The sequence below is a fragment of the Kitasatospora sp. NPDC101108 genome, assembly GCF_055584725.1.
Genome location: NZ_JBVJLM010000035.1, coordinates 1 through 50,253 on the forward strand (window position 1 = coordinate 1; position 50,253 = coordinate 50,253).

Annotated in this window: 43 protein-coding genes and 2 pseudogenes; 20 read left to right on the forward strand and 25 right to left on the reverse strand. The window is 74.6% G+C overall.

Annotation, left to right across the window (positions count from 1 at the left end; genetic code table 11):
- Positions 1 to 91: 91 nt before the first annotated feature.
- On the reverse strand, positions 92 to 1,591 hold the full coding sequence (locus tag ACZ6Z8_RS37205; RefSeq protein WP_465614398.1) for a HEAT repeat domain-containing protein: 1,500 nt from the start codon (positions 1,589 to 1,591) through the stop codon (positions 92 to 94).
- 283 nt (positions 1,592 to 1,874) lie between these two features.
- Here ACZ6Z8_RS37205 and ACZ6Z8_RS37210 point away from each other — a divergent pair, with 283 nt between their 5' ends.
- Positions 1,875 to 2,408, forward strand: coding sequence for a hypothetical protein (locus tag ACZ6Z8_RS37210; RefSeq protein ID WP_465614399.1), 534 nt, complete (start codon positions 1,875 to 1,877; stop codon positions 2,406 to 2,408).
- A gap of 133 nt (positions 2,409 to 2,541) precedes the next feature.
- Here ACZ6Z8_RS37210 and ACZ6Z8_RS37215 read toward each other — a convergent pair whose 3' ends face one another.
- Positions 2,542 to 4,023 carry a DNA-binding protein NsdB gene (locus ACZ6Z8_RS37215; protein ID WP_465614400.1) on the reverse strand — a complete coding sequence of 494 codons (1,482 nt, stop codon included), beginning with the start codon at positions 4,021 to 4,023 and terminating at the stop codon, positions 2,542 to 2,544.
- A 624-nt stretch (positions 4,024 to 4,647) separates the two neighbouring features.
- Between ACZ6Z8_RS37215 and ACZ6Z8_RS37220 the strand changes: the two are divergent.
- Positions 4,648 to 5,707 (forward strand): annotated as a pseudogene (locus tag ACZ6Z8_RS37220) (aminoglycoside phosphotransferase family protein); the annotation flags it as partial.
- 112 nt (positions 5,708 to 5,819) lie between these two features.
- On the opposite strand, the gene ACZ6Z8_RS37225 reads toward ACZ6Z8_RS37220, so the two are convergent.
- The 4 genes from ACZ6Z8_RS37225 to ACZ6Z8_RS37240 all read right to left on the reverse strand — a co-directional run bounded on the left by ACZ6Z8_RS37225 (position 5,820) and on the right by ACZ6Z8_RS37240 (position 8,972).
- Entirely contained in the window at positions 5,820 to 7,103 is a 1,284-nt protein-coding gene (locus ACZ6Z8_RS37225) for an acyl-CoA dehydrogenase family protein (protein WP_465614401.1), read from the reverse strand.
- A 170-nt stretch (positions 7,104 to 7,273) separates the two neighbouring features.
- On the reverse strand, positions 7,274 to 7,357 hold the full coding sequence (locus tag ACZ6Z8_RS37230; RefSeq protein WP_355211871.1) for a putative leader peptide: 84 nt from the start codon (positions 7,355 to 7,357) through the stop codon (positions 7,274 to 7,276).
- Positions 7,358 to 7,421: 64 nt separating this feature from the next.
- Positions 7,422 to 7,916, reverse strand: coding sequence for a hypothetical protein (locus tag ACZ6Z8_RS37235; protein ID WP_030288620.1), 495 nt, complete (start codon positions 7,914 to 7,916; stop codon positions 7,422 to 7,424).
- A gap of 810 nt (positions 7,917 to 8,726) precedes the next feature.
- Positions 8,727 to 8,972, reverse strand: coding sequence for a DUF397 domain-containing protein (locus ACZ6Z8_RS37240; protein WP_465614434.1), 246 nt, complete (start codon positions 8,970 to 8,972; stop codon positions 8,727 to 8,729).
- Positions 8,973 to 9,426: 454 nt separating this feature from the next.
- On the opposite strand from ACZ6Z8_RS37240, the gene ACZ6Z8_RS37245 reads away from it, so the two are divergent.
- Positions 9,427 to 9,972, forward strand: coding sequence for a PTS-dependent dihydroxyacetone kinase phosphotransferase subunit DhaM (locus ACZ6Z8_RS37245; RefSeq protein ID WP_465614402.1), 546 nt, complete (start codon positions 9,427 to 9,429; stop codon positions 9,970 to 9,972).
- Positions 9,973 to 9,979: 7 nt separating this feature from the next.
- On the opposite strand, the gene ACZ6Z8_RS37250 is transcribed toward ACZ6Z8_RS37245, so the two are convergent.
- A complete protein-coding gene (locus tag ACZ6Z8_RS37250) occupies positions 9,980 to 10,468 on the reverse strand; it encodes an NUDIX hydrolase (protein ID WP_465614403.1) in 489 nt (162 codons plus the stop codon).
- Between the two features lie 223 nt (positions 10,469 to 10,691).
- A complete protein-coding gene (locus ACZ6Z8_RS37255; protein WP_465614404.1) occupies positions 10,692 to 10,961 on the reverse strand; it encodes a hypothetical protein in 270 nt (89 codons plus the stop codon).
- 340 nt (positions 10,962 to 11,301) lie between these two features.
- Between ACZ6Z8_RS37255 and ACZ6Z8_RS37260 the strand changes: the two genes are divergently transcribed.
- Positions 11,302 to 12,582 carry a polysaccharide deacetylase family protein gene (locus ACZ6Z8_RS37260; protein ID WP_465614405.1) on the forward strand — a complete coding sequence of 427 codons (1,281 nt, stop codon included), beginning with the start codon at positions 11,302 to 11,304 and terminating at the stop codon, positions 12,580 to 12,582.
- A gap of 713 nt (positions 12,583 to 13,295) precedes the next feature.
- Here ACZ6Z8_RS37260 and ACZ6Z8_RS37265 read toward each other — a convergent pair.
- Positions 13,296 to 14,066: a glutamate racemase gene (locus ACZ6Z8_RS37265; protein WP_465614406.1), complete on the reverse strand. Its 771-nt coding sequence runs from the start codon at positions 14,064 to 14,066 to the stop codon at positions 13,296 to 13,298.
- Between the two features lie 57 nt (positions 14,067 to 14,123).
- On the opposite strand from ACZ6Z8_RS37265, the gene ACZ6Z8_RS37270 reads away from it, so the two are divergent.
- Positions 14,124 to 15,272, forward strand: coding sequence for a glycosyltransferase (locus ACZ6Z8_RS37270; RefSeq protein WP_465614407.1), 1,149 nt, complete (start codon positions 14,124 to 14,126; stop codon positions 15,270 to 15,272).
- 187 nt (positions 15,273 to 15,459) lie between these two features.
- Positions 15,460 to 16,206 carry an SAM-dependent methyltransferase gene (locus tag ACZ6Z8_RS37275; protein ID WP_465614408.1) on the forward strand — a complete coding sequence of 249 codons (747 nt, stop codon included), beginning with the start codon at positions 15,460 to 15,462 and terminating at the stop codon, positions 16,204 to 16,206.
- 18 nt (positions 16,207 to 16,224) lie between these two features.
- Here the strand turns inward: ACZ6Z8_RS37275 and ACZ6Z8_RS37280 are convergent, their stop codons facing one another.
- The 3 genes from ACZ6Z8_RS37280 to ACZ6Z8_RS37290 all read right to left on the reverse strand — a co-directional run bounded on the left by ACZ6Z8_RS37280 (position 16,225) and on the right by ACZ6Z8_RS37290 (position 19,176).
- Positions 16,225 to 17,100 (reverse strand): alpha/beta fold hydrolase, encoded by an 876-nt coding sequence (locus tag ACZ6Z8_RS37280; RefSeq protein WP_465614409.1) that lies wholly within the window; start codon positions 17,098 to 17,100, stop codon positions 16,225 to 16,227.
- A 78-nt stretch (positions 17,101 to 17,178) separates the two neighbouring features.
- A complete protein-coding gene (locus ACZ6Z8_RS37285) occupies positions 17,179 to 17,844 on the reverse strand; it encodes a thiol:disulfide interchange protein DsbA/DsbL (RefSeq protein ID WP_465614435.1) in 666 nt (221 codons plus the stop codon).
- Between the two features lie 129 nt (positions 17,845 to 17,973).
- Complete coding sequence (locus tag ACZ6Z8_RS37290) at positions 17,974 to 19,176, reverse strand: glycosyltransferase family 4 protein (RefSeq protein WP_465614410.1); 1,203 nt, start codon at positions 19,174 to 19,176, stop codon at positions 17,974 to 17,976.
- A gap of 442 nt (positions 19,177 to 19,618) precedes the next feature.
- On the opposite strand from ACZ6Z8_RS37290, the gene mscL reads away from it, so the two are divergent.
- The 5 genes from mscL (at position 19,619) to ACZ6Z8_RS37315 (ending at position 25,537) form a co-directional block, all read left to right on the forward strand.
- Positions 19,619 to 20,068 (forward strand): large conductance mechanosensitive channel protein MscL, encoded by a 450-nt coding sequence (mscL, locus tag ACZ6Z8_RS37295; RefSeq protein WP_465614411.1) that lies wholly within the window; start codon positions 19,619 to 19,621, stop codon positions 20,066 to 20,068.
- A 390-nt stretch (positions 20,069 to 20,458) separates the two neighbouring features.
- A complete protein-coding gene (locus ACZ6Z8_RS37300; protein ID WP_465614412.1) occupies positions 20,459 to 21,256 on the forward strand; it encodes a DUF6643 family protein in 798 nt (265 codons plus the stop codon).
- Positions 21,257 to 21,506: 250 nt separating this feature from the next.
- Positions 21,507 to 22,382 carry an MOSC domain-containing protein gene (locus ACZ6Z8_RS37305; protein WP_465614413.1) on the forward strand — a complete coding sequence of 292 codons (876 nt, stop codon included), beginning with the start codon at positions 21,507 to 21,509 and terminating at the stop codon, positions 22,380 to 22,382.
- Positions 22,383 to 22,662: 280 nt separating this feature from the next.
- Positions 22,663 to 25,161 carry a right-handed parallel beta-helix repeat-containing protein gene (locus ACZ6Z8_RS37310; RefSeq protein ID WP_465614414.1) on the forward strand — a complete coding sequence of 833 codons (2,499 nt, stop codon included), beginning with the start codon at positions 22,663 to 22,665 and terminating at the stop codon, positions 25,159 to 25,161.
- A 46-nt stretch (positions 25,162 to 25,207) separates the two neighbouring features.
- The gene (locus tag ACZ6Z8_RS37315) at positions 25,208 to 25,537 is read left to right on the forward strand and encodes a DUF6191 domain-containing protein (protein ID WP_465614415.1); all 330 of its coding nucleotides are present in this window, start codon (positions 25,208 to 25,210) and stop codon (positions 25,535 to 25,537) included.
- A 107-nt stretch (positions 25,538 to 25,644) separates the two neighbouring features.
- Here the strand turns inward: ACZ6Z8_RS37315 and ACZ6Z8_RS37320 are convergent, their stop codons facing one another.
- Both ACZ6Z8_RS37320 and ACZ6Z8_RS37325 read right to left on the reverse strand, forming a co-directional pair.
- Positions 25,645 to 26,775, reverse strand: a complete 1,131-nt coding sequence (locus ACZ6Z8_RS37320; RefSeq protein WP_465614416.1) for a PLP-dependent cysteine synthase family protein — start codon at positions 26,773 to 26,775, stop codon at positions 25,645 to 25,647.
- A gap of 140 nt (positions 26,776 to 26,915) precedes the next feature.
- Positions 26,916 to 28,190: an ROK family protein gene (locus tag ACZ6Z8_RS37325; protein WP_465614417.1), complete on the reverse strand. Its 1,275-nt coding sequence runs from the start codon at positions 28,188 to 28,190 to the stop codon at positions 26,916 to 26,918.
- A gap of 17 nt (positions 28,191 to 28,207) precedes the next feature.
- Here ACZ6Z8_RS37325 and ACZ6Z8_RS37330 point away from each other — a divergent pair, with 17 nt between their 5' ends.
- Positions 28,208 to 29,512 (forward strand): MFS transporter, encoded by a 1,305-nt coding sequence (locus ACZ6Z8_RS37330; protein WP_465614418.1) that lies wholly within the window; start codon positions 28,208 to 28,210, stop codon positions 29,510 to 29,512.
- A 138-nt stretch (positions 29,513 to 29,650) separates the two neighbouring features.
- Positions 29,651 to 30,247 carry a HutD/Ves family protein gene (locus tag ACZ6Z8_RS37335; protein WP_465614419.1) on the forward strand — a complete coding sequence of 199 codons (597 nt, stop codon included), beginning with the start codon at positions 29,651 to 29,653 and terminating at the stop codon, positions 30,245 to 30,247.
- Positions 30,248 to 30,319: 72 nt separating this feature from the next.
- On the opposite strand, the gene ACZ6Z8_RS37340 is transcribed toward ACZ6Z8_RS37335, so the two are convergent.
- Positions 30,320 to 31,243, reverse strand: a complete 924-nt coding sequence (locus ACZ6Z8_RS37340) for an esterase/lipase family protein (protein ID WP_465614437.1) — start codon at positions 31,241 to 31,243, stop codon at positions 30,320 to 30,322.
- A gap of 150 nt (positions 31,244 to 31,393) precedes the next feature.
- Here ACZ6Z8_RS37340 and ACZ6Z8_RS37345 point away from each other — a divergent pair, with 150 nt between their 5' ends.
- The gene (locus tag ACZ6Z8_RS37345; protein WP_465614420.1) at positions 31,394 to 32,815 is read left to right on the forward strand and encodes a PucR family transcriptional regulator; all 1,422 of its coding nucleotides are present in this window, start codon (positions 31,394 to 31,396) and stop codon (positions 32,813 to 32,815) included.
- Between the two features lie 178 nt (positions 32,816 to 32,993).
- Here ACZ6Z8_RS37345 and ACZ6Z8_RS37350 read toward each other — a convergent pair whose 3' ends face one another.
- Complete coding sequence (locus ACZ6Z8_RS37350) at positions 32,994 to 33,749, reverse strand: acyltransferase (protein ID WP_465614421.1); 756 nt, start codon at positions 33,747 to 33,749, stop codon at positions 32,994 to 32,996.
- A 176-nt stretch (positions 33,750 to 33,925) separates the two neighbouring features.
- On the opposite strand from ACZ6Z8_RS37350, the gene ACZ6Z8_RS37355 reads away from it, so the two are divergent.
- Positions 33,926 to 34,708 (forward strand): maleylpyruvate isomerase family mycothiol-dependent enzyme, encoded by a 783-nt coding sequence (locus ACZ6Z8_RS37355; RefSeq protein WP_465614422.1) that lies wholly within the window; start codon positions 33,926 to 33,928, stop codon positions 34,706 to 34,708.
- Positions 34,709 to 34,880: 172 nt separating this feature from the next.
- Here ACZ6Z8_RS37355 and ACZ6Z8_RS37360 read toward each other — a convergent pair whose 3' ends face one another.
- The gene (locus tag ACZ6Z8_RS37360) at positions 34,881 to 35,654 is read right to left on the reverse strand and encodes an enoyl-CoA hydratase family protein (RefSeq protein ID WP_465614423.1); all 774 of its coding nucleotides are present in this window, start codon (positions 35,652 to 35,654) and stop codon (positions 34,881 to 34,883) included.
- 199 nt (positions 35,655 to 35,853) lie between these two features.
- Here ACZ6Z8_RS37360 and ACZ6Z8_RS37365 point away from each other — a divergent pair, with 199 nt between their 5' ends.
- Both ACZ6Z8_RS37365 and ACZ6Z8_RS37370 read left to right on the forward strand, forming a co-directional pair.
- Entirely contained in the window at positions 35,854 to 36,651 is a 798-nt protein-coding gene (locus ACZ6Z8_RS37365; RefSeq protein ID WP_465614424.1) for an ATP-grasp domain-containing protein, read from the forward strand.
- Positions 36,652 to 36,757: 106 nt separating this feature from the next.
- Positions 36,758 to 37,162 carry a RidA family protein gene (locus ACZ6Z8_RS37370; RefSeq protein WP_402828385.1) on the forward strand — a complete coding sequence of 135 codons (405 nt, stop codon included), beginning with the start codon at positions 36,758 to 36,760 and terminating at the stop codon, positions 37,160 to 37,162.
- A gap of 102 nt (positions 37,163 to 37,264) precedes the next feature.
- Here the strand turns inward: ACZ6Z8_RS37370 and ACZ6Z8_RS37375 are convergent, their stop codons facing one another.
- Positions 37,265 to 38,638 carry an MFS transporter gene (locus ACZ6Z8_RS37375; protein ID WP_465614425.1) on the reverse strand — a complete coding sequence of 458 codons (1,374 nt, stop codon included), beginning with the start codon at positions 38,636 to 38,638 and terminating at the stop codon, positions 37,265 to 37,267.
- Positions 38,639 to 38,786: 148 nt separating this feature from the next.
- On the opposite strand from ACZ6Z8_RS37375, the gene ACZ6Z8_RS37380 reads away from it, so the two are divergent.
- A complete protein-coding gene (locus ACZ6Z8_RS37380) occupies positions 38,787 to 39,770 on the forward strand; it encodes an ArsR/SmtB family transcription factor (RefSeq protein ID WP_465614426.1) in 984 nt (327 codons plus the stop codon).
- Positions 39,771 to 39,865: 95 nt separating this feature from the next.
- Here ACZ6Z8_RS37380 and ACZ6Z8_RS37385 read toward each other — a convergent pair whose 3' ends face one another.
- The gene (locus ACZ6Z8_RS37385) at positions 39,866 to 41,044 is read right to left on the reverse strand and encodes a geranylgeranyl reductase family protein (RefSeq protein ID WP_465614438.1); all 1,179 of its coding nucleotides are present in this window, start codon (positions 41,042 to 41,044) and stop codon (positions 39,866 to 39,868) included.
- 253 nt (positions 41,045 to 41,297) lie between these two features.
- Here ACZ6Z8_RS37385 and ACZ6Z8_RS37390 point away from each other — a divergent pair, with 253 nt between their 5' ends.
- The gene (locus tag ACZ6Z8_RS37390) at positions 41,298 to 42,662 is read left to right on the forward strand and encodes a M20/M25/M40 family metallo-hydrolase (RefSeq protein ID WP_465614427.1); all 1,365 of its coding nucleotides are present in this window, start codon (positions 41,298 to 41,300) and stop codon (positions 42,660 to 42,662) included.
- Here ACZ6Z8_RS37390 and ACZ6Z8_RS37395 read toward each other — a convergent pair.
- Entirely contained in the window at positions 42,638 to 43,465 is an 828-nt protein-coding gene (locus tag ACZ6Z8_RS37395; protein ID WP_465614428.1) for a DUF4184 family protein, read from the reverse strand. The genes ACZ6Z8_RS37390 and ACZ6Z8_RS37395 overlap by 25 nt on opposite strands.
- Positions 43,466 to 43,617: 152 nt before the next feature.
- On the reverse strand, positions 43,618 to 44,685 hold the full coding sequence (locus tag ACZ6Z8_RS37400; RefSeq protein ID WP_465614429.1) for an NUDIX hydrolase: 1,068 nt from the start codon (positions 44,683 to 44,685) through the stop codon (positions 43,618 to 43,620).
- A 430-nt stretch (positions 44,686 to 45,115) separates the two neighbouring features.
- On the opposite strand from ACZ6Z8_RS37400, the gene ACZ6Z8_RS37405 reads away from it, so the two are divergent.
- Positions 45,116 to 46,030, forward strand: coding sequence for a PfkB family carbohydrate kinase (locus ACZ6Z8_RS37405; protein ID WP_465614430.1), 915 nt, complete (start codon positions 45,116 to 45,118; stop codon positions 46,028 to 46,030).
- A 135-nt stretch (positions 46,031 to 46,165) separates the two neighbouring features.
- Here ACZ6Z8_RS37405 and ACZ6Z8_RS37410 read toward each other — a convergent pair whose 3' ends face one another.
- The 4 genes and pseudogenes from ACZ6Z8_RS37410 to ACZ6Z8_RS37425 all read right to left on the reverse strand — a co-directional run.
- Entirely contained in the window at positions 46,166 to 47,086 is a 921-nt protein-coding gene (locus ACZ6Z8_RS37410; RefSeq protein ID WP_465614431.1) for a C40 family peptidase, read from the reverse strand.
- A gap of 327 nt (positions 47,087 to 47,413) precedes the next feature.
- The gene (locus tag ACZ6Z8_RS37415) at positions 47,414 to 48,838 is read right to left on the reverse strand and encodes an acyl-CoA synthetase (protein WP_465614432.1); all 1,425 of its coding nucleotides are present in this window, start codon (positions 48,836 to 48,838) and stop codon (positions 47,414 to 47,416) included.
- 179 nt (positions 48,839 to 49,017) lie between these two features.
- Positions 49,018 to 49,980, reverse strand: coding sequence for an electron transfer flavoprotein subunit alpha/FixB family protein (locus ACZ6Z8_RS37420; RefSeq protein ID WP_465614433.1), 963 nt, complete (start codon positions 49,978 to 49,980; stop codon positions 49,018 to 49,020).
- A gap of 45 nt (positions 49,981 to 50,025) precedes the next feature.
- Positions 50,026 to 50,253, reverse strand: a pseudogene (locus ACZ6Z8_RS37425) (electron transfer flavoprotein subunit beta); the annotation flags it as partial.

Here is a 50,253-nt window from a genome sequence, read left to right on the forward strand (position 1 = left end):
CCTGCGCGATCTGGCACAACCGGACCACAGGCCAGCCCGTGACCCGCTCACTGATCGCCTACGACCACTGACCGACTTCGGAACTACTCGTCTAGCGCCCGAACTCCCGGGCGGCGGTCAATCGGCCGCGGACGGCGGCGTGGACCTCGGCCTCCTCGGCCGGGTCGGCGGCGAGCCTACGCAGCCGCTCCAGCACACGCGCGTCGCCCGTGGTGGCGACGTGGCGCGCGGCGAGCTCGCGCGTGGACTCCTCGCAGTCCCAGAGGCACTCGACGGCGGGCCCCTCGGGGAAGTGCACATCGGTCGCGGCGAGCGCCCGGGCGGCGCGACCGCGCAGCTCGGAGGAGGCGGCCTCCCCGTAGATGTGGCGCAGGACCGGGACGGCGTCGGCGGCGGCCAGCCGCCCCGCGCCGTCGACCAGCGATCCCAGGCCGGTACCGCTGACCCCGCGCACGGAGACCCAGCGGCGCAGTCCGGCGACCACCAGCGGCGCGTCGGCCGGTTCCCCGGCGTCGGCGAGCAGGCGGACGGCCGTCTCACCGAGCGCGCTGTCGGCTCCCCCGCTGGCCGGGTCCGCCCAGCGGCGGGCCTGGGCCAGCACCTCGGGGCCGCGCATCCGTCCGAGCAGCTCCAGTGCTGCCCGGACGACCCGGTCGTCCACATCAGCTGCGGCGGCCTCGATCAGTTCGAGGGCGGCCGGGTCGCGTTGGTCGACCAGGTAGCGCAGGGCGGCCCGCCGGGCGCCGGGCAGGCCGTCGCGGGCGGCCTCCAGCAGGACGGGACGGTCCTCGGGCCGGACGACGGCGGTCAGACAGCGGGCGGCCGCGGCGGCGCGGCGGTCGACGGCGTCCGGACCGGAAGGGTCCTCGTCGACGCGCACCGGCTCGGGGCGGCCCAGGAACGCCCCGGCCCCGAGGTCGCCCAGCTGCCCCTGGTCGGCCCAGGCCAGCACGTCGGCGGTGGACCAGCCCGGGGTGACGCCGCTGCGGTTCAGCTGGCGCTGCCAGAGATCGAAGGGTGACTGCTCGCTGGCCGCGGCCACTCTCGGGTGGTAGGCCGCCCACAGCCGCCAGGGCCGGGGCTCGTAGGCGTTGCGGATGAACTCGCGCAGCTCGGCGTCGCCCTCGGGGCCCGGTGCGAAGCGGTCCAGCACGGCGGTGCCGAGCAGCAGCAGGCCCCGGTCGTCGTCGCGCAGGGCGAGCTCGTCCAGGGCCCAGGCCCAGTTGGCACCGGTGGCGGCGTACTCGCGCAGCATCAGCAGCGCGTCGCGCCGGCCGTACGCGGCGAGGTGGCCCAGGACGGAGAGGGCGAGGCCGGTGCGGCTCTCGTCGTCACTGACGAGGTCCTCGGCGGAGTGGAGGTGGTCCTCGATGCCGTCGAGGGGGGCCTCCAGCTCCATGTAGAGGCGGGCGTAGTAGAGGGAGCGGCTCTCGACCTGCCAGTCGGCCCGCGGATCCCTGGTGACGCACTCCTCCAGCGCGGCGATGGCCTCGGCACGGTCGGCGGCCAGCGCGTGGAGCTGCCCGTCACCGCGGCCTCGCTGGAGGAGGCCTAGGAGGCTGGCACTAGGTGCTATCACTGGCTCGAACATGAGGTCAGCATCCGTTGCGGCGGTCGTAGTGGCAACGGGATTTCCGTCGCCGGGGTCTCTGGTCGGTACTGCGGTGGGCGCCCGGGCGCCGGAATCACCGAAGGTTACCGCCTCGGACCCCCTTCCGCACACAGGGCGACGAAGGCCACTGCCACAGTGGCATATGCCAGGGGAATTTTGCCTGCGTTATGTCCAAATCGCCCACACCGGCGTGGACGCTGTGCGACAGTCTTCTCACCACCCGACGACCCGCACGGGGGTCGCACCGAGCGATGGACCCGCCATGAACATGCCCTTGGGCGCCGCCCGCCCGCCGGACACCGCCACGGTGGACGGCGCCCCGGCGGGCGACCCGGAAGGCACCGCCGACGACTCCGCCGGCGGGTCCGACAGCGGAACGGAGGGCGGAGTGGACGGCACGACGCAGGGGCCGTCCGGCCCCTCCCTCGACAGCGACGGTCACCCCGGCCGCCGCGACCGCGACGACAAGCCGGTCATCGGCTCGGCGGAGTGGGACCTGCTGACCGACGGCGTCCGCTGGAACGCGGAGACCTACCTCCTCCTCGGCTGCGACCCGGGCCACGGCCCGCTCAGCCTCGACCGGCTGCCCGACCGCCTCCCCGAGGCGGACCGGCCGCTGCTGCGCCGGATGATGACCGACGCCCTGGTGCACGGCCGTCCGGCCGCCGGCACCCTGCGGGTCCGCCGCCCCGGCGGACGGCACGACAGCGTGGAGTGCGCGGGCGAACCCGTGCTCGGCACGGACGGCACCGTCACCGCGCTGCGCATGCTGCTCCGGCCGGCCCCGTCGGCCTGAGCTTCAGGCCGGTCCCGAACCCCGGGCCGGTCCCGAACCCCGGGCTGGCCCTGAACCCCAGCCTGGTCCTGAACCCCAGCCTGGTCCTGAACCCCCGACTGGTCCCCGACCGGCGCCGCGCCGGCCGCCCGTCTCACGACGGCCGCGGCCGGTTCTTGGCGTCCGCCGCCCGCAGCTCCCGGCCGAGCTCCGCCCGCAGCTCGTCCACCACCGGCAGTCCCCGGTACCGCGCGGTCAGCCGGTACATCTCGCGCAGCCGGTCCCAGGTCCGGTGCGAGGAGTTCTGGCCGATCAGGTTCATCACCATCTTGGCCTGGAACGCCGCCGCGTCCGGCTCCCCGGTGATCCACTGCACCGAGGCCAGGGTGATCCGGTCGAACAGCGCCGAGCGCAGCTGCCCGGTGCCCTCGCGCAGGGCGATCACCCGCTCCGCGTGCCGCCGGGCCCGGGGGGCGGCCGCCTCGTCGTGCTCGGCCAGGGTGCGCAGCACCAGCCCCTGCATGCCGCGCAGTTCGGCCTCGTCGAAGACCTGCATCCAGGACGGCGCCGGCTCCGGCGACTCCTCGGTGAACAGGTCCTCCGCCTCGCCGAGCAGCCGGTAGGTGTCCTGGGAGTGCCCGATCGAGGCGTGCGCCCAGGCCTCGACGGTGTTGAACATCGCCCGGGTCCTGGGCAGCAGCAGACCACCGCCCGCCTTGGCCGCCGACATCAGGTCGATCGCGTCGTCGGCCCGGCCCAGGTGCACCATCTGCCGGGCGGCCCGGGAGATCGCCTCGCCGGCCCGCGGCCGGTCGCCGGCCTCCTTGGCCGCCTCGGCCGCGATCATGAAGTACCGCTGGGCGGTGGGCTCCAGGCCCACGTCGTGCGACATCCAGCCGGCCAGCACCGCCAGGTTGGCCGCGACCAGCCACAACCGCTGCTCCACCGCCGGTGCGTGGCGGTGGGTCAACAGACCGCCCACCTCGTTGAGTTGACCGACCACCGCCTTGCGCTGGAGCCCGCCGCCGCGAGCGGCGTCCCAGGCCCGGAACACCTGCACCGAGCGCTCCAGCGACTCCACCTCGTCGAGCCCGACCGGGCCCGCGTCGTACACGTCCACCACCGGACGGGCGCCGCCCCCGGTGACCACCTGGCGGGGCCCGGGCACGGAGGCCGCGTACGCCACCGCGTCCCCGCCCAGCCAGCCCTTCAGCGAGTCGGCGATGACCGCCCCGGTCGTGAGCGCGGCTCCGGCGCCCACCAATCCACGTCGGTTCAGCATGAGGTCCATTCCCGTGAACTCGGTGAGGACCGCGGCTGTTCGATCCGGCGACCACGGCGCTGCTGCGGAGGGCTCCGCTCCGGACCTGGTGGGCCGGTGTCGTTCCAGACCGAGGTCCTCAGTGGTGACGACACGGCCGAGCCGCTCCGTGAACACGGCTGCCAGCACCCTCGGCACCGGATCGCGCGGGATCTCCCCCTGCTCGATCCACCGCCGTACCCTCGACGTGTCGGTGGACAGCTGCTGCTGCCCCAGCGCGGCACCGCGACGGTTGACCAGCCGCGCCAACTCGCCCTTGGACCATCCGGTCAGGACGAACAGATCGGCGAGTCGGGTGTTGGGTTCCCTGCTCAAATGAAGCCCCCAGGTTCCTCGGCACTTCGAGGCTAGAGGCTCCGGCAAGTGCCAGGCGAGCATTCGCCACCGTTCGCCAGGGCCCGCCAGACTACTAAGCCAGTGCCCGACGGGTGTGTTGTAGGGGTGCGCCACCTCGCCCCTCGGGTCGGGCGGCGTCCCATCAGGGCCGGGGCAGTCCCCCGACCGTGGCACGGGACGCTCCCGGTCCTCACCCGAGGGGGTGGCGCGGCCGGGTGGCGCGGGGGCGCCGGGCACGGCCACGGCAGTCCGGCCGACCGCATTCCCCAGGGTGCGGACGGCCGGAGCACTGTCGAACAGGGGTTCCCGACCCCGCGTCCGTGCCCGGCGCCCGCGCTCCACCCACCGACCGCAGCAGGGCCGCCGCCGTGCCAGGAAGCACCCGGCGGCGGCCCTCCCCGCCCCCGCGGGGCGCACCCGCCGACGGACCGGAAGGGACCACCCCCAGCCCATGTACTCCTCAGCGACGACCCCCACGCCGACCGCGACCCGCACCGCGCTGCGCCCCCCCAACGCAGCCGCCGGCCGTCCCGGGCCCAAGCAGGTGCCCCCGGCGAGCCGTCCGGTCGCTCCGCGCGGCACCGAGGGCCGGTCCACGGACGCCCGGGTCCCGGTCGGCCGTACGGCGCTGGGGCTGCGCGCCCCCGAGGCCGCCCCGCCGGTCGGCCACCGCCTCCCGCTGGCCCGGCAGGCCGACGGTCAGGTGCTCCGGGCCCGGCGGCCCGGCCAGCCGCTCGGACCGGAGCGGATCGATCCGTCGGCGCTCCAGACCCCGGCGGTGCGGGCCGCGCTGGGCAGTGTCGCGCGGATATGTCCCGCGTTCACCCCGCGCCAGGTCCTGCGCGAGGGCAGCCGCCACATCCTGGTGGCGGGCACCATCGGGCGGGCTCCGGTGGTCGCCAAGTGCCTGGCGCCGCAGGCGGTGCGGAGTGAGTACTTCGAGCAGCTGGTGGCCGACTTCCACCACGAGGTCGCGGTGTACCGGGCGTTCGTCCGGCACCGCCCGCCGGTGCGGCTGCCCCGGCTGGTCGCGGCCGACCACGACCGGTGCGTGCTCGTCATGGAGCGCGTTCCCGGGCGCCCGGCCGCCCGGGAGCGCCACCCGGTCAACGCGCCCACCCCGGGCGAGGTGCGGGCGCTGCTCGGCGCCGTCCGGACGCTGAACCTCTGGCGGCCGCCGAGCGACGTCTTCCAGCCGCGCCTGGACTACCAGTTGGAGATCGCCCGCTACCACTCGGTGGGCCAGCTCACCGACCGGGACGCCGGCGACCTGCGCGGCCTGCTGCACGGCCTGGGCCAGACCCCGCTGCAGCTGTGCCACGGCGACGCGCTGCTCAGCAACATGCTGCTGGCGCCGTCCGGCCCGGTGCTGGTCGACTGGGAGCAGGCCGGCTGGTACCTGCCGGGCTACGACCTGGCGGTGCTGTGGAGCGTCCTGTCCGGCGACACCGCTGCCCGCCGCCAGATCAGCCAACTCGCCCAGAACGGCGGCACGATGGCCCGGGACGCGTTCCTGGTGAACCTGGTGCTGGTGCTGATGCGGGAGATCCGGCTGTACGACGTGCCGGGCGCCGGTGAGGAGCAGCGGATCATGATCCGCCGGCTCTACGACGACGCCGCGCTGGCCCGCCGCGCGGTCCGGGCGGCGGTCGGCACGCGCTGAACAGCGGTTGAACAGTGGTTGAACCGTGGTTGGACATTGCTTGAACGGCGGGGCCCGGCGGTCGGATCCGGCCGAACCGCCGGGCCCGCCGGGCCAGTTGGACCACGGGGCGCTACGGCCGGGCGCCGCGTTCCAGGGCGGCCCGGCCGGCGGCGTCCAGGACGGCCTCCTCGGGCGCCAGGTGCACCCGGCTGCTGAGCACGTCCCGCAGGTAGCGCTCCAGCGGGTGACGCCGGCTCAGCCCCGGGTTGCCGGTGAGCGCGACGGCCTGCTGGACGGCCGCCGTGGCGGCCCGGGTGGCCAGCAGCTGGGCGGGCCCGGTCCGGGCCACGGCGTCCGGCTCGCCCCGGTCGACCCGAGGCGCCAGGCCGTGGACCAGTTCCTCGGCGCCGATCAGCTGGGCCTCGATCTCGCCGAGGGCGCAGCGGTAGCGCGGCAGGGTGCCGAGCGGTTCGGTCAGGTTGGCCGGAGTGCGCTGGTTCAGGAAACGGACCAGCCAGCCCTCGGCGGCCCGGGCGACCCCGATCGCCACCGCGGCGAGCGCCAGGTCCTGCCAGGCGCGGGTGAGTTCGGCCTCCGCCCCGTCCTCCCGGCCGGGCGTGCGCAGTCCGAGCGCGAGTTCGACCGGGACCCGCACCCGGTCGAGCACCACGTCGTGGCTGGCGCTGGCCCGCAGGCCGAGCTGGTCCCAGGTCGGGTCGATCTCCAGGCCCTCGCTCTCGCCGCGGACCAGGAACGTCCCGACCCTGGGCTCGGGTTCGTCGGTCCGCGCGGTGACGGCCATCCAGGCCAGCGCCTCGGCACCGGTGCAGTACGTCTTCCGGCCGGTCAGCAGCCAGCCGGCGTCGTCCCGCCGGGCCACCGTCCCGGGCAGCGCGTCCGGTCGACCGCCGGGCTCCACCCGGAGGGTGTTGACCAGCGCGGGCCCGCGGCGGGACTCGGTGAGCAGCCGCCGGTAGCCGGCCGCAGGCCAGTCGGCGCGGCGGGCCTGCTCGGCGTGCTGGAGCAGGGTGAACGCGGTGACCACGGCCACCGAGGCGTCGCCGCGGCCGAGTTGGGCCAGCACCCGGACGGTGTCGGCGAGCGTGCCGCCCGGTCCGCCGTACCGCGGGGAGACGGTCAGGGTGAGCAGTCCGGCCTCGTGGACGGCCTCGATGCCCTGGTACGGGAAGGTGGCGTCGCGGTCGTGCTCCTCGGCGCGGGCGGCGAGCAGGTCGACCACCCGGGGCAGGCCGGCCAGTGCGGTCTCGATCGCGGCGCGGTCGGGCGCGGGCGCGGGCGCGGTCGTTCTGGTGGGCGCCTTCGACCGCGCGGACGGCGCGGGGTGGCCGGAATCCGACGATTCGGTTCGAGGGCGATCGTTCGGTGAACGATCGTCGGCGGCGATGGGCGTCATGGGGCTGGTGCCTCCGGGCGGCAGCGTGGCTCAGCGAGTGCGGGCGGCACGCCGTACGGGCGCGCGGAACCGGCCGGCGGCCCCGGAGGCAGGAACCCGACCCTCCCCCGGGATATCGGCGCCGACCCGGTCCGGTCGGCCGCCCGCCGCCACGGGGGCGGAATCCCCCCTCAGCGGCCCGGACAGACCGCGCTGGCGGTCCGGCGCAGGTCCAGATGCCTGCGGCGGGTCAACAGCGGGAGACGGCACGGCATGTCCGCGACTGTACGAACCGGTGATCGATACCGTCAAGCAGCGTCCGAGCGCCGGGCGGCCCGGTCAGCCCTGCTGGAACATGTCGGCCGGAAGCGGCTTCAGCAGCTGATACAGGTCGTCCGAAATCGGTCGGTCCCAGGACGCGATGGTGACCAGCACGCCGTCGCTGCGGCCGAACTGGGCGCAGAACACGCGTTCCTCGCTGACCTTGACCTTCTTCACGATCAGCAGGTCATCCCCGAGCATGACCGGGAAGTCCTCGGCCGAGACGAACTCGACCGGCTCGTCGTTCTCCAGCGCCGCGAGCAGCTGCCGCACCTCGAAGGGCACCTCGTCGCCGGTCTCCCGGGCGGGCGAGCCCTCGGGGAGGTTGCCGATGAACATCGCCGGGCCTCTGCCGCCGAACAGGTCGTAGCGCAGGAAAATGCCCTGGCAGGAGCCGTCCGGGCCGGTCATCATGGCCGCACCGAAGTCGCCGGGCCAGTCGCCCGGGTCCATCGCGAGCACGTCGAAGTCCGGGCCGGCGGGCTGTCCGGAGCGACGGCGGAGAAAAGACATGGGAACATCGTACGTGTCCGGCACACCACACTCGCGAGGCGGGTGGGACCGCGACGGGGAACGGGCGGTAGGTCGACGCTCAGAGACCAATGTTGACTCTGAGCAACCGTCCGGGCTACGTTCGGTTCAGCACGACAGCCGTTCTGGGGTTCACCCTCCGGGGGGACGGCACGTCGCAACGCGGCCCTACACGCGTATCCCTCACTGTGCACTTGTCGTGCCGAACCGCCGAGCAGCCAGCTTCGTCGTCGCACACAGCACAAACACACAAGCCAACAGTTCCACTGCAGTTCCGTGCAACAAGAGCCAGATCCGCGGGGCCCCGGCCCGTCGCTCCCGTGGATCTGCTCGGGACGCCGCCGCGTGGGGGCGTGCGGGTCCCGAGCAAAAGGTGCCGTTGTCCGAGTCGCTCTCGGCTTCGGCGCCAGCCTCCCGGCGACTGCCGGCCCCTCGTGGGCCGGGACCGGCCGACGCACCCCGGTGCGCAGGGGATGACTGGGAGGTACGGCCTGGCAGTGCTGCCGGGTCGCACAGCAGGCGCCGTGTCTGGCCGCGTGGGGGCGGTGGGCACGGCGTCTGCCTGTGCTCATACTCTGAGCTGCGTTTGTCTAACAGTCAACAGAAATTCTGACGGGGCACGCTCAATAGATCATCAGTTGTGGTGTTCGGTACCGGAATCAGCGCCCGAGCCCGCCGCGGGACCCACCCGGAACCACTCGCGGAGCGGCCCGGACGCTGCACGTGTTCCCGCAGCTCGGACCGCTCCGCGGCTGTGCCGGCTCAGGTGGAGCCGGCACAGGGGGGACCGGCTCAGGTGAGGTCGAACTCGCCGTCGCGGGCACCGAGCACGAAGGCCCGCCACTCGGCCGGGGTGAAGACCAGGACCGGCCCGTCCTCCTGGCGGCCGTCCCGCATCCCGATGTACCCGTCCACGAACGCGATCTGGACGTCCCCGACCCCCTGGCTGCTGCACAGCCACTCGGCCCCGGTGAAGTCCACCTTCGGCTTCCCGTTCGGCGCGAGCTCCGGCTCCGCCCCGGCCGCACCGGTGTTCACCCCGGTGTCCGTCCCGCTGTTCACTGCCACTGACCGATCTCCTCCCGACGGCGTTCCACGATCAGCCTAGCCACACCCCCCGGCCCCGGTCAGCGGGTTGACGAGGTCTCCGCCGGGCGGGGAAGGAGGGCCGGCGGAGCAGCGGTCGGGGCGCGGTGGGGCGTGTCCCGACCGGCGGGGCCCCGGGCAGCTGCCAGAGTGCTGCCAGGACGCGTACGGAGCCGCCCGCCGGGCAGGGGTCCGGTCGGCGGTGCCGTACGGGCCCGGACCGTCGCCGTGCCGTCGCCGCGCCGTCGCCCCGGACACTCCTGGGCGGCCCGGGCCGTCCCGCACGTCGTCGGCGGTTCGCCGACGGTCCACCCACGACCCGCCCAGGACCCGTTCCTGAGCCGCTCCTGACCCGTTCACGACCCGCCCACGACCCCACCCACGACCCCGCCCTAGGGAGCAGCCGATGAGCCGCCGGGACGGCACCCGCACCCGCGCCGACGTCATCCCCATCTCCGACGCCCCCTCGGCCCACCCGCCGGCGCCCCGCACCCCGCCCTCGGCCACCCCGCTGCCCCGGCCCACCCCGGCCCGGACCGCCGTGCACGGCCGGGTCGGGATCGTCCTGGTCTCGCACAGCCAGGAACTGGCCACCGCCGTACGCTCCCTGGCGCTCACTCTGACCGGATCCGACTCCCCCGCCCCGGTCGCCGCGACGGGCGGCGACCCCGCCGACGGGCCGGGCATCAGCGCGGTGCTGGTGGCCGCCGCCACCCGACGGGTCGACCAGGGCCACGGCGTGGTGGTGCTCGCCGACCTCGGCGGAGCGGTCACCACCGTACGGGCCCTGCTCTCCGAGGCCGACGAGCACGGCCTGCCGTTCCCGGTGCGCTTCGCGAACGCCCCCTTCGTGGAGGGCGCGGTCGCCGCCGCCGCGACCGCCACCGCGGGCGGGGACCTGGCGGCCGTGCTGGACGCGGCGGAGGAGGCCTACCGGCAGCAGAAGGGCTGAACGGGCCCTACGGGAGCTCCTTGCCCGCCCAGGTGAAGACCGCCGGGCCGCTGCACCCCAGCGCGTGGCGCAGCCGCTCGTGCTCGAAGTCGAGCATCGGCGGCAGCTCGTCCAGGGCGAACCAGCCCACCTCCAGCGACTCGTCGTCGTTCACCCGGGCCTCGCCGCCGACCGCCCGGCAGCGGAAGGTCAGCACCAGGTACTGCGTCACGTCGCCGTTCGGGTAGGTGACCGGCTGGGTGACGGTCACCGAGGCGAGCAGCTCGGGCACGACCTCCACCCCGGTCTCCTCCAGGCACTCGCGCACCACGCCGTCGGCCGGCTGCTCGCCGGGATCGAGGATGCCGCCGACCGACGCCCACCGGCCGTCGTCGGCCCGGCGGGCGAGCAGCACCCGCTCCCGGTCGTCCACGACGACGGCGCAGACGGCACTCAGCCAGAGCGGACGGTTGCCCACGAGGGAGCGGAGTTCGAGGAGGAAGGGGGGAATCGCCATGCGGCGCAGCCTACCGAGGCGGCCGGCCGCTCCCTCCGGGAGGCATTCACGGGAGAGGTTCGAAGAGGGGAATGAAGCCGTTGTCCGAAAATGGTGAAAGAAGAGAGCGCGTGATTGTCGGATGAGATGAAATTCGGTCGTTCTGACCAATTTCACTCGATCTGTTGATCAATCACGCCGGGACGGGCCGATGGAGTGACCCCGTGAATTTGTCGGGACGCCGTCAAAGCGTGGCGCCCCGTCGCCGGAGCACCCCGAAGACGATCCGGCCGAGCAGCAGCACCCCGGCCGCCAGGCAGCCGGCCACCGCCATCGCCCACGCCGGGCCGTCACTGTCCGGAACGATCACGGCCACGACGATGCCCAGCACGAGGCAGGCCACACCCGCCACGGCCAGCGGGATCCGGTGGGTGACCAGGGCTCCACCGCTGCACGCGCGGCCCCATCGGGTCGCGCCGTGCAGGTGGAAAGGATCACGGTCCGCATCTGCCATGAGCCCAAGGTACCCCGGGCGGGCCGGGTAGGCAGCCCGCACGGAGTGAGCCCCCGGGCACCGCGCGCGACCGCCCTCGGGGAGTTCCGGAGGCCTGCGGAAGCGTGTGCATGCTCCACAATCAGTCCACGAAAAATCCTCGTCATCGCGGTACAACCATCCGTCCGATGCAGCGGTCTCAATGGCATCGAGTGATCCAGGAGCCGTTCACGGGACGGGTGAGAACCCCCCACCGAGAACCGGAATACCCAGGGGGCGGAGCCGCCGCTCCCTGGAGCCGGAGGCCGGGCTCCGTCCTCCGGCGGTACCGCCACGCCGCTCGGCGACCAAGGGGGAACCGTTGCCGCAGACCCAGTCCACCTCATCGACCTCCCCGGCCCGCGCCAGGCCCGCGCCCGGCATGCGGGCACTGCCACCGCCCACCGGTTGCGCGTCCGACCACCACGGCGCCGGCCGACCCCGACCGGCCGTCGAGGCGAAGCGCTTCGAGACCACGCGCCTCGATGCCAAACGCCTCGACACCAAACGACACGACACCAAGCGACTCGACACGACGCTCCTCGACGGGAGGCGCCTCGGCGCGAGACCCGTCGACGCGGGGAGCATCGACACGAGGAGCGCTGGTACGAGGAGCGTCGGCACCGGGAACGCCGACGCTCCGGACGTCGGCGCGGGGAACGCCGACGCGAAGCGGACCAAGACGGAACAGCAGGACGCACGGGGCGAATGGCTGCGGTTCGCCCCCGTACAGCCGCTGTTCCGGGCCCGGGCCGCCCAGCGACTCGCCGTCCTCGCCTACCACGGGGTCACCGACCACCGCTCCTTCGGCGCCCAGCTCGACCGACTGCGGCGACTCGCCACCCCGGTCTCGCTCGACGCCGTCCTCCAGGCCGTCACCGAGCGGCGGCCGCTGCCGCCGCGCAGCGTCCTGGTCACCTTCGACGACGCCGACCGGAGCGTCCTCACCCACGCCCTGCCCGCCCTCGACGCGCGTGGCATCCCCGCCACCGCCTTCGTCATCTCCGAACTCATCGGCACCGAGCGCCCCTTCTGGTGGCACGAGGCCGACTTCCTCGCCCGCCACGGTGGCCGCGCCCGCTCACTCGACTGCGGCCACCCCTCCCAGCTGCTCCCGCGGCTCAAGGCCATGCCCGACCCGGACCGGCGCCGCAGCCTGCACGAACTGCGGGTCAGCGCCGACCGACGGCCGCCGCGCCAGGAACAGCTCAGCCCCGCCGACCTGCTCGCCCTGCGGGACGGCGGCGTCGCCATCGGCAACCACACCCAGGGGCACCCCTGCCTCGGCCGCTGCGACGACGCCACCGTTCGCACCGAGATCACCGGCGCCCACGAAGCCCTCACCGCCTGGCTCGGCGAACCCCCGACGGCCTTCGCCTACCCCGACGGTGGCCACGACCCCCGTGCCGAAACCGTTCTGCAGGAACTCGGCTACCGCCTCGGCTTCCTCTCCGACCACCGCCTCGGCCCCCGACTCCCCACCCACCCCCTCCAGATCAGCCGCCTCCAGGTCGACTCCACCACCAGCATCCGCCGCTTCGACACCATCCTGTCCGGCCTCGAACCCGCCTATCGCCGCTGGCGCCGCCAAGGAGTCGCCTGACCTCGACGGCGCTGTGCGGGGCCACCCCCGCACAGCGCCGTCCCGTTCAAGCCATTCCCGCACGCCGGCGCACTGCCCACCAGGCACACGCCATGCCCGCCCGGCACCACTCGGGCACCTGATCCAGCCACTTCCCGCACGGGCAGTCGGCCCAGCCTTTCCGCGCCGGGCCCCCAGCGGGCTCCCCCACACGTGCCCCACCCGTCCGCGGCTTTCGCCCAAGCCTCACGAGAAGTCGGCCCGACCCCCACGCATCACCGGGGCCGGGCCCGTCGGCGGCCAGTATCGAACGCGCGTTCCGGCCGTCCTGGCTGTCGCCCCCACCACACGAGAAGCCGGCCCGTTGACCCTGCCGGCGTAGTCGGTGTGGTCGGTTCCCTGTACAGGGCCCGCGTCGGGCGCCGGACCGTGGCTCGGGTGGGCGGCGGCGGACAGGGAGGCCGGCCGGGGGCAGGTGGAGGGCCGTCGACTCCTGCCCGAACGGGGCTGTCCCGGCTGGGGCCGGGAAGGGCGGCGGCCCCAGCCGCCGAGGCCCTGCACGGTCCACTCGTCGCTCGTGTTGCGCGAGGAGTCGACGTGGTCGACTTCCGGCGTCGAACCGACGCCGGGCCCGTGGCTCGTGGGCGGCGGGCGGTCGTGTCGTCCAGGCGCTGCGAGGTTCCGGTGGTCGGCCTGCGTGCACGGCACGTCGGCCTGGTCGGGTCGGGGTGGGGTCAGGCGGTGACGGGGGCGAGGGTGAGGCCCTGGGGGTAGAGGGTGGCGGTGGTGGGGAGGGTGGTGGGCAGGCCGGCGTGGAGGACGGTGAGAGTGCCGGAGCCGGTGCGGGTGGGGTCGGCGACGCGGCGGAGGGCCTGGGCGGCGACGGCGTCGGCGGAGCCGAGGAAGGTGAGCGCCGGGGAGGCGGTGGGGGCGACGGCGGCGCGGATGCGGTCGTCGACGAGTTCGTAGTGGGTGCAGCCGAGGACGAGGACGTCGGTGCCGTGCGGGGTGCGGGCGGCGGCGTCGGCGACGGCCGCGGTGATGGCGTCTTCGTCGCCGTGTTCGATGGCGTCCGCGAGGCCCGGGCAGGCGACCTCGGTGATGTCGGCGGTGCCGCCGAAGTCGCGGATCAGCCCGCGCTGGTAGTCGCTGCCGGTGGTGGCCGGGGTGGCCCAGATGGCGACGCGGCCGCCGAGGGCGGCGGCGGGCTTGATCGCCGGGACGGTGCCGATGACGGGCAGGCCGGGCTCCAGCTCGGCGCGCAGGGCGGCGAGCGCGTGGACCGAGGCCGTGTTGCAGGCGATCACCAGAGCGTCGGGTTCGTACGCCGCGGCGGCTCGGCAGCAGCCGAGGGCCAGTTCGGTGATCTCTTCGGGGGTGCGCGGTCCCCACGGCATCGAGGCCGGGTTGGAGGAGAGCACCAGATCGGCGTCCGGGCGCAGCTTCCGAACGGCGGCGGCGGCGGCCAGCAGGCCGATTCCGGAGTCCATCAGTGCGATCTTCACGGGGCAAGACTTTAGTCGATCCCCCCGTGCCGGCCGGTTCTGCGGCAGACTGCCGGGGTGACCGTCCTGCTGTGGATCGCCGCGTTCTCCCTGCTGGTCTGGCTCTGGCTGGCGTGCTGCCACGGTTCGTTCTGGCGCACCGACGTGCGGCTGCCGCCGCGTCGGCCGCCGGTGCGGTGGCCGCAGGCGGTGATCGTGGTGCCGGCCCGGGACGAGGCGGCGGTGCTGCCGGTGAGCCTGCCGACGCTGCTGGCGCAGAAGTACCCGGGGCGGGCGCGGGTGGTCCTGGTGGACGACCACAGTTCGGACGGTACCGGGGCGCTGGCCGCGGCGCTGCGGACGATCGACGGGCTGGAGCTGACCGTCACCACGCCTCCCCCGCTGCCGCCGGGCTGGACGGGCAAGCTGTGGGCGCTGCGGCACGGGGTGGAGCTGGCCGGTCCGGACGCCGAGTACCTGCTGCTGACGGACGCGGACATCGCGCACGGCCCGGATTCGCTGGCCGAGCTGGTGGCCGCGGCAGAGAGCAACGGGCTGGACCTGGTGTCGCAGATGGCCCGGCTGCGGGTGGAGACCGGCTGGGAGAGGCTGATCGTTCCGGCGTTCGTGTACTTCTTCGCCCAGCTATACCCCTTCCGCCGGAGCAACCGGCCCGGTTCCCGGACGGCGGCCGCGGCGGGCGGCTGCTCGCTGGTGCGGCGGGAGGCGCTGGAGCGTGTGGGCGGGGTGGCGGCGATCCGGGGGGCGGTGATCGACGACGTGTCGCTGGCCCGGGCGGTGAAGTCCTCGGGCGGGCGGACCTGGCTGGGGCTGGCCGGGGAGGTGGACAGCGTCCGCCCGTACCCGCGGCTGGAGCAGTTGTGGCGGATGGTGTCGCGCAGCGCGTACGCGCAGTTGCGGCACTCGCCGTTGCTGCTGCTCGGGACGGTGCTGGGACTGGCGCTGGTGTACCTGGTGCCGCCGGTGGCGGTGGTGGCCGGGCTGGTGGCGGGGGCGCCACCGGTGGCGGTGGTGGGCGGGGCGGCCTGGGCGCTGATGGCGGCCACCTACCTGCCGATGGTCCGGTACTACGGGCAGCCGGCCGCGGCCGTGCTGCTGCTGCCGTTCACGGCTTCGCTGTACCTGCTGATGACGGTGGACTCGGCGGTGCAGCACTGGCGCGGCCGGGGCGCCGCCTGGAAGGGCCGGACGTACTCCGGGGCGTGACCGCGGGCCCGAAGAGGAACGACCGGGCACTTACGCGGGCACGAAGGCGCGCGACCCGGGCAGGAACAAGGCACGGGCGGGGACAAGGCACGGGCGGGCCCGATAAGGCATGACCCGGGCAGGGCGAGGCACGGGCGGACACCGGAAACCGCGGGCGCGCCGGGCCGGTCCGATCCATACTTTTCGGATGGACCGTCAGCGGATCTCCCGGCTCGCCCATGCCCACCACCCGATCGCGGCGCCGATGTCGGACGGGTCGGTGGCCCGGTTGCTGGACCGCGCGCTGGCCGGGCAGGAGGCCGGCCGGGTGCTCGATCTCGGCTGTGGCGAGGGTGCCTGGCTGCTGCGGGCGCTGGCCGCGCGGCCGGGCTGGCGGGCGGTGGGGGTGGACGTGGACCCGGCGGCGCTGACCCGGGCCCGGGAGGCGGCGACCGCGCTCGGTGTGGAGCGCCGAATCGGCCTGCACCACCGGGACGCCCGGGAGTTCACCGACCGGGAGCCCTTCGACCTGGTGCTCTGCGTGGGCGCCACCCACGCCTTCGGCGGGCTGCTGCCCACGCTCGCGGCGGCCCGCGAACTGCTGGCCCCGGGCGGGCGGTTGCTGGTCGGCGAGGGTTTCTGGGAGCGCGAGCCGTCCCGGGCCGCGCTGGACGGGCTCGGCGCCGTCCCGGAGGATTTCGCGGACCTGGCGACCACCACCGACCGGGTGCTCGCGGACGGTTGGACGCCGGTGTACGGGCACGTCAGCACGGCACGGGAGTGGGACGACTACGAGTTCTCCTGGACGGGTTCGCTGGCCGGGTGGGCGCTGGACCACCCGGACCACCCCGACGCGGCGGCCGCCCGCGAGGCCGCGGACCGCCACCGCGCCGAATGGCTGCACGGCTACCGGGGAACGCTCGGCTTCGTCACCTACCTGCTGCGCCGCGGCTGAACTCCTGGACGCGAGCCGCTACTTCTGCGTCCGCGCGAGGAAGTCGTCGATCAGCGGGGCGATTTCGGGCAGCTTCTCCTCCAGTGCGAAGTGCCCGGTGTCGAAGACGTGCAGTTCGGCCCCGGGCAGGTCGCGCAGGTAGGCGCGGGCTCCGGCCTCGGTGAAGAAGGGGTCGTTCCGGCCCCAGACCACCAGCGTGGGCGGCTGGTGGGCGCGCAGCCAGTCCTGCCAGTCCGGGTAGAGCTCGACGTTGGAGAAGTAGTCGAGGGCCAGTTCGACCTGGATGTCCTTGCGGCCGGGCAGGTCGAGGAAGTGCTGGTCGAGGGTCCAGCCGTCGGGGGCGACCAGACTGGGGTCGCCGGTGCCGCCCTCGTACTGGCTGCGGGTGACGTCCAGGGTGAGGATCGACCGGGCGGCCTGCTCGGCGCCGGGGACGCCGCGCCGCTGGGCGATGAACTCCCTTGCCTGGTCGGAGAGTCCCTCTTCGTAGGCGTTGCCGTTCTGGACCACCAGGCCGGTGATCCACTCCGGCCGGCGGGTGGCCAGGCGCAGGCCGACGGGTGCGCCGAAGTCGAAGACGTACAGCGCGAAGCGGTCCAGGCCGAGGGCGAGGCAGAAGCGCTCGATCACGTCGGTGAGGGTGTCGAAGCGGTACGGGAAGGCGTCGGGCGCGGGGCTGTCGCTGTGGCCGAAGCCGGGGTAGTCGGGGGCTATCAGCCGGTAGCGGGTGCCGAGGGCGTCGAGCAGCCGGGCGTACTGGTGCGAGGCGGAGGGGAAGCCGTGCAGCAGCAGGAGGACGGGGGCGTCGGCCGGGCCGGTTTCGCGGTAGAAGACGCGCAGGCCGTCGAGGTCGACGTGGCGGTGGTGGACGTGCGGGATCGTCAGCTCGCTCATGCTAACCATTAAACAGCATCTGAATGGTTAGGCAAGGGGCTTCGAGCGAGCTGACCCTCCGTCATCCACCGCTGGAGCTCACTGCTTCTGCAGCTGCTCCCGCTGCACCAGGTAGTCCAGCACTTCGGGCATCCCCTCGACGCCGCCGGCCTTGGTCGGCGAGGTGCGGTACTCGCCCTGGACGACCACCGTCGGCAGCTCGTTGATGCCGTAGCGGACGAACTGGGCGGCCGCGTCGTCCACCGACCGCGCGACCTCGGCGGAGCGGTAGGCGGTGCCGAAGCGCACGGCGTCGACGCCGTGGCGCACCGCCCAGTCGGTGGCGGCGGCCTCGGTGGTGAGGTCGGCCCGGTCGGTGTGGATCGAGCGGAAGGCACTGGTCTGCAGCTGCTCGACCAGGCCCAGGCGCTCCAGGGTGTAGTACAGGCGCGCGTGGGCGCGCTGCACGCCCTCGTCCGGGCCGCCCTGCCAGATCGCCGGCACCCGATGCAGCTCGACGTCGTCCCGGTGCTTCTCGGCCCAGGCCCGCAGCGGCTGCTCCAGCGCCTGGGAGTGGACGCAGTCGTACCAGAAGAACTCGACGGCCTCGGTGCGGGCGCTCTCACGCACCGGCTGCGGCTGATCGAGCCGGACGAACTGGGCCCCCTCGGAGGGGGGTTGATGGGAGACCGCACCGGCCTGGACGGGGGATGCGGCGATCCCGGCGGCAACGACGAGCAGGACGGTGGACCGCAGCAGCGACATCGATTTCACACCGGGCAGTTTGCTGGTGACGGCCCGTTACCGACGAGTCGCGGCGGGACGGCGGGCCCGGGTTCACCCGAACGGCGCAACTCCAGGGCGCATCATCCGGATCGGGCCGGGCAGGGCCCGTCAGCTCGCGGGATCGGCCGTCCACACCTCGGCGACCAGCCGCTGCCAGTCGTCCACCACCGCGCCCAGCTCGAAGTGCTCCAGCGCGTGCGCCCGGGCGGCCGCGCCGAGGCCCGCGCGGTTGCAGGCCAGCACCTTGCCCAGCGCCTCGGCCAGCGCCAGCGGGTCGCCCGGCGCGACCAGCGCCCCGGTGGCACCGTCCCGGACCACCTCGCGCACCCAGCCGACGTCGGTGGCCACGGCCGGCACCCCGGCCAGGGCCGCCTCGATCAGCGCGCCGGGCACGCCCTCGCTGTCGCTGGTGAGCAGCAGCGCGTCGGCGGCCCGGTAGAGCGGCGCCGGGTCGGGCAGCGGGCCGAGGAAGTGGGCGCGGGCGGCGGCCGGGTGGCGGGCCAGTGCCTCCAGCAGCGGGCCCTCCCCGGCGACGGCCATCCGGACGTCGGGCAGCCGGTCGAGCACGTCGAGGGCGAGGTCGAGCCGCTTCTCGGGTGATATCGCGCCGATCCAGGCGACCAGCAGGACGTCCGCGGGGAGGCCCAGGGCGTGCCGGGCGGCGCGCCGGGCGGCCCGGCCGTCGGCGGGCGGATAGCTCTCGGCGGCACGGGAGTTGGGGATCACCCGGACCTTGCCCTCGGGCAGCCCGAACTGCTCCTCCAGCACCTCGCGCGCCTCGTCGGTGAGCGTGGTGACGGCGGCGGCGCGGTGCATCAGTGCGCCGCCGCGCAGTCTGCGCAGCCGGTTGGCGGTCCAGTAGCGGGGGTGGCCGACGGAGACGTAGACGAAGGGGGTGCGGGTTCCGGCCAGGGCGACGGCGCAGGCGGCCAGGGTGTCGGAGCCGTGGGCGAGCACGACGTCGGCGGCGCGGGCGGCGGAGCGCAGCGCCAGCAGGGTGCCGGGGCGAAGGCGGCCGGGGCCGAGGACGGCGGCGGCGCGCGGCCGGGTGCTGTCGGGGCACCCCTCGCCGCAGGTCCCGGGAACGGCCGTCCCCGCGGTGCACACCCCCGACGCGGCCGCACCCGGCCGCGCGGGTGGCACGGCCGGGTGCGGGGCGAGGGCGCACAGCGCGGAGGCCTGGCCCCGGCGGCGCAGTTCCCGGTGGAGGTCACGGGCGAAGTTCTGGGCGCCGCCCCGGCGTTCGTCGCTGATCAGGTGCAGGACACGCGGGCGGGCTCCGGCCGAATCGGCCGCCGTGTGGTCGGGCATGGACCGACCTTGGCACAGCGCTCTGCCCGGTACAGCCCCTTCGCGCAACCTGGCGGTGGCCCGCACGCCGGCGGCCGTACACCCGGTGCGCGCTGAAGACCCGCCGTCGTGCGCCGGTTGCGACCGTCGTGCGCCCCCTCTCGCCCCCGCCGCTCCGCGGTGCTGCCCTCCGCTCCCCCGTACGCCGCGCCAAGTACCGGCTCACACCATCGGGTGGGGAACGAGCCGCGCGACGCCGATGGAGCGGTACGCGGAGGGCCCGCCCGGCGCCCGGGCGCATCGGTACGGGCCGGGGCGGGGGAACGGCCCACACCCTCGGCCGGTTACGCGGATCGGGTGAACGCGGGTTGGACCTCGGCCCCGGCCGCTCGGCAGGATGTCCGGCCGGGGCGCCCCTCGCCGCCCCATCTCCCCCTTCCCCGTTCGGATTTGGAGTCACCCGGTGTTCAAGGGATTCCGCAGCTTCCTGCTGCGCGGAAACGTGGTGGACCTCGCGGTCGGCATCGTGATCGGCGCGGCCTTCACCGCCGTCGTCACCGGGTTCGTCAGCGCCTTCCTCACCCCGCTGGTCGGGGTCGCCACCGGTGCGGTCGGCGACTTCACCCAGAAGACCTTCGAGGTGGGCGGCACCAAGTTCCCTTACGGCCTGTTCGTCAACGCCGCGATCGGGTTCGTGCTGGTCAGCGCGGTCATCTACTTCGCCGTGGTGGTGCCGGTCGGCAAGCTGCAGGAGCGCTTCGAGAAGTCCAAGCCCGCGCCGGCCGCCAAGGTGGACTGCCCGGAGTGCCTGAGCTCGATCCCGGCGGCCGCGACCCGCTGCTCGTTCTGCACCACCGAGGTCGCCCCCCGGCCCGGCCTGCCCGCCCAGTCGCAGGCGCTGCAGTCGCACTGACGCCCCGACGGCGGTCCGCGCGGCGCTCCGGTTCGAGCGCGTCCGGATCGCCCGCTCCGGGCGCTGACGGGGAACTTATTCCCGAAACATTCACGAGCCCCCGTCGCACCGTCGCCGGGGGCTCGAATGCGCCGGGCGCACGCCCCGTCCGCAAAAGTTTCTCCATGGACCCCGGGCACCCGCCGGCCGGTCACCGCAAGGCCTCCCGGCCGCCGCGTCCGGATGCTGTTCGATCACTGACGGGGTGCCAGAGTTGTCCGGAACTGAGCGCCGGTATGTCCGTTCTTACTACTTTCGAAACCTTTGTGCGAGCGAAGACTGTGTAAACACTCGAACTGCTCCCCCTCCCGCTCTCCTCAGCAGGCGCATTGTGGGCTTACCGTATGCCCCATGACCTCGCCCCGCTCCTACGACGGAGTCGGCTACCCCTCTCCGTCCTTCTCCTCCGGCACGCCGATCTACGACAGCCTCGTGGCTGAGCGCGGCGTCCCCCAGATCGCGCCCATCAACGTGCCGGCCGCCCTGCCGCCGGCACTGTCCTCCGGTTACGGATCCGGCCTCGGCCCGTCCTACGACAACCGGTACGGCAACGGGTACGAGAACGCCGGCAGCAACCTCCCCGCGCTGCCGCCCGCCCGCCTCGCCCTGGGCCCCGGCCCGAGCAGCGGTCCCTCCGCCGGCCCGGCCACGGCATACATCCCGGCGCAGTCCGCGCCGGCGTACGCCTCCGCCCCGCAGCCGCCCGTCCCCGGTTACGGCGCCCCCCAGCCGTACCAGCGGCCGCAGCCCGCCGCACCGACCTTCGCCCAGACCGCCAGCGGCGGCTACCAGCCGACCGGCGGCCAGAGCTTCGGCGGCCAGAACACCTTCATCGGCCAGGGCGGCCAGCAGACCTTCGGCGCGCAGCCGACCGGCGGACCGGCCGGTTTCGGCCAGGGCCAGCCCGGCGGCCTCCCGCAGGGCGGTCCGCAGAGCTTCGGCGGCCAGCAGTCCTTCGGCGGTCCGAACCCGGCCGGCCCCGGCTTCCAGGGCCAGGGCGGCGACCAGGGCTTCGGCGGTGCCCAGCTGCGCCCGGCCATGGCACCGGTCGCGCCGGTCCGCCCGATGCAGCCGCAGCGCCCGGGCCCGTACAGCGAGCCCGGCGGCTTCCAGCAGGGCGGCTACCAGCCGCAGGGCCAGGGCTACTGAGCACTGCCGCCCAGGGGCCGACCCCACCGGCCCGCACCCGCACCACCTGAGCACCACCCGGCGGCCCCCGAACGCCGGGCGAACGGAGAAACGGGTCATCCACGGACCGCCCGGAACGCCCCCACGGCGTACCGGGCGGTCCGTGCGCGTACCGGGTCCCGGAGACGCCGCGACCGCCGAGGGCCCGCGGTTGCCCGAGCGGCCCCCGGGGCCGTGCGTCCGGCCGCACCGCTGCTGGCAGGATGGGGGGATGCACCTCACCGGACTCCACGTCTACCCCGTCAAGTCGATGTACCGCCTGAGCCCTGACAACGCCGCGGTCCACCCCTGGGGTCTGGCCGGAGACCGCCGCTGGATGCTCGCCGACGCCACCGGACGCTTCGTCAGCCAGCGCGAGAACGCCGCCCTCGGACAGATCCGGGTCCGCCCGCTGGCCGACGGCACCCTCGTGCTGACCGCCCCCGACGGCTCCCGGATCGAGGTCGCCGCCCCCGCCGCCACCACCGGGGACCCGGTCGCCGAGGTCGAGGTCTGGGGTACCCGATTCCGCGCGGTCGAGGCCGCCAAGGAAGCGCACGTGTGGATCGGCGAACACCTCGGCGACTACCGCCTGGTGCACCTCGACGACCCGCGCGCCCGGCCCGTCGACCCCGAGTACGGCGAGCCCGGCGACACCGTCTCGATGGCCGACGGCTTCCCGCTGCTGCTCACCACCACCGCCTCGCTGGACCGGCTCAACGAGCTGATCGCCGCCGAGCACCCGGACGGCCACGAGACCCTGCCGATGGAGCGCTTCCGCCCCAACGTGGTGGTCGGCGGCTCCGAGCCCTGGGCCGAGGACGGCTGGCGCCGGATCCGGATCGGCGCGCTCACCTTCAAGGTGGTCAAGCCCTGCGGCCGCTGCGTGGTCACCACCACCGACCAGGAGAGCGGCGAGCGGCGCGGACCCGAGCCGCTGCGCACCCTGGCCCGGCACCACAAGCTGATGCGCAAGGCCGCGTTCGGGCAGAACCTGATCCCCGAGCGGCCGGCCGGCGTCGAGGGCGATGTCCTCGGCACGCTGCGCCTCGACGACGACGTCCAGGTGCTGGAGGACGGGGCGCACTGGCCGGCCGACGGGCGCTGAGCCGCCGCCGCGCCCCCTTGGGGGCGGTTCCGCGTCCCGCCCGCCGGTACGGAACTCCGGCTGTGCGCGCTCGTTGAAACAAGTGGTCGGAACCTGTGGCCGCGGTGGGCTCCCCCGGTGTCCGCGCGGCGGCGGGCCACCGGGCCGGCCGTCCGGGCGGGCCGGAACGACCGGACGGACCACCCGCCGGGGCGCGCTACGGTGGGCGGACGGCCCGCGCACCCCCGCGCCCACGGCCCGTTGATCGCCGGCACGACGAAGGTGGGGACGACAGACCGTCATGGCTGAGCACAGGGTCCGGGTCACCCAGGACAGCGCATCCCGCTGGCGTCGCCGCGCGGGCGAGTACGACACGCTCGCGGAGGCCCTGGCGGCCGCCGAGCCGGGCGACACCGTGACCGTCCGGCCGGGCACCTTCCGGGAGAACGTGCTGCTGGACAAGCCGGTGACGCTCGTCCCGGCCCAGGGCCCGGGCACCGTCCGGATCGAACCGTCCTCCGGGGTGGCGATCACCGTCACCGCCGCCGCGACCGTGAAGGACCTGGTGGTCGAGGGCGGCGACAGCTCCGCCCCGGCCGTCCTGGTCACCGGGCCGCAGGCGACGCCCGCGTTCAGCGGCTGCCGGATCGAGACCCGCTCCGCCACCGGGATCGAGATCGGCGGCGGGGCCCGGCCGACCCTGCGCGGCTGCGTGGTCGCCAACCCGGGCGGGCTCGGGCTGCGGCTGCGCGGCGAGGGGACGGCCGCCGCCTTCGAGGACTGCGAGGTCGCCGCGGCCGGCCAGGCCGGACTCGCCGTCCTCGGCGGGGCGACCGCCGTGCTGGACCGCTGCCGGGTGCACCACGCCTCCGGCGCCGGGGTGCTGCTCTCCGATCCGGGCACCGCGGCCGAGCTCACCGGCTGCGAGATCTACGAGATCCGCGGCAGCGGCGTGCAGGCCGAGGCGCAGGCGGGCGGACGACTGGTCGACTGCGACATCCACCGGGTCACCGGCAACGGCCTGACCCTGGACGGCGAGGCCGAACTGGTGCTCACCGGCTGCCGGGTGCACGACCTGCCGGAGAACGGCGCCGACCTGCGCGGGCGCGCCAGGCTCAGCCTGGTCAACAGCACCGTGCGGGACTTCGGGCGCGGGGCGCTGTCGGTCTGGGACCAGGGCACCGAGGCGGTCGCCGAGTCCTGCCAACTCCACGGCTCCAGCGGCGAGTACCCGGCCCTGTGGGTCAGCGACGGCGCCCGGCTCACCCTCACCGACTGCTCGCTGCACGACCTGCCGGACGCGCTGTTCGTCCTCGACCGGGACTCCGCCGCCGTCGCCCGGGGCTGCTCGTTCAGCCGGATCCGCAGCTCGGCGGTCTCGGTCAGCGGCGGGGCCACGGTCACGCTGGCCTCCTGCCGGGTACAGGAAGCCGGGACCGGGCTCTGGTTCCGCGACCACGGCAGCGGGGGGCTGCTCAGCGACTGCGAGATCTCCGACGTCTCCACCGGGGTGATCGTCACCAAGGGCGCCGACCCGGTGCTGCGCGAATGCACCGTACGGGCGAGCACCGACGCCGGGGTCTACGTCTCGGCACAGGGGCGGGGCACCTTCGAGGACTGCCGGGTCTCGCACGGCAAGGGCTTCGGCTTCCACATCATCGACGGGTGCCGCACCCGGCTCACCCGGTGCCGGGCGGAGCAGAACGAGCGGGCCGGGTTCGAGTTCTCCGAACCGGGACCGGTCGCCGAGGGGTGCACCTCGGACGACGTGGCACCGGCCGCACCTGCGAGCGCGAGGGCCTCCGGGCGGCCGGACCTGCCGAGCCCGCGGGGCGGACAACTGGCCTCCGGCACGCCCGCGTTGACGGCCGCCCCGTTGTCCTCGGCCGGATCCTCCGGCGGATCGGCGGCTTCGGCTCCAGCGGTTGCAGCGGCTTCGGCGGGTGCGTCGGCGACCGCCGCGATCGCGCCCATCCCGAACTGCCGGCCGGCCGACGAGGCGCTCGCCGAGCTGGACGCGCTGGTCGGACTGGCCACGGTGAAGCAGGAGGTGCGCACCCTCATCGACCTGATCTCGGTCGGCCGGCGCCGCCGCCAGGCCGGACTCAAGGCGCCCTCGCTGCGCCGGCACCTGGTCTTCACCGGCGCTCCCGGAACCGGCAAGACCACCGTCGCCCGGCTGTACGGCGAGATCCTCGCCTCACTCGGCGTGCTCCAGCGCGGGCACCTGGTCGAGGTGGCCCGGGTCGACCTCGTCGGCGAGCACATCGGCTCGACCGCGATCCGCACCGCCGCCGCCTTCGACCGGGCGCGCGGCGGGGTGCTCTTCATCGACGAGGCGTACGCGCTCGCGCCCGAGGACGGCGCACGGGACTTCGGGCGCGAGGCGATCGACACCCTGGTCAAGCTGATGGAGGACCACCGGGACGAGGTGGTCGTCATCGTGGCGGGCTACACCGCCGAGATGGTGCGCTTCCTTTCCGCCAACCCCGGTGTCTCGTCACGGTTCTCACGCACCATCAGCTTTCCCGACTACACGGCGGACGAGCTGCTGGAGATCGCCCGGGCGCAGTGCGCGGAGCACGAGTACGCGCTCTCCGAGGAGGCCGAGGGCGCGCTGCTGGAGCACTTCGCCCGGCTGGAGCGCGGCCCCAACTTCGGCAACGGGCGCACCGCGCGGCAGATTTTCGAGACCATGGTCGAGCGCCACGCGGTGCGGGTGGCGGCCCTGGCCGACCCGTCCACGGAGGAGCTCCAGCTGCTGGTCCCGGCGGACCTGCCGGCGGTGCCGCTGCCGTAGGCGGCGGAACTCCACGGCGCCTGCGGGCCGTTGGGTGTGCATGGGCATGTTGTCGACGGGCGCGGCGGGCGGATTGCTGTTACCGGCCGGGCTGGTGGTGCTGTTCTTCCTCGGCGCGGTGGTGCGGCGGTTCCGCAGGCGACCGGCGGTGGGCGGACCGGGCACCCCGACGGGTGCCCGGGGCGCGGGGGCGACCGCGACGGAGGAGCTCCATGCGCTGCTCTACCCGAGCAAGCGGGTGCAGCTGGAACAGCGGCGGGTCGAGCTGGTGCTGCGGGACGACGAGCACGACGGTGCGCCGAAGCGTACGGGGATCGACCTCGCGGGCGGGCGGGCGGTGATCCGGCGGGGGCCGGGGGCCGGGGCTGTCAACTGAGCGCTGACGGACGACAGCTGACGGATGACAGAATCTGAAATCTGTCATCCGTCAGCTGTTATCTGTTATCTGTCATCTGTCATCTGTTAGCTGTCACCTGTTGCCTGTCAGCCCGTCCAGGCGCCGCCCGCCAGGAAGGACTCCATCGCGCCCCGGTACGGTGCGATGTCGATCCGCTCTCCGGCCAGCCAGTCGTCCGAGTAGTACTTGTCCAGGTAGCGGTCGCCCGGGTCGCAGATCAGGGTGACCACGCTGCCCGTCCGCCCGGCCGCCCGCATCTCCGCGACGATCCGCAGCGCACTCCACAGCCCGGTCCCGGTGGAGGCTCCGGCTTTCTTCCCCAGCACCTGCTCCAGCACCCGCACCGCGGCGATGGAGGCGGCGTCCGGCACCTTCATCATCCGGTCGACCGACCCCGGCACGAAGCTCGGCTCCATCCGGGGCCGCCCGATGCCCTCGATCCGGGACCCGCTCCCGCACACGGCGTCCGGATCGTGGTTGACCCAGCCCTCGAAGAAGCAGGAGTTCTCCGGGTCCGCGACGCAGATCCGGGTGTCGTACTGCATGTAGTGCACGTACCGGGCGATGGTCGCCGAGGTGCCGCCCGTCCCGGCGGTGGCGACGATCCAGGCCGGCTCGGGGTGCGGCTCCAGGCGCAGCTGGGCGAAGACCGACTCGGCGATGTTGTTGTTGCCGCGCCAGTCGGTGGCCCGCTCGGCGTAGGTGAACTGGTCCATGTAGTGCCCGCCGGTCTCCTCGGCGAGTTGCGCGGAGGCCGCGTACACCTCGTCCGGGCGCGCGACCAGGTGGCACTCGCCGCCGTGGAACTGGATCAGGTCGATCTTGGCCTGGCTGGTGCTCTTGGCCATGACCGCGATGAACGGCACCCCGATCAGCTGGGCGAAGTACGCCTCGGAGACGGCGGTCGAGCCGCTGGAAGCCTCGATCACCGGCTTGCCGGGGCGGATCCAGCCGTTGCAGAGCCCGTACAGGAACAGCGAGCGGGCCAGGCGGTGCTTGAGCGAGCCGGTCGGGTGGGTGGACTCGTCCTTGAGGTAGAGGTCGATCCCCCACTCGGCCGGCAGCGGGAAGCGCAGCAGGTGGGTGTCGGCGGAGCGGTTGGCGTCGGCCTGGACCTTGCGCACCGCTTCCTTGAGCCAGGCCCGGTAGTTCGGGTCCGAGCGGTCGACGTCGACGGTCGGCTCGATGCCGGGGCTCACACCGGACTGGGTGCTCATTGGTCACTACTCCCTCGCTGCGGCCCCCCGTTGCTCACTACGAGTGTACGAGAGTCACGATAAGTGACCGTTTTCGAAGACCCAGCTTCCGCTTATCGCCCCTGGCCCCAGCCAGCCCGCTGACGCGCGCCGCCGCTCGGCTACACCGGTACCGACTGCGGGTCCGCCAGGTACGGGCCCCAGCCGAGCTCGGCCGCGCCCGCGAGCGCACCGTGCGCCAGCTCCGCGCCGACGATCGGCACCCGGCCGCTGCGCCCCCACAGGCTCCGCTCGGCGACCACCGCGCGCAGCCGGTCGGGGGCGGCCTCCAGGAGGTCGAGATGGAGTCCGCTGAGCACCACCCGGTCCGGGTTGAGGATGTTGGCGACCCCGGCCAGCCCGAGTCCGAGCCGGTCGATCACGTGCTCCACCGCCGCCCGCGCCCGCTCGTCGGTCGCGGCGGCCCAGCACAGTTCGCGAGCCTGGTCGAGCAGCGGACGCCCCGGCTGCGGGGTGAGGCCGGCGGCGGCGAACAGCGCGTCCGGGTCGGTCTCGGAGTTGAGGCAGCCCCGGTTGCCGCACATGCAGGGACGGCCCTGCGGGTCGACGGTGAGGTGGCCGACCTCCAGGGCGAGCCCGGCACTGCCGGTGTGCAGGTGGCCGTCGATCACCAGGGCGCCGCCGACGCCGCGATGGCCGGAGGTGACGAAGAGCAGGTGGCGGGCTCCTCGCCCGGCGCCGTGCCGGTACTCGGCGAGCGCGGCGAGGTTGGCGTCGTTGGCGATGGCGGTGGGCAATGGGTGCACCGCCAGCGGTCCGTGGTCGGCGCGACCGACCTCGACGTCGTACAGGTCCGCGACCGGGGTGCCGCTGGGCCAGGCGAAGTGCAGTGCGGCGAGCGCGGTGCCGTCCGGTTCGGTGACCGGGTTGGGCAGCGCGAGCGCGGCCGCCAGGCAGCGGCGGCTGGTCGCGCGGGCCAGTTCTGCACCGGCCTGGGCGACGGCGCGCAGCATCCGCACCGGGTCGGTGGCGGCGGGCAGCGGCAGGTGGACCGGCGGGTCGAGGAGGCCGCCGAGGCCGGCCAGGGTGACGCTCAGCCCGTCGGCGTGGATCTGGCCGGCGACCACGACCGGACCGTGGGGGTCGATCGCCAGCCGGTGCGAGGGTCGGCCGCGGCCGCCGCCGGCCGGGCGCGAGTCGACGGTGATCAGCCCGAGCGCCTCCAGCTCGGCCGTGACCGCGCCGGCGGTGGCCCGGGTGACGTCCAGCGCGCGGGTGAGCGCGGAACGGGTGGGCGCCTGACCGGTGTGGATCAGCGAGAGCGCGGGGCCGAGCAGCGTCCGACCCCGGTCGGGGGCCGCGCGGCGGTGGGCGTCGCGCTGCGCGTCGGGGTCGGTCCCGGAGCGGGGCCGCGGGCTTGATGGTGAGAGCTGCACGCCCCTATTGTGACTTTGTGCCGCTTCGAAACAAAATCCGTTCCCACCGCCACGCCGACGAATCCCTCCCCCAGTCTCGCAGCACACCCCCGGCGCCCGACAGACCCTGGGGCGCCGCACGACTCGCACTCACCGCCTTCTTCGCCCTCGACGGCTTCCTGTTCGCCGCCTGGGTCGTTCGCATCCCGGACGTCCGGAGCCAGGCCAGTGCCTCGCACAGCGCCCTCGGGCTCGCTCTGCTCTGCCTCTCCGTCGGCGCCGTGCTCACCATGCCGCTGGTCGGACGGCTCTGCCTCCGCTACGGCTCGCGGCCGGTCACCGTGGGCTCGCTCGCCCTGCTCAGCCTCGCCGTACCACTGCCCGCGCACGCCCACTCGGTGCTGTCGCTCGGCGCCGTGCTCCTGCTGTTCGGCGCCGGGTACGGCGGCGCCAACGTCGCCATGAACAGCGCCGCCGTCGACCTGGTGGCGCAGCTGCGGCGGCCCGTCATGCCCAGCTTCCACGCCGGGTACAGCCTCGGCGGACTGGTCGGTGCCGGGTTGGGCGGGCTGCTCGCCGACCGGCTGACCACCGCTTGGGCTCTCGCGCTCGGCGGACTGCTCGGACTGGCCGTCACCGTCGGCGCGGGCGTCGTGCTGCTGCGCAGCCCGGCGGCGCCGATGGTCGCGCCGGAGCGCGGCGGGGCAGGGGCGGAGGCAGGGGCAGGGGCCGGTGCCGGGGCCGGGGAAGGTCGCGCCGCCGCGGGAACTGCTCGGGACTCCACCCGCCGCCCGACCGGGGCGCCCGTCCGACTGCTGGTGCTGGTACTCGGGCTCACCGCGCTGTGCACGGCGTACGGCGAGGGTGCCATTGCCGACTGGACCACCCTCCACCTCACCGACGACGTGCACGCGAGCGCGGGGACGGCCGCCGCCGGGTACGCCGCCTACGCCTTCGCCATGACCAGCGGGCGGGTGGGCGGCACCTGGCTGTCCATACGGCTCGGTCAGAACCGGCTGATGCTGCTCGGCGGCCTGACCGCGGCGGCCGGGATGCTGGTGGCCGCGCTGGCCCCGGCGGTACCGGTGGCCATCGGCGGGTTCGTCCTGGTCGGCCTGGGGCTGGCCAATCTGTTCCCGCTCGCTATCGCACGCGCCGGCGCGGCGGGCGGACCGCAGGGCGTCGCGCTGGCCTCGACGCTCGGGTACGGGGGCATGCTCGTCGGGCCGGTGGTGATCGGCTTCCTCGCCGACGCGGCCGGGCTGCCGCTGGCCCTCACCACGGTCGCCGTCGCGGCGACGACTGCGGCCCTGCTGCCGTTCGCGGTCGGGCGGCGCGGCTGACAGGCGACGGATGACAGATGACAGATGACAGATGACAGCGAACGGATAACAGATTTCATCATCTGTCATCCGTTCGCTGTTCGCTGTTCGCCGTCACCTGTTCCGCGGCCGTCCGCACAAGTGGCAGGATGCGGCCTCATGACCACCAGCGGACGCATCCAGGTACTGCGGGCGAGTGAGCGCCCGGCCACCCCGTGGCTCAACGGGGGCGGGGTGACCAGGGAGGTCGCCGGGTTCCCCGTCGGGGCCGGGCTGAACGACTTCGACTGGCGGGTCAGCCTCGCCGACGTGGCCTCGGCGGGGCCCTTCTCGCCGTTCCCCGGGATCGACCGGGTGATCACCCTGGTCGAGGGCCCCGGCATGGTGCTCACCGTGGACGGTGTGGAGCGGTCGGTCGACGCCCCGTTCCGCCCGTTCGCCTTCCCCGGCGACGCCACCACCGACTGCCGGCTGCTGGGCGGTGAGGTGGTGGACTTCAACGTGATGACCCGCCGCGGCCGGACCGAGGCCACCGTGGACCTGGTCACCGAGCCCGGCACCGTCCAGGTCCTGCCCGCCACGACCGTGCTGCTGGTCTGCCTCGCCGGTGCGGCCGCCGTCGACGGCGCCGAACTGACCCGCTACGACGCCGCGTTGCTCGACGCACCCGGCACCCACCAGCTGCGGCCCGATGGCGTCACGGCCGTCATCACCTTCCGCGCCGCCGGCACTGCGAAGGCCACCACCACGAGCTGAACGGCCACCGCCCGTGCCCCGGAGCACCCCGAGGCACGGGCAGCGCCACTCGGCCGCGCGGACCGCGAACCGTCAGCCGCAGAACACCGGCGTGGCGTGCGCCGGGTCCAGGGCGTTGGTCACCAGGTGCAGCGCCGTCGGCGAGAAGGCGATCGCCACGTGCTCGGCCGGCGTGACCGGACAGTGGTCCTGCAGCACCTCGTTGTCCACGTCCGGCCCGTTGAGGAACTGGGTCCGCCACGGGGTCACGACTTCGTCGTACACGGTCGAGATCACCGTGTAGTGCACGCCCGGCACGGTGTCCGCCCGCGAGGCCATCGTGGCGTTGAAGCCGGAGCCCACCGCCTGGTCACGGCAGGCCTGGCAGACCGTGTAGATCAGGTCGGCCACCCCGGGGAAGTACGGCGCCAGGTTGGTGATCCCGTCGAGGGTCGTGCCGTGGTTGGACGGCGCCAGGCCGATCAGCTTGTCCACCTTCGAGGCCCCGCCGAGGAACTTCAGGTAGTAGTTCGGCAGCATGCCACCCTGCGAGTGGCCGACGATGTCGACCTTGGCGGCACCGGTCGCGGTCCTCACCAGGTCGACGAAGTGGCCGAGTTGGGCCGCCGAGGCGGGCACCGCCCCGAGGCCGCCGATCGGCAGCAGCAGGCCGCTGCCGGTGGAGGTGATTCCGGGGACGGTGCCGTAGTCGAGGGCGAAGACGCAGTACCCGAGGCCCTTCAGCAGCGGGGAGAGCGCCAGCCAGTTCTCGTAGCGGTTGGCGAAGGTGCCGTGCACCAGCACCACCGGGTCGGGGTGCGCGGCGGACGGTCGGCAGTTCCAGTCGTTGGCGCCGGGCGGCGAGGCCACCGTGTCGCCGTCGGGCGGGAGTTCGGCCGCGGTGGCGGCGGCCGGTGCCGCCGCCGGTGCCGCCGAAGCGGGCGCCGCCGCCGCGCCGGCCAGCAGCACGCCGGCCAGTACGGCCGCACCGAAGGCTCCTCCGAGCCGTCGGCGCAAGGGAGTTGCGGAGAAGCGGAGAAGTGGGGTTCTCAACTGTTGCCTCCACGGCGGAAGTTTGTTACCAACAGGTAACCCGAGTGGCTCAATGATGCGGTCGCCCCTCCGGCCCGGCCCTTGGGCGTTCCCCAGACCTGGACGGTGTTCTCTGTGACCGGTCACAACGCACCCCACTGCACCCCCACGACCCACTCCGCCCCAGCGCCCACCACCCGCCCCGGCGAGCCCTCCGCCGACTCCCCCACCGGCACCGACCACCCCACCCGGTGGCGCGTCCCGGTGATCGGCGGACTCCCTGCGGACCAGCGACTCCTGGGCGGCGCCCGCGAGTTGGCCACGAGCGTGGTCACCGCCCTGCTGGACCGCGTGCCGGTCTACCGCCGCCTCCCCCGCGAGCAGCTCACCGGCGAGCTCACCCGGGACGCCGAACGCCGCATCCGCGCCCTCGCCCACGCCGTGCGGACCGGATCGCCGGCCCCCGCAGAGGAGTTCACGGACGTACGGGAGGCCGCCGCCCGCCGCGCCGAGGAGGGCCTGCCACTGGACGCGGTGCTGCTCGCCCACCACCTCGGGCTCGAAGTCTGCTGGGAGTTCCTCACCCGGGACGCCCACGCCGGTGACGCCGCCGACCTGCTGCTGCTCAACCGCCTGCTGCTCGACCAGCTCCGCCGGGCCGCCACCGCCGCCGGTGCCGGCTACCTGGACGGGCAGCGTTCGGCCGGCGACCGACGCTCAACCGCCCGGCAGTCCCTGCTCACCGCACTGCTCGCCGGCACCTCCACCGAGGAGGCCGCCGCCCGGGCCGGGACGGAGCTTCCGGCGGGCTACGCCGTGCTCTGCCTGTCCCTCGCCGACCACCCGGACGAGCACTCGCCCGGCATCGACCCGGGCATCGCCGCCCGCCGCAAGCTCCGCCGCTTCGGCGCCGAACTCGACCACCGCACCCGGCGGTCGGCGCTCACCTCGCTCACCCCCTCGGGCGGCCTGGTGCTCGTCCCGCTGGACACCCCGCCGGACCGGTCCGCCGGTCCGACGGACGGGCGGGTGGCGGACGAGCTGTGGCCTCAGCTCTCCGCCGCCCTCGCCGCCGCGGCCCGCGCCGCCGGCGTTCCCGTCCTGGCCGGAGCGGCCACCGCGGCACCGGGGGAGGTGCCCGGCGCCGCCGCCCTGGCCTACGAAGTCCTCGACGTGGCAAGGGCCTTCGGCCGACCGCCGGGGCTGCACCGACTGGACGACGTCCTGCTGGAGTACCAGCTGACCCGGCCCAGCCGGGCCCGCTCCCGGCTGGCCGCCCTGCTGGAACCGCTCGGCGACGGCGGGGAGTTGCTCACCACCCTGCGCACCCACCTGGCCGGCGGCCTCAACCGCCGCCACACCGCGAGCGCCCTGCACCTGCACCCGAACACCGTCGACTACCGGCTGCGCCGGATCGCCGTCCTCACCGGCCTGGACCCGGCCCGCCCGGCCGACCTCCTGCGGATCACCGCCGCGATCGCCGCGCGGACCGCGGAGCAGTCGGCCGCCGCCCGCCGCTCACCGAGCGAACCGCCTTCTCCCGCCGTTCAGTTGTGACATGGCGCGGCCCGCGCCACCGGGTACGGGATGGCGCGGGCCGCGGTGACACACCGGTGCTCAGCAGTTCAGGTGGGAGTAGGCGCCCACCCAGCTGTCCGGCGCGGCCGAACGGCACCCCGGTCGACGAACCGTCAGGAAGCGGGAGAGTTCGGCCGAAAGATCTGCAGAACGATCCTCAGGCCTGCTCCCCCGGCAGCCGCAGGTCCCATCCGACCAGGGCCCGCAGCTGCTCCGCCGACACCCCGTCCGGCACCGGCCGGGGCGGTTCGTGGCGCAGCGGCGGCTGCCAGCCCTCCTCCTCGCTCCAGCGGCGGACCACCTTGGCCGGGGCGCCGGCCACCACGCTGTGGTCGGGCACCTCGCCGCGCACCACGGCGCCCGCCGCGACCACCACGTTGCGCCCGATCCGAGCCCCCGGCATGATCACCGCGCCGGTGCCGATCCAGCTGCCCGCGCCGATCTCCACCGGCTCGTTGCGCGGCCACTGCTTGCCGATCGGCAGCTCGGTGTCGCGGTACTCGTGCGCCTGGTCGCTCACGTACACACCGGGGCCGGTCCAGACGTCGTCGCCGATGACGATCGACTGGTGGCCCACGATGTGGCTGTCCCGGCCGATCACGCAGCCGCCGCCGATCCGCACGATCGGCTCCGGGCCGAGGTCGAGCCCGGGCAGGAAGCCCGCGCTGATGGTGACCCGCTCGCCGATGATCGAGAACGGCCCGATGGTGATCCACTGCTCGTTGAACACCGCCCCGAGCGGGAAGGCGAGGCTCGTGCCGTCACCCAGCTCGCCGAACCGGTACGGGCCGGGGTTCCGGTTGGTGACCGCACCGGTCCGCTGCATCCAGCGCCAGCCCCGGTGGACGAGGTGTCCGGCGGCCCGGCGGCCACCGGCCCGGACGGCGGAGAGGAGGGAACGGGTTATCGGCATGCGCTCACGTTACCGGCCCGTAGGATCCGCCCGTCCGCCGGGAGGCCGACATCACACCCGTCCCGGCAGCCACCCCCGTCGCTTCGGCGCACCGCTCCGACCGGCCGTCGCGCGCCGGCCCCACGGCCGTCCGAAATCCGCCACCGCTGTCGGACCCCGGTGGGAGACTGCGCCCCATGGAGATCACCGAGCACATCGACGCGCTGCGCCGCGAGGGCGCCCTGCTGGCCGACGCCGCCGCCCGCACCGACCTCACCGCGCCCGTCCCGACCTGCCCGGACTGGCGGCTGGGCGACCTGGTGCGGCACGTCGGCCAGGTGCACCGCTGGGCCGCCGCCTACCCGGCGAAGGGGCTGGGGGCCGTGCTGGACGAGGTGGGCGGAAAGGCCGTCATCGGTCCGGACCCCTCGGACGCCGCGTTGCTCGACTGGTTCCGCGAAGGCCACGCGGCACTGGTGACGACGCTGTCGGAGGCGCCGTCCGACATCGAGTGCTGGACCTTCCTGCCCGCACCCAGCCCGCTGGCCTTCTGGGCCCGCCGCCAGGCCCACGAGACCGCCGTCCACCGCTTCGACGCCGACGCGGCGGCCGGCTCCCCTGGCCCGGCCGTGGACACCGCGCTCGCCCTGGACGGCATCGACGAACTGCTGCGCGGCTTCATGGCCCGCGGCCGGGCGAAGGTGCACAGCGACAGCCCCCGCACCGTCCGGATCCGAACCACTGACGGCCCGGGCTCCTGGCGCCTGGCCGTCTCCCGCGAGCCGCTCACCGTCACCACCGAGGAGAGCCCCGAACCGGCCGACCTGACCGTCACCGGCCCGGCCCGCGAGCTCTACCTGCTGCTCTGGAACCGACTGACGGTCGAACAGGCCGAACGGCAGGCGCAGCCCGGTCTGATCGAGCTCAGCGGGGACCGGAGCCTGCTCGACCTCTGGCGGGACGGTGCGACGATCCGCTGACCCTCCGGTGGCCCACCGACGCCCCACCGCGCCGGCCCGCCCGGTCACCGACCCGGGCGGGCCGGATCCGAACCACGGGCCCCTAACTCCGAGCCCGCCCGTCGGCCGGCCCGCCGGTCGGCTCAGCCTCAGCGCACCGTTCTCGGCGCACCCGGCCTCAGCGCACCCAGCCTCAGCGCACCCAGGCGGCCGGCCGCTTCTCCAGGAACGCCCGCATCCCCTCCTGCGCCTCCGCCGACCCGAACAGCCGCGCCGACAGCTGCACCAGCTCGTCCGCGTCCCGCTGGAAGGACCGCACCACCTCGGCGTTCGCCAGCCGCTTCGACTCCGCCAGCCCCTGCGGCGAGCCCTGGCGCAGCGCGTCCAGCAGGCCCTTCAGCACCACTCCGGTGTCCTCGGTGGACCCGGCGGCCTGGGTGATCAGCCCGATCCGGGCCGCCTCGGCGGCGTCGAAGACCTCGCCGGTGAGGTAGTAGCGGGAGGCGGCGCGAGGCTCCAGCTTGGGGCGCAGCGGCAGCGAGATGACGGCGGGCGCGAGGCCGAGGCGGACCTCGGTGAAGGCGAAGGTCGCGGCCGGTCCGGCGATCGCGAGGTCCGCCGCGCCGATCAGGCCGAGGCCGCCGGCCCGGGCGTGCCCGTCGACCACGGCGATCACCGGCTTGGTGCAGTCCACGATCGCCTTCTGCAGCTCGACCAGGCCGCGCGGGCCCACCGTCGGGTCCGCGCCGGTCGCCTCGGAGAGGTCCGCGCCCGCGCAGAACACCTTGCCGGTGTGGGTGAGCACCACCGCACGCACGTCCCGGTTCGCCGCGGCCATCGCGAGTCCGGCGTGCAGCTCGGACATCAGGCGGGAGGAGAGCGCGTTGCGGTTGTGCGGCGAGTCGAGGGTGAGCGTGGTGACGGCGTCGGCGGTGGTGACGCGGACGAGGGGCTCTGCGCTGGTCATCGGCGTGGGCCTGCCTTCCGGCTGAGGGTGGGTCGGACTGCGGGCGCGATCCGGGGGTGCCCGGACAGCGCCGGCACGACTCTGGCACGCCCACCCGCCCCTCGGCCAGAGCCAACCGCGGCCCGGCGGACCGGAGCGGTCGACGGCCGGACGGAAAACCGCTGGTCGCGGCGGTCCGCCGCCCGGCAGCATGGGCGCCATGACCACCGAGACCCCCGTCCTGCTGCTCGCTCCGCGCATCAACGAGACCGGCCTCCAGCTGCGCACCGCCGCCGGGCTGCGCGGACTGCGGGCGTTCACCGCCGCCTCCTGGCGGGCGCCGCGCGAACTGCTCGGCGCGCCGGTGCACGTGTACGGCGGGCCGCTGTTCGCCGACGCGGTCGGCCGGGAACTAGGTCTCGCCCTGCTGGAGCCCGCCGAGGACTGGCTGGCCCGGCTGCCGCTCGCGCTGACAGGTCGGCGGGTGTCCGCGACCACGCTGGCCGAGGCCCGTACGCGGCGCGGCCCGGCCTTCGTGAAGCCCCCGGCGGACAAGCTGTTCGCCGCCCGGGTCTACGCCGACGGCGGCGCGCTGCCCGGTCCCGACCTGCTGGACGGCGACACGCCGGTACTCGTCAGCGAGGTGGTGCGGTTCCGCGCCGAGTACCGGCTGTTCGTCCTGGACGGTGCGGTGCGGGCCGGTTCGCGCTACGCGGTGGACGGCGACCTGTCCGTCGCTCCGCTCGGGCGGGACGCCTCCGAGGTGCCGGCCTTCGCCCGCGACGTACTGGCCGCCTCGGCCGAGCACGCCCCGCTGCCGAGCGCGGTGGTGGTGGACGTCGGACGGACGGACCGCGGCTGGGCGGTGGTGGAGGCCAACGCGGCCTGGGCGAGCGGGGGTTACGCCGCCGAGCCGGAGGACGTCCTGGACGTCGTGCTGCGCTCCTCCGGTCCGGACGCCCAACTGTCGAGCGCCGACGGGCCGTTCCGACGCGCACTGCCCGAAGTGGTGCGCTGAAGGGGCGGGTTGGTCACGCCGATCCGATCGGCCGGCGCCACCGCGTGCGCCACCGCTTGCGGCGCCGCTTGCGACGCCGACGGGCGATGGCGCACGATCGTGCGCCATGACCACCAAGCACCTCACCCACATCACCGAGCCGCCCGGCGTCGCCCCCGGGACCGGCTACACCCAGGTCGTCACCGGCAGCGGCCGACTGGTCCAGGTCTCCGGGCAGGTCGCCTTCGACGAGCACCGGAACCTGGTCGGTGCGGGTGATCCGAAGGCCCAGGCCCGGCAGGTCTTCGAGAACCTCCGCCGCTGCCTGGCCGCCGCCGGGGCCGACTTCTCGGACGTCGTCAAGTTCACCTTCTTCATGACCGACATCGCCCACCTCCCGGCGATCCGGGAGGCCCGCGACGAGTACCTGGGCGACCTCCCGCTCCCGGCGGCCTCCGCGATGCAGGTCGCGGCGCTGTTCCGGCCGGACGTGCTGATCGAGATCGAGGCGATGGCGATCGTCCAGGAGTAGCCGCGGCGCGTCACAGGGGCGCGGCTCGGCGCGTCACAGGGGCGCGGCTCGGCGCGTCACAGGGGCGCGGCTCGGCGCGTCACAGGGACGCGACCCGACGCGTCACGCGACCCGCAGCCGTGCGTCCCGCCGCCCGGCCCACCGGACGGCGGGGCCCATCGCCAGGCCAGCCGCCGCCAGCACCGCGCCCAGGACGGCCCATCCGGCCAGCCCGAAGCCGATCACCGCGGTGCTGACCAGCGCCGGACCGGCCATCATCGCGGCCGCCGTCCCGGCGTTGAACACGCCCTGGTAGGCGCCGTGGCCGCGCTCGCCCGCGAGGTCGTAGCTCAGCGCCCAGCCGCCCGCCTGGCCCATCACTTCGGCGAGCGACTGCAGCGCGACCCCGGCCAGCGCCACCACTGCGGCGACGATCCCCGGCAGTCCGTGCGCGAGGGCGATGACCAGGCAGGAGGCGGCGAGCAGCAGCCCGGCCCGACGGCACGCCCGGGCGGCGGCCGTCCGCTCCTCGGTACCGCGGGTGGCCCGTACCTGCAGGGCGATCACCATCAGGGTGTTGACGATCAGGCTGCCCGCGACGGTGATCCGCGGCGCTTCCGTGTGCTGGACGATCCACAGCGGCACGCCCACCTCCAGCACGGCGAACTGCAGTCCGAGCACCGAGCACAGCAGGGTCACCATCAGGAACGGCCCGTCGCGCAGTGCCGGGTTGCCCCGGCGGCCCTGCTTGCCGCCCTTGTCGGCGGGGTCCGACGGGTTCGCCGTGCCGGTCCTGCTCGCCATACCGGACCCGCTCGCCATACCGGACCCGCTCGCCGTCCCCGTCACCGCGGGCAGCCGGTGGAGCAGGAGCGCGACGGCCACGTAGGACACGGCGTCGGCCAGGATCGCGGTCAGGTAGACCGCCCGGGTGTCGAGTTGGAGCGCGATCGCGCCGAGCCCCGTTCCCAGGCAGATGCCGATGTTGGTCACCACCCGCAGGTGCGCCCGGCCGGCCACCCGGCGGTCGGCGGGCAGCACCTCGGCGTAGAGGGCGTTGCGGGCCGCGGAGGATCCCCGGTCGACGGCGGAGACGGCGCAGGCCAGGGCCACGAAGGCCGGGTAGCTGTGCACGAAGGCGTACCCCGCGGTGCCGATCGCCTCCGCCGAGACCAGTGCCACCAGGACCCTCCGGGCGCCCCAGCGGTCGGCGGCCCGGCCGGCCGGCACGCTGGCGACGACCCCGCAGAGGCCGGCCGCGGTCATCCCGAACCCCAGCTGGGCGGCGCTCAGGCCGAGCACCCGGGTGAAGAACAGCACCGCGACGGACAGCGAGAGGCCGTTTCCCACCGTGTTGACCAGGGTGATCCCGGCCAGCCGGCGGACCGTCGGGTCCGGGTGCAGGCGGCGTCGGAGGGCCTCCGGCAGGCGGCCGGCCCCGGCCGGTTCGGGCATGGCGAAGGACGGTGCGGAGGACTCCGCCGGTGAGGTGGTCATGCCGACGATTCCACCGGCGGACGGGGTGGACCGGCTATTCCTTTAGGCTCTGGCTAAAACTCCGCGGGTCGGCAGTCGGACGTCGGCAGCCGGACGTCGGCAGTCGAAGCGCCGGCAGTCGCACGTCGGCATCGGAAGGACAACGCCCGTGCACCGCTTCACCCTTCGCCTGGCCGACCTCGCGACCACCTGGTTCGCCTACTCCCCGATCCTGGAGGCCACGCTCAGCCTGCGGATGTGGACCCACCCGGGCGTGTACCGGCTGCAGAGCCGGGCCTTCGAGCGACTCCGGCCCTCGTTCGAGCGCCTGGACTCCCGGCTGCTGCTGTCCCTGGTCGCCGACAACCGCTGGGTCCCCGACTTCCTGACGCCCCGTCCGTCCGCCCCCGCCCCCGAGTTCCGCACCGAGCTCGCCACCGTGCGTGGGCTGCCGCCGGAGCTGCTGCGCGGCGAACTGGAGCAGACGTTCCTCCCGAACGGACAGCCGCTGCCCGACCTGCTCGAAGCCGGACTCGCCCGTCCGGAGCGGCTGTTGGCGCGGATCTGCGACGCGTTGGAGGAGTACTGGGAGACGTGCCTGGCCCCCACCTGGTGGCCGCAGGCCCGCGCGGTGCTGGAGGCCGACCTGGTGTACCGGGCCCGGGTGCTCGCCCAGCACGGCGCCGCGGCCCTGTTCACGGACCTGGACCACCGGCTGCGGTGGACCGACGGCGTGCTCTCGATCAACCGGCAGTGGACGGACGGGGACGTGGAGACCGCGGTGGACGGCCGCGGGCTCGTCCTCTGCCCGACCTTCTTCGTCAGGGGCGCGATCACCATGATCGACAGCAGCCGCGCGCCGCAGATCAGCTACCCGGCACGCGGGCAGGCGGGCATGGCCGACCAGGGCTCACCGGTGCCCCCGCAGGCCCTGGAGGCACTGGTCGGCGCACCAAAGGCCCGGCTGCTCGCACTGCTCGCCGAACCGGCCTCCACCACCGAGCTCGCCTACCGCCTCGGCGTCACCCCGGGCGCGGTCAGCCAGCACCTCTCGGTCCTGTCGGCCACCGGCCTGGTCACCCGGGCCCGGCACGGCCGCTCGGTGCTGTACCGGCGCAGCGTGCTCGGGGACGAGCTGACGGGCGGCAGGTGACAGCGAACAGACTTCAGGGCAGCGCCCACGGCGCCCACGGCGCCTGGCAGTCCGCGAACAGCGCGGCCCCGGGCCAGTTCCGCCAACCGCTACCGCTACCGCGCGGCCATCGCCATCAACTTGCGCGCCGCCCGGTTCTGCCGCAGCAACTGCGCGAAGGTGGTGTGCCCCTGCGTGGTCCGGGCGAACGCCCGCCACGCCGCCGGCACCAGGCAGACCGCCGCGTGGAACAGGTACGGCCGCCGCTCGAAGGCACCCAGCAGCTGCTTGCCCGCGCGCATCTCCACACCCAGCCCGGCCTTCACCGCGAACGCGTAGTTCAGCGCCTCACGCCGCACCGCCCCGGCGTCGCCCGCCTCCGCGACCCGCACCGCCCACTCACCGGCCAGCCGGCCCGAGCGCAGCGCGTACGAGATGCCCTCGCGGGTCCACGGCTCCAGCAGCCCGGCCGCGTCCCCGGCGACCAGCACCCGGCCGCGGGAGAGCGGCGAGTCCTCGGCCCGGCAGCGGGTCAGGTGCCCGGACTCGACCCGCGGGGTGAAGCCGGACAAGCCCAGCCGCCGGATGTAGTCGGCGAGGTACTGCTTGGTCCGCTCACCGTCGCCGCGCGCCGAGATGACACCCACGGTCAGGCTGCTGGTCTCGGTCTTCGGGAACACCCAGCCGTAACTGCCGGGCAGCGGACCCCAGTCGAGGTGGATCCGGCCCGACCAGTCGGCGGCCACCTGCGGCGGCACCGGGATCTCGGCCTCCAGACCGAGGTCGATCTGGTCGAAGGTGACGCCCACGTGGCGGGCGATCCGGCTGGCGCTGCCGTCCGCGCCGACCACCGCGCGGGCCTCGAAGCTGCGCCCGTCGGCCGCCGTCACCAGCGCCGTCCGGTGCTCGCCGCCGCGCTGCTCGACCCCGGTGACGGTCACCCCGGTGACCAGCACCGCCCCGGCCTGCTTGGCCGCCTGCACCAGGCGCAGGTCGAACTCGTCCCGGTTGACCAGCCCGAACAGCATCCGCCGGGACCGGCGCGTCCGGGTGTACCGGCCGTCGTAGGCGAAGGTGACGGCGGACACCCGGTCCTGCAGCGGCAGTTCGAAGTTCGGCGGCAGGCTGTCCCGGGACGGGCCGATGATCCCGCCGCCGCAGGTCTTGTAGCGGGGGTGCTCGGCCTTGTCGAGCAGCAGCACCCGGCGGCCCTGCGCGGCGGCGGCGTACGCGGCCGAGGCCCCGGCCGGTCCGGCGCCGACCACCACGACGTCCCAGACGCCGTCGGGCGGCAGCGGCGCCTCGTCGAGCGGGCTGTCGCGCGGGCTGTCGAGCGGGCTACGGGAATCGGGGCTTCCGGAGTCAGTCACGTCGAGCAATCCTATGCGTCCGACCACCGGCCCGGACGCCGCACCACCCACCGAACCGCCCACCGATCCCGAAGCTCCCCGGAGGCCCCCCGAACGGCTCCGCCTATGATCGGCGGTACCCCAACCGACCTCCTCCGTCCGAACCACCCCCCGGGCGGACCTCCCCCACGGAGCACCGATGTCACAGCCCCTGGCCGACGCCGTCCGGTCCCTGATGGACCGTGCCCGCACCGACCTCGCCGAGCTGGTCGCGTTCCCGTCGGTCGCCGACCCGCGCCAGTTCCCGGTCGAGGAGTGCCAGAAGGCCGCCCGGTGGGTCGCCGACGCCTTCGCCGCCGAGGGCCTGGGCAACATCCAGCTGCTGGACACCCCGGACGGCACCCAGTCCGTCTACGGCGAACTGCCCGGCCCGGAGGGCGCCCCGACCGTCCTGCTCTACTCGCACTACGACGTCCAGCCCCCGCTCGACGAGAACGACTGGCTCAGCCCCGCCTTCGAGCTGACCGAGCGTGACGGCCGCTGGTACGGGCGCGGCGCCGCCGACTGCAAGGGCAACATCCTGATGCACCTGACCGCCCTGCGGGCGCTGCGCCAGGTGTACGGGGACGGCTACCCGGTCGGCCTGAAGATCATCGTGGAGGGCTCGGAGGAGCAGGGCACCGGTGGCCTGGAGCGCTACGCCGAGGCCCACCCCGAGCTGCTCGCCGCCGACGCGATCGTGATCGGCGACACCGGCAACTTCGCCCCCGGCCTGCCCACCGTGACCGCCTCGCTGCGCGGCATGACGGTGGTCGAGGCCTCGATCACCACCCTGGCAGGCAACCTCCACTCCGGTGCCTTCGGCGGCGCCGCCCCGGACGCGCTGCAGTGCCTGGTCCGGGTGCTCGCCTCGCTGCACGACGAGAACGGCGACGTCGCGGTCGCCGGGCTGGCCTCCGACCAGACCTGGGAGGGCGTGCAGTACCCGGAGGAGCAGTTCCGCGCCGACGCCAAGGTGGTCGACGGCGTCGAGCTGACCGGCACCGGCACCGTCGCCGACCGCCTCTGGGCCCGCCCGTCCGTCACCGTCCTCGGCATCGACGCCCCGCCGGTGATCGGCGCCACCTCGTCGGTGCAGGCCGCCGCCAAGGCGCTGATCAGCCTGCGCGTCCCGCCGGGCATGAGCTCGGACGCCGCCCAGGACGCCCTGGTCGCCCACCTGGAGGCACAGGTCCCGCTGGGCGCCCGGCTGACGATCCGGCGCCATGGCAACGGCGCCCCGTTCCTCGCCGACACCGACGGCCCGGCCTACGAGGCGATGGGCGAGGCGATGGCCGAGGCCTTCGGCACCCCGATGGTGACGGCCGGCGAGGGCGGCTCGATCCCGCTCTGCAACACCCTGCGCTCGCTCTACCCGCAGGCCGAGATCGTGCTGATCGGCGTCGAGGAGCCGACCACCCAGATCCACGCCGTCAACGAGAGCGTCGACCCGCAGGAGCTGGAGCGGATGGCCCTCGCCGAGGCCCTGTTCCTCCGCCGCTACGCCGAACTGCGTTCCAGCTGAGGCGAGTTCGCACCGGTCCCGGGCCGCCCGCCACGCCACCGGCGGGCGGCCGCGACCACCGCCGCGTAGCCGACCGCGCCCACCGCGAGTCCGGCCCCGGCACCGAAGCACACCTCCGGGACGAAGTTGCGCCGCAGCGGGCTCAGCCGGTGCAGCACCCCGGCCGCCGTCGCCGCGCCCAGCGCCGCGGTGGCCAGCCGCCGGGTCCGCGGTGCGAGCCGCACGGCCGGGCGCACCGGTTCGACGGCCCGTACCGCGCGCGCCGCCCAACCGCCCATCGCGGCCAGCGCGAGCGCCGAACTCCCGTACTGCAGAGCCTCGTAGACCGGGACGCCGACCACCTTCCGGTCCAGTACGGGCAGCAGCCGCACGCCCAGCCGCCCGCCGTGGGTGAAGGCGTCCCAACCGACGTGGGTGGCCGCTCCGACGGCCGCCGAGGCCAGGAACCACGCCGCGTCGACGCCCCGCGGGCCCGAGCCCGCGCCGCCCGGCCGCCGGGCCGTCAGCGCCTCCGCGCCGCCCGCCCAGTGCTCGGGCAGCAGTCCCACCAGCGGCGCCCGCAGCAGCCCGTGCCACCCGGCCACCAGCGCACCGGCGATCGCCACGTCCAGCGTCGGCACCGCCCACCACGCGTGCGTCAGGCCGCCGTGCCCGTACACCCCGGGCAGCAGCGACTCCGCGAAGAACGGCACGTCGGGCGCCATCGACCCGGCCACCAGCGCCGAGGCCACCAACGGCCCGCGCTCCCCGGCGGCGCGCAGCAGGGGCAGGACGGCGGCGGGGTGGCTCAACGTGAAGGGCATGCCCCCATCCTGACGCCCCCACCGCCCGCCCGGCCAACCAGGGCCCGCGCTCCCCGCCGCACCGGCCCTGCCCGTCGCACCGGCCCTCCCCGCTGCACCGGCCGTCCCGCCGCACCGGCCGTCCCCGCTGCACCGGCCGTCCCGCGCGAGTCCTACACGGCGTCCGCCGTGCTGGCCAGGCCGAGCGCCACCCGGCACCCCGCCTCCAGGTACCGCAGCTCGCCGCTCCGCCGGGCGTCCAGCGCGGCCGCGAGGCGCCGGTAGCGGCTCGGCGGCAGCAGGTCGGCCGCCTCGTCCAGCGTGACGAACCGGCAGCCGCGCAGTTCCTCCTGCTGGAGCAGCAGGTTCTGCCGGCCCGCGTCGTCCAGCAGCCCGCCGTCGTACATCAGCCGCAGGCCGCCGCGGCGCGGGCCGGTGCGCGGTTCCCAGTCGACGGCGAGCAGGCGCAGCACCGAGGGGTCGAGCCGCAGTCCCAGTTCCTCGGCGGTCTCGCGCAGGGCGGCGTCGGTGGGGGCCTCACCGCGTTCGACCACGCCGCCGGGGAAGTCCCAGTCGGGCTTGTAGACCGGGTCGACGAGCAGCACCCGGTCCTGCTCGTCGAAGAACAGCACGGCCGAGGCGACGGTGTCCCCGGTCTGGTCGGGGGCCTGGACGATCGGGCAGCGCGCGTCGCCGACCCGGACCAGCTCGGCTATCCGGTGCGCGGTCTCGCGCGGGGTGAGCGCGCTGGTGTCGAGCATCCGGGCGTCGCCGACCAGCCAGCGGCGGGCGGCCCGGTAGCGGGGCAGGTGTTCGAAGCACCAGGTGCGGATCCGCTCGCTGGCCTCCGGATCGCCGGGGCACTCCTCGCGGCGCGCGATGCGGTCACGCAGGATCGTTTCTTCTGGGTCCAGGACGAAGTGGTGCACCGCGATCCCGTGCGCGGCGAGGTCTCCGAAGATCTCGTCCCGGTAGTCCTCTCTGAGCAGCGTCATCGGCACCACCAGCGGGCCGCCGACCTCGCCGATCAGCGCCGCCGCCGTCTCGGGCACGAGCCGGCGCCAGGCCGCGAGGTCCTGGAAGTCGGACACCGTGGCCAGCCGGTCGGCCGGGAGCATCCGGCGCAGCCCGAAGCCCACCAGCTCGGGATCGAAGAGCACGCTCCCCGGCAGCAGTTCCACCAGCTCGCGGCAGGCGCTCGTCTTGCCCGCCCCGAATGTGCCATTGACCCAGACGATCACAACGTCCCCTGCCCTCGACTTGCCCCGATGCCGTTCGCACCGGGCAGCGCCCCCGTCGGCCGAACCAGCGCCACCCGTGGTGGTACCCGCGCCATGCCGCTCCCCAAAACTGCTTGCCGCGCCCGCCCGCGCGCCCCGGCCCGCCCCTTGACAGGGGCATGTGCCCAGGCCACGGGCCCGGTACGGAAAGGAGCGGACCGGCCGACAGCAAAGCCGCACCCTGCGGCCACCCCCTGCGCACGCGCACCCGGACCGGCCGACTTCCCGCGCGCGCCCCATCCGTACGCCGCTCACCCCGCCCCTGCGCCGCCCCGCGCCCCTCCCCGCCGACCCGGCACAACGGCACGACCCCGGCGCGACCCGGCCGGTCTCCGCCCGCCACGGCGCGTACCCCTTGCGCCGCGCGCGCCCCGGCACGTACAGAGGAACGATGAAGCTGCTCCCCGCCGGCCGGGTCATCGTCATCGGCTCGGTCAACACCGACCGGATCCTCCGCTGCCCGGTACTCCCCGCACCCGGCGAGACCGTCCTCGCCGACGACGCCACCCGGGGGTTCGGCGGCAAGGGCGCCAACCAGGCGGTGGCGGCGGCCCGGATGGGGGCCGCGACCCACCTGGTCGCCAAGGTGGGGCGCGACGCCGACGGAGAGGCGGCGCTCGCCGATCTGCGCGGCGCGCAGGTCGAGACGGGCGCCGTGCACACCGACACCGGTGCGCCCACCGGTCAGGCGATCGTCATGGTCGACCCCGGCGGCGAGAACAGCATCGTGGTCGTCCCGGGCGCCAACGCCCGGCTGACCCCGGAGGAGGTCACCGCCGCCCTGGCCCGGCTCCACCTGCTCCCGGTCGACGTGGTGCTCACCAGCAACGAGGTCCCCGCGGACTGCATCCGCGCCACCGCCGCCGCGCTGCCCGCCGCGGGCCCCGAGGGCGGCACCCGCTGGCTGCACAACACCGCCCCGGCCGGCGACCTGCCCGGCCCCGGTCCCAGCGGCCGCCGCCCCCTGGTGGTGGCCAACGCCGTCGAGGCCCGCCAGCTCACCGGCACCGCGACCGCCGCCGAGGCAGCCCACGTCCTGGCCCGGCGGGCCGAGGGGGCGGTGGTCACCCTCGGCGGCGAGGGCGCCCTGGTCGTCACCGGGGAAGGACTCACCCGGCTGCCCGCCCCCGCCGTCCGGGTGGTCGACACCACCGGCGCCGGCGACGTGTTCTGCGGCGCGCTCGCCGCCCGGCTCGCCCGCGGCGCGTCCCTCCCGGACGCGGCCGCCACCGCCGTGGCCGCCGGGGCCTTCGCCGTCACCGCACTCGGCGCCCGCGGCGCGCTCCCCCGCCCGGCCGATCTCTGACCGACCCGCTGACGGACCGCTGAACGGTCACCGACGGACCGGGGACCGACCCCTGACCGACCGACGTTCGACGCGAGGCCCCCGGGCGTGCGGGGCGCCCGGGCCCGCCGGCCCGGGCGCCCCGCACGGGGTGCGCTACGGCCGTCCCATGAACGCCGGGTAGTACCCCTTGCTGATCGACGAGATCCGGATCCGCGTCCCGGGCCGCGCGGCCTCCACGTACTGGTTGTTGCCGAGGTAGATCGCCACGTGCTGGATGCCCCGGGCGGTCCCGCTCGGCGACCAGAACAGCAGGTCACCGCGGCGCAGCTGGCTCGCCTTGATCGGCGTGGTGGCCGCGTACTGGTCGTTGGCGACCCGCGGCAGGGAGATGCCGCCGCGCCGGAAGGACTGCTGCACCAGGCCCGAGCAGTCGTACCCGTCGGGCCCGTTGCCCGCGGTCCGGAACGGCTTGCCGAGTTGGGCGAGCGCGTACTGCACCGCCGTCTCGACGTTGTGGTCCGCCGCCACCGAGCCGCCCGAGGAGCCGGACGACGAACCGGACGAGGAGCCGCCCGAGGACGAGGAGCCGCCGGTCCGCTCCAGGTAGACGTCGTAGTGGGAGGTCCAGCGCCACTCCCCCTTGCTGTTCTTGAACCAGTACCGGGAGCCGTCCCAGCCCTGCTTGATCCCGCCGTTCGAGGACTTCGACGACGACTTGGACGAGGACTTCGAGGGCGAGGACTTCGAGGAGGACTGCGCCCCGCCGGTCCGCGCCAGGTACACGCTGTAGTGGCTGGTCCAGCGCCACTGCCCCTGGCTGTTCTTGAACCAGTACCGCGAGCCGTCCCACCCGGCGTGCGCCGGCGCCCGCTCGGCCGCGGCGGGGCTCACGCCGGTGCCGAGGCCGATGGCCCCCGCGCCGACCGCGATCACGGCCGCCATGCCTATCCCCCGGCGGATCCGCCCGGCCCGCGCGGGACGGTCGGCGGTGGCGGAACGGGTGTCGGTGGCGGGGGCGTGCTGCCCGGTCGGTTCGTCGGCGGCATCCGGCGCGCCGGTGTTGACGGTGGTCATCCTGCTGACTTCCTTCACTGCTGCGAACGCACTGCGGCGAACGGCCGCCCAGGAGGCGGCTGCGGAAACTGCTGCGGACACGCGGTACGCCCCGGCAGGACCGGTTCGTACGGCTCGGCAGATCCCGTCCGACGTGCTGCGGCCTCCGGCCGTGCGACCGGAAGTCGCGACACGTCACCCGGGATTCAGTTCTGCCTGCGTGTCACGTTAGGCACGCGTTCGCTCACTGCGCGCAGTGGAGTGCGCCAAAGGAAGGTTTCCGGGCGGGGGGCACCGACGGCGCATCAGGGTGAACACCCGTCACCGCCGGGCGCTCCCGACGCCCCCTCACCAACGGCGCTCGGCCTCCGCCAGCAGCTGCTTCTTCAGCACCTTTCCCAGGGCGTTCCTGGGCAGTTCGGACACGAGCACCACCCGTCGCGGCCGCTTGTGCACCGAGAGCCGCTCCGCGACGAAGGCCGTCAGCTGTTCGCCCGTCACGACGCCGTCCGGAATGACGTACGCGACGATCGCCTGTCCGAGGTCCTCGTCCGGCGCGCCGACCACCGCCGCGTCCGCGACCGCCGGGTGGTCGCGCAGCGCGGCCTCCACCTCACCCGCGCCGATCCGGTAGCCGCCGCTCTTGATCAGGTCCACCGAGGCGCGTCCGACGATCCGGTGGAAGCCGTCCGCCCCGATCACCGCGACGTCCCCGGTGCGGAACCAGCCGTCCGCCGTCCAGGCCTCCGCGTCGGCGTCCGGCCGGTTGAGGTAGCCGCTGAACAGCGTGGGGCCGCAGACCTGCAGCTCGCCGACGCTCTCCCCGTCGTACGGCACCGGCTCGCCGTCCTCGCCGACCAGCCGGGTGCGCACCCCCTCCAGCGGCAGCCCGACGCTGCCGGGCCGCCGCTCGCCGTCCGCCCGGGTGCTGACGGTGATCAGAGACTCGGTCATCCCGTAGCGCTCGATCGGGGCGTGCCCGGTGAGCGCCGCCAGCTTCTCGAACACCGGTACGGGCAGCGGCGCGCTGCCGGAAACCAGCAACCGGGCCGAGGACAGCCGCCCGGCCGCCTCCTGATCCGCCGCCAGCCGGGACCAGACGGTGGGCACGCCGAAGTACAGGCTGCCGCCCGCCGCCGCGTACCCCGCGGGGTCCGGCCGGCCGGTGTGCACCAGCCGGCTGCCGGTGCGCAGGGCGCCCAGCACGCCGAGCAGCAGGCCGTGCACGTGGAACAGCGGCAGCCCGTGGACGAGGGTGTCCTCGGCGGTCCACTGCCAGGCGGCGGCGAGGGCGTCCAGGTCGGCGGCGATCGCCGCACGCCGGATCACCGCGCCCTTGGGCGCGCCGGTGGTGCCCGAGGTGTAGAGGACGAAGCCGGTCGTGTCGGCGGCCGGCTCGGCGTACGTGGTCGACGAGCGCTCGGCGGGGTCGACGGGCAGGGCCGTCACCGACACGCCGTCGGGCGCGGCCTCCCCGGCGGCGTGCGCCAGCAGCGTCGCGCCCGAGTCGCGCAGGATGTGCTCACGCTCCTTGGGGCCCGAGTCGGGCGGCAGCGGCACCACCGGGACGCCCGCCAGCAGGCCGCCGACCACGGCGGTGACCGTCTCCACGGTCGGCCGGGCGAGCACGGCGAGCGCGGGAGCCCCGGCCACCCGGTCGGCCACCGCCGTCGCCGCGCCGAGCAGCTCCTCCCGGGAGAGCGCCCGGCCGTCGATCCGCAGCGCCTCCGCCGCGTCGCCGTGGTCGCCCTGAAGTGCCGTCAGCAGTGCCATGCTTCCGTCCTCGCCCTCGTCCTCGCCCTGATCGCGCCGCCGGGCTCCCGCGCCCGGCCGCCGTCGGGCCGACTCTACGGGCCGGCGCGGCGCCGCCTCCCGCACGGGGGGCGGAAACGGCGGAGGGCGCGGCACCGAGCACCCGGTGCCACGCCCTCCGGTCCATGGGACCGCTCGGATCAGCCCTTGCGGGCCTTCACCTCGGTGGTGAGCTGCGGCAGCACCTGGAAGAGGTCGCCGACCACGCCGTAGTCGACCAGCTCGAAGATCGGGGCCTCCGGGTCCTTGTTGACGGCCACGATGGTCTTCGAGGTCTGCATGCCGGCCCGGTGCTGGATGGCACCGGAGATGCCCGCCGCGATGTACAGCTGCGGGGAGACCTGCTTGCCGGTCTGGCCGACCTGGTTGCTGTGCGGGTACCAGCCGGCGTCGACGGCGGCGCGCGAGGCGCCGACGGCCGCGCCCAGGGCATCCGCGAGCTCCTCGACCACGCCGAAGCCCTCGGCGGCACCGACGCCGCGGCCGCCGGAGACCACGATGGCGGCCTCGGTCAGCTCCGGGCGGCCGGTCGAGACGCGCGGGGTGCGCGAGGTGACCTTGGCGGCGTTGCCGGTGAACTCCACCGACACGTTCTCGACGGCGCCGGCGGCCGGGGCGGCCTCCGGGGCGACGGCGTTCGGCTTGACGGTGATGACCGGCGCGCCCTTGGTGACCTTGGACTTCACCTGGAAGGACGCGGCGAACACCGACTGGGTGGCGACCGGACCGCCGTCGCCGGCCTCCAGGTCGACGGCGTCGGTGATGATGCCGGAGCCGATCCGCAGCGCGACGCGCGCGGCGACCTCCTTGCCCTCGCCGGAGGACGTCACCAGCACGGCGGCCGGGGACACCGTCCGGGCGATCTGGGCCAGGGCGTCCACCTTGGGGACGACCAGCTGGTCGGCGAACTCGGCGCCGTCCGCGACGTACACCTTGGCGGCGCCGAACTCGGCGGCCTTGGCGGCGATGTCGGCGGCCGCGGCACCCGCGCCCAGCACGACGGCGGACGGCTCGCCGATGCGGCGGGCCAGGGTCAGCAGTTCGAGGGCGGGCTTGCGGACCGCACCTTCGGCGTGGTCCACCAGAACCAGGATCTCAGCCATGATTCGTTGCTCCTGATCGATCGTTGGATGCGCTGACGGGCGGGACTAGATGAACTTCTGGTCGGCGAGGAACGCGGCGAGCTGCTTGCCGCCCTCGCCCTCGTCCTTGACGACCGTGCCCGCGGTGCGCGCCGGACGCGCCGCCACCGACTCGACCGCCGTCCACGAACCCGTCAGGCCGACCTCGTCCGCCTCGATGCCCAGGTCGTCCAGGTCCAGCGACTGCACCGGCTTCTTCTTCGCCGCCATGATCCCCTTGAACGAGGGGTAGCG

Excerpts from the sequence above, each read along its gene's own strand:
- ACZ6Z8_RS37205 (WP_465614398.1), bottom strand. The coding sequence starts at position 1,591 with ATGTTCGAGCCAGTGATAGCACCTAGTGCCAGCCTCCTAGGCCTCCTC.
- ACZ6Z8_RS37210 (WP_465614399.1), top strand. The coding sequence starts at position 1,875 with ATGAACATGCCCTTGGGCGCCGCCCGCCCGCCGGACACCGCCACGGTG.
- ACZ6Z8_RS37225 (WP_465614401.1), bottom strand. The coding sequence starts at position 7,103 with ATGACGCCCATCGCCGCCGACGATCGTTCACCGAACGATCGCCCTCGA.
- ACZ6Z8_RS37230 (WP_355211871.1), bottom strand. The coding sequence starts at position 7,357 with ATGCCGTGCCGTCTCCCGCTGTTGACCCGCCGCAGGCATCTGGACCTG.
- ACZ6Z8_RS37235 (WP_030288620.1), bottom strand. The coding sequence starts at position 7,916 with ATGTCTTTTCTCCGCCGTCGCTCCGGACAGCCCGCCGGCCCGGACTTC.
- ACZ6Z8_RS37245 (WP_465614402.1), top strand. The coding sequence starts at position 9,427 with ATGAGCCGCCGGGACGGCACCCGCACCCGCGCCGACGTCATCCCCATC.
- ACZ6Z8_RS37250 (WP_465614403.1), bottom strand. The coding sequence starts at position 10,468 with ATGGCGATTCCCCCCTTCCTCCTCGAACTCCGCTCCCTCGTGGGCAAC.
- ACZ6Z8_RS37255 (WP_465614404.1), bottom strand. The coding sequence starts at position 10,961 with ATGGCAGATGCGGACCGTGATCCTTTCCACCTGCACGGCGCGACCCGA.
- ACZ6Z8_RS37275 (WP_465614408.1), top strand. The coding sequence starts at position 15,460 with ATGGACCGTCAGCGGATCTCCCGGCTCGCCCATGCCCACCACCCGATC.
- ACZ6Z8_RS37280 (WP_465614409.1), bottom strand. The coding sequence starts at position 17,100 with ATGAGCGAGCTGACGATCCCGCACGTCCACCACCGCCACGTCGACCTC.
- ACZ6Z8_RS37285 (WP_465614435.1), bottom strand. The coding sequence starts at position 17,844 with ATGTCGCTGCTGCGGTCCACCGTCCTGCTCGTCGTTGCCGCCGGGATC.
- ACZ6Z8_RS37290 (WP_465614410.1), bottom strand. The coding sequence starts at position 19,176 with ATGCCCGACCACACGGCGGCCGATTCGGCCGGAGCCCGCCCGCGTGTC.
- ACZ6Z8_RS37300 (WP_465614412.1), top strand. The coding sequence starts at position 20,459 with ATGACCTCGCCCCGCTCCTACGACGGAGTCGGCTACCCCTCTCCGTCC.
- ACZ6Z8_RS37305 (WP_465614413.1), top strand. The coding sequence starts at position 21,507 with ATGCACCTCACCGGACTCCACGTCTACCCCGTCAAGTCGATGTACCGC.
- ACZ6Z8_RS37310 (WP_465614414.1), top strand. The coding sequence starts at position 22,663 with ATGGCTGAGCACAGGGTCCGGGTCACCCAGGACAGCGCATCCCGCTGG.
- ACZ6Z8_RS37315 (WP_465614415.1), top strand. The coding sequence starts at position 25,208 with ATGTTGTCGACGGGCGCGGCGGGCGGATTGCTGTTACCGGCCGGGCTG.
- ACZ6Z8_RS37320 (WP_465614416.1), bottom strand. The coding sequence starts at position 26,775 with ATGAGCACCCAGTCCGGTGTGAGCCCCGGCATCGAGCCGACCGTCGAC.
- ACZ6Z8_RS37335 (WP_465614419.1), top strand. The coding sequence starts at position 29,651 with ATGACCACCAGCGGACGCATCCAGGTACTGCGGGCGAGTGAGCGCCCG.
- ACZ6Z8_RS37350 (WP_465614421.1), bottom strand. The coding sequence starts at position 33,749 with ATGCCGATAACCCGTTCCCTCCTCTCCGCCGTCCGGGCCGGTGGCCGC.
- ACZ6Z8_RS37355 (WP_465614422.1), top strand. The coding sequence starts at position 33,926 with ATGGAGATCACCGAGCACATCGACGCGCTGCGCCGCGAGGGCGCCCTG.
- ACZ6Z8_RS37360 (WP_465614423.1), bottom strand. The coding sequence starts at position 35,654 with ATGACCAGCGCAGAGCCCCTCGTCCGCGTCACCACCGCCGACGCCGTC.
- ACZ6Z8_RS37365 (WP_465614424.1), top strand. The coding sequence starts at position 35,854 with ATGACCACCGAGACCCCCGTCCTGCTGCTCGCTCCGCGCATCAACGAG.
- ACZ6Z8_RS37370 (WP_402828385.1), top strand. The coding sequence starts at position 36,758 with ATGACCACCAAGCACCTCACCCACATCACCGAGCCGCCCGGCGTCGCC.
- ACZ6Z8_RS37375 (WP_465614425.1), bottom strand. The coding sequence starts at position 38,638 with ATGACCACCTCACCGGCGGAGTCCTCCGCACCGTCCTTCGCCATGCCC.
- ACZ6Z8_RS37390 (WP_465614427.1), top strand. The coding sequence starts at position 41,298 with ATGTCACAGCCCCTGGCCGACGCCGTCCGGTCCCTGATGGACCGTGCC.
- ACZ6Z8_RS37395 (WP_465614428.1), bottom strand. The coding sequence starts at position 43,465 with ATGCCCTTCACGTTGAGCCACCCCGCCGCCGTCCTGCCCCTGCTGCGC.
- ACZ6Z8_RS37405 (WP_465614430.1), top strand. The coding sequence starts at position 45,116 with ATGAAGCTGCTCCCCGCCGGCCGGGTCATCGTCATCGGCTCGGTCAAC.
- ACZ6Z8_RS37410 (WP_465614431.1), bottom strand. The coding sequence starts at position 47,086 with ATGACCACCGTCAACACCGGCGCGCCGGATGCCGCCGACGAACCGACC.
- ACZ6Z8_RS37415 (WP_465614432.1), bottom strand. The coding sequence starts at position 48,838 with ATGGCACTGCTGACGGCACTTCAGGGCGACCACGGCGACGCGGCGGAG.
- ACZ6Z8_RS37420 (WP_465614433.1), bottom strand. The coding sequence starts at position 49,980 with ATGGCTGAGATCCTGGTTCTGGTGGACCACGCCGAAGGTGCGGTCCGC.